The following is a 56,748-nucleotide window of genomic DNA, read 5'->3' as shown; positions in this document are numbered from 1 at the left end:
GACGGCGCATCCCCCGCGAACAGGTAGTCCTCGTCCAGCGCCCGGCCGTTCACCTCGACCCTCCCCCGCTCGTCGCAGCAGACCACCCGATCGCCCCCCACACCCACCACCCGCTTCACGAAGTCGGTCTCGGCGGGCTCCGCGAGCCCCAGGGAAGCCGCCGCGCCGTGCAGCAGCCCGGTGACGGGGTTCCGGGGCTCGGGTTCCTGGACGAAGGAGCCGGTGCCGTCAAAGACCACCACGTCCCCGCGCCGCGGCACGGAGCCGAAACGGTACGCCAGTTTGTTGACGAGCACCCGGTCCCCGACCTGCAGCGTGGACTCCATCGAGCCGCTGGGGATCAGGAACGGCTGCACCAGGAACGCGCTGAAGAGCAGCACCACGGCCGAACAGACGGCACCGAGCACGAGGACGCGCCGCCACGGCATCGAGGCGGCGAAACGCTCCGGGATACGCGAGAAGCGCGACCCCTCCTCCGGTCCCGTAGCGGGTTCGAAGGAGCGGTCGCGCTCCTGGGGCTTTGCTTCCGTGTCCATCGGGGCCAGAGCCTATCCGGCCGTCCTGTGGACCAGGGAGTCAGCTCAGCGGTCGCGCTTCTCCTTGATCTTCGCGGCCTTGCCGCGCAGCTCACGGAGGAAGTACAGCTTGGCGCGACGGACGTCACCGCGGGTGACGAGCTCGATCTTCTCGAAGATCGGGCTGTGCACCGGGAAGGTGCGCTCGACGCCGACGCTGAAGGAGACCTTGCGGACCGTGAAGGTCTCGCTGACGCCCGCGCCCTGGCGACGGATGACGATGCCCTTGAACTGCTGGATACGGGAGCGGTTGCCCTCGATCACGCGCACGTGGACGTTGACGGTGTCACCGGGGCGGAACGCCGGGACGTCGGTACGCAGCGAGGCGGCGTTGACGCCATCGAGCAGGGAAGCCATGTTGACTGCTTTCTTCGCCGATGCCACAGGTCATCGACGGGAGAGTGATGAATTCGGGATGCTGATCGCGTCGGACGGGCGTCGGGACCATCCCCATACGTATGAGGAACGCAACGGCCGCTTTCCCCCTGTGGCAGGGGCGCACGCCGGACGTACAGCAGCGGCCTATTCTTCCACGGCCTGGGGCCTGCGCCAAAATCGGCCACCGGGCTCCGGCGACCAGCCGAGGATGGAGAGCATCTCGCGGTCCTTCTTGTCGAAGGCCGTCGCCTCGCAGCGCTCGATCAGATCGGGCCGGTTGAGCGCGGTGCGGCGGAATGCCTCGTCCCGGCGCCAGCGCGCGATCCGTCCGTGGTGGCCGCTGAGCAGGACATCCGGAATCCCCCGGCCGCGCCACTCGGGCGGCTTGGTGTAGACGGGGCCCTCCAGCAGGTTGGCCATCGCGCCGGGGGCGAAGGAGTCGTCCCGGTGCGATTCGGCGTTGCCGAGCACACCGGGCAGCAGACGGGCGACCGCCTCCGTGATCACGAGGACCGCGGCTTCGCCGCCGGCCAGCACATAGTCACCGATGGAGACCTCGACGACCGGCATCCGGGTGGCGTACTCGTCCGTCACCCGCCGGTCGATGCCCTCGTAGCGGGCCGGGGTGAAGACCAGCCAGGGCCGCTCGGACAGCTCGACGGCGAGCTCCTGGGTGAAGGGCCGACCACTCGGCGTGGGCACCACGAGCACCGGGGAGTGCGCCCCGGCCTCGTAACCGTCCGCCAGCGCCTCGTCCAGGGCGTCGCCCCACGGCTCGGTCTTCATGACCATGCCGGGACCGCCGCCGTAGGGGGTGTCGTCGACCGTGTTGTGGCGGTCGTACGTCCACTCCCGCAGATCGTGCACATGCACGTCGAGGCGGCCGCGGGCGCGGGCCTTGCCGACGAGCGAGACGTTCAGCGGTTCCAGGTACTCGGGGAAGATCGTGACGACGTCGAGGCGCATCAGGCGTCTTCCCCGGGTTCGGCGGAACCGGACTCGGCCGCAGCCGCCTCCTCGTCGCGCGAGGAGGCCACGACCGCCTGGCTCTCGTCGATCAGACCCGGCGGCGGCGTGATCACCGCGCGCTGCTCCTCCAGGTCGATCTCGGCGACGATCTCCTCGACGAACGGGATCATCACCTCGGTGCCGTCGGGACGCTCCACGATGAAGAGGTCCTGGGACGGCAGGTGCGTGATCTCGGTGATCCGGCCGACCTCGGTGCCGTCGGCGAGGACCACGTCGAGGTCCATCAGCTGATGGTCGTAGAACTCCTCGGGGTCCTCCGGGAGCTCCGCCGGGTCGACGTCGGCGATCAGCAGCGTGTTGCGCAGCGCCTCGGCGGCCGTACGGTCCCGTACGCCCTCGAAGCGCAGCAGCAGCCGGCCGCTGTGCACCCGGCCCGTCTCGATCGTCAGCGGCCCTGTCGAGGCCGGCTCGGTGGCCAGTACGGCGCCGGGTCCGAGCCGGAGCTCCGGCTCGTCCGTACGCACCTCGACGGTGACCTCGCCCTTGATGCCGTGGGCGCGACCGATCCGCGCGACTACCAACTGCACCTTGTGTCTCTCCTGTCGTACGACGACGGGCCGGGGTGGGCGCATGGCCCTCCCCGGCCCGTGCCGGTGTTCAACTCTGTCAGCGAACCTGATCCACATCGACGAGGTCGACGCGGATACCACGGCCGCCGATGGCGCCCACGACGGTACGCAGCGCGCGTGCGGTGCGGCCGTTACGGCCGATCACCTTGCCGAGGTCATCGGGGTGGACCCGGACCTCGAGCACACGGCCACGTCGCAGGGTGCGCGAGGCGACCTGCACGTCATCGGGGTTGTCGACGATGCCTTTCACGAGGTGCTCGAGAGCCTCCTCGAGCATGCTCAGGCCTCGGTCGACTCGGCGGGCGCGGCGGCGTCAGCAGCCTCGTCCGCCTTCTTGTCGGCCTTCTTCGCCTTCTGCGTGATGGCCTCGCCCTTGGACTCCTCACCGATGTCCTTGGTGAGGGCCTCGAACAGGGCGCGCTTGTCAGCCTTGGGCTCCGGCTGCAGCAGCGGCGCGGGGGCCGGAAGGCCCTTGTGCGCCTGCCAGTCACCGGTGAGCTTCAGGATGGCGAGAACCGGCTCGGTCGGCTGGGCGCCGACGGACAGCCAGTACTGCGCGCGCTCTGCGTTGACCTCGATGCGCGAGGGGTTCTGTACCGGGTGGTACAGGCCGATCTCCTCGATGGCCCGGCCGTCACGGCGGGTACGGGAGTCGGCGACGACGATGCGGTAGTGAGGCGAACGGATCTTGCCCAGACGCTTCAGCTTGATCTTGACTGCCACGGAAGTGGTGTCTCCTGGTCTATGACGTGGTTGGGCACAACAAAGATGCCACGTGGGGTTGCGGTACTCGGAGTGCCCGATGGACGCGTCAGCCGGAGGAGAGAGGGGTCCTATGCGACTGTCGAGTACAGCTGTCCATTGTGCCACACCCCATCGCCTCACCCCACCGCGACCACTGCCTCCGGAATCCGGAACGGCTTTCCGCAGCCGCCGCACACGATCGGGGCCTGCGCGAGGACCGAGGGAACGACGCGCACATTGCGACCGCAGTCGCAGACGGCCTTGACCCGCACGCCCCCTCCGGAGGAGCCGTGCCGGGCGGCGGGGCCGCGGAAGGAGCGCTTGGTGTCGGCGGCGGTGGCGACGGTGTGCGCCTTGAGGGCGCGCTGCAGTCGTTCCATCGTCGGCCGGTACCGGCGCTTGGCCTCGGGATTGAGCGTGACCAGCGAGAAGCCACTGCTGGGGTGGGGCTCCTCGGCGTGATCGAGGCCCAGCTCCTCGGCGATCGCGAGGAATCGACGGTTGTGGTAACGGCCGGCGCGCGAGGTGTCCCGGACACCTCGGGCGGCGGCGATGCCATGGACTGCCTCGTGGAGCAGTCGCTCGAAGGAGAGCTCGGCGCCACAGGCGGACGAGGACTCTCCGATCAGGGACTCGGGTGCGGCGAGATCGGGCAGCTCGGAGTGGTACCGCTGAATGTCGGCCCACGCCTGTGCCAGCTCTGCGGCAAGTACAGGTGGTGTCGTGCTCACGTCGTGACAACGAGCGCGAGTGCCCCGGTGTTCCGATTCCGGGCCATCCCAAATATTTTGCACGTACCAGTCAGTTGCCATTGATGCGTCCTGACGAGGGCGGGTGCGCTGATCTGCGGAGAAGCCTCACAGCTCGCACCAAGGTGGTACGTAGTGACGTGTACGCCCGGGCGCGCAGGCGGTGCGTACGCCCCCCGGAACACCGCCGGGCGCCCGGCGCAGGAGCCGAGAGTACCGGGAACGCCACCGGCCCCCGCCACCCGCTCCCCGGTACGGCGGGCGGCCTCGCGGAAGGGGTGGAACACGCTCGACGTGCCCGCTCCCGCGTGCCGGGTGAGACTGGGACGGCAGAACGCGAGGCAGCCCCCTTCGGGCACCCATGCCGTCCGGGTGCCCCGGCCACGGTGCTCCTCACGGGCCGGAGCAGGGGCCGCGGCACGGGCCGGAACGCGGGCAACCATTGCCCGCAGACCCCTGGACGCGGCGGCGGATGCGCAGTTCTCTGGCTTACGGGGGAAGCGCGCACGAACGGGGACGGGCAGACCGTCCACTCGAACACGACCGATCGGCATCACCGGAACCTCGGCGGATTGGGGCGCATTCCATGACACCAACGCTCGTCCGGAACCACAGGCCCGCGGAGCCGTCCGCCCCGGCGGACGGCGGTTCCCGCGCCCGTGACTGGGCCGAGATCCAGGAGCGGATGCTGGCCCCGCTGTACGAGGCGGTGTACCAGCGGCTCGAAGTGGGACCTGCCACACGGATGCTCTCCCTCGGCTGCGGCTCCGGCCTGGCGCTGCTGATCGCGGCCCGCCGCGGAGCACGGGTCACCGGTGTCGACACGGACCCCGAACGGCTCGCGCTCGCCCGCGTCCGGCTCCAGGAGGGCCCGCAGGACGGCTACGGGTCCCCCGCCGCCGGACCGCGGCTCCTGGAAGCCGTCCCGGCGGCTGCGGGCGGCGGGCCGTACGACCTGATCACCGCGTTCACCCCGATCGGCTGCGCGCCCGGGGACGACGACGATCTGGTGCGGACGATCGCTGCCGCGGCGCCGGTCCCCGGCCGGGGCAGCACGGTCGTCCTGACCGGCTGGGGCCCGCCCGAGAGGTGTGCGACCGAGGCGGTGCTGCGGGTGGCGACCCGGCTCGCGGAGTGCTCGCGCGCACCACGGACCGGCGGCGGGCGCGGGGCGCGGCGGGACGATCTGGAGGACGTGGCGTTCCGGTCCGGGCTGAAGCCCGACGGCTCGGGGCGGGTGGCGTGCCCGTTCGGCTACGCGGACATGGACAGTGCGGTACGGGGCCTGCTGTCGACGCGGCTCTTCGACGCCGCGGTGCGGGCGACGGACCGGTTCCAGGTGGAGAAGGAGGTCGCGGAGGCCCTGCACCCGCACCGGCGCCGCGACGGCACGGTCTGGATGCCCAACGTGTTCCGCTACCTCGTCTGCACGGCATAGGAACTCCGGACCTCCGGGAGGCGGCGGGACTCCGGACCTCCGGGAGGAGCGGGACACCGCCGCCTCCCGGAGGTTCCGCTACTTGGCCAGCCGGGTGATTCCGGCGGCCCGGTAGGCAGCCGCCTCGTCCAGCGTCTCGTTGGCCAGCAGCGCCGTGGCCAGCGAGTCCAGCCGGTCGCGGTTCTCGCGCAGCAGCCGGCACGCCTCCTCGTAGCACTCGTCGACGATGCGCCGCATCTCCCCGTCCACCGCGTCCAGCGTCGCGGGCGCCGCCGACAGTCCGTACGCCTGCTGGGCATCGCCCGGGATCGCCGTCAGCCGTCCCACCCGGTGGCTCATGCCCCAGCGGCCCACCATGCCCCGGGCCAGATTGGTGACCTGCTCCAGATCGCTCTCCGCGCCGGTGGTGATGACCGCGAACACCACCTGCTCTGCCGCCATGCCGCCGAGCGCGCCGATGATCCGGCCACGCAGGTACTCCTCGGTGTACGCGTACTTGTCGGCGTCCGGCGTCGAGAGGGTGACGCCCAGCGCCCGGCCGCGCGGCACGATGGTGACCTTGCGGACCGGGTCGGAGCCGGGCTGGAGCATCCCCAGCAGCGCGTGCCCGCTCTCGTGGTACGCCGTCCTGCGGCGTTCCTCGTCCGACAGGACCAGCGAGCGCTCCGCACCGAGCTGGACCTTCTCCAGGGCGTCCGAGAAGTCGGCGTTGTCGACCTCGGGCTGTCCCCGCTTCACGGCGAGCAGCGCGGCCTCGTTGGCGAGGTTGGCGAGATCGGCGCCGGTCATCCCCGGAGTCGTCCGGGCCACCTGGGCCAGGTCCACGTCCGGGGCCATCGGGATCTTCCGGGTGTGGATCTCCAGGATCGCCTCCCGCCCGTCCCTGTCCGGCGGGCTGACCTGGACGATCCGGTCGAAGCGGCCGGGGCGGGTGAGTGCCGGGTCGAGGACGTCGGCACGGTTGGTGGCCGCGAGCACCACCACGCCCTCCGAGCCGGAGAAGCCGTCCATCTCGGTGAGGATCTGGTTGAGCGTCTGCTCGCGTTCGTCGTGCCCTCCCATGCCCGAGCCGCCGCCGCGGGCCCGTCCGATGGTGTCGATCTCGTCGATGAACACGATGGCCGGGGCGACCTTGCGCGCCTCGGCGAAGAGCTCCCGTACGCGGCCCGCGCCGACGCCCACGATCATCTCGATGAACTCGGAGGCCGAGGCGGAGAAGAACGGCACACCCGCCTCGCCCGCGACCGCCCGCGCCAGCAGCGTCTTGCCGGTACCCGGAGGACCCGCGAGGAGTACTCCCCCGGGCATGCGGGCGCCCATCTTCCGGTAGGCGTCCGGGTTCTTCAGGAAGTCGACGACATCGTCGAGCTCGCCGGCGACCTCGTCGATGCCGGCCACGTCCTTGAACGTCGTACGCCGGTCCCCTTCCAGCTCGACCGGCTTGGGCGGGGCCTTGCGGCCGAAGCCGCCCATCCCGCCGCCCATGCCGCCGCGCGACATCCGCCGGGCGATGAACACCCAGAGCAGCACGAGCAGCAGCATCGGTGCCAGCGAGATCAGCAGGTTGGCCAGGAAGCTGCGTTCCTTGACGACGGGCTCGGCGGTGACCGTGACGTCGTCCTTGACCAGTTCCGCCCAGAGGTTGTCGTCGGCGAAGGCGGGCCGCTGGGTGACGAACTTGGTGTACTTGTCGTCCTTGCCCGGGACCTTCGCCTCCTTCTTGAGCTGCCCCTGGATGGCGTCGCCCTTGGAGTAGATCTTGGAGACATTGCCCGAGGTGACCTGCTTGCTGAACTCCGTGTACGCGATCGTCGGCTCTTCGTCCCCGTTGAAGAAGGAGAGCACCAGATTGGCGATCAGATAGACGGCCAGCGCGGTCAGCAGGAGCCCGCCCCAGCCTCCCGGCATCTTCCGGCCCGGCGGCGGGGGCGGCGGTGCGCCTTCGGAACGCCAGGGCTGGTCGGTGCGGTCGCGGGGAGGTACGGGGTTGGTCACGCGGTCTCCTCTGACGACAGCCGTTGAGCCGACATTAAGGGAGAAATACGGGCGAAGCCCTCGGAGCGGGGGCTCGCTGGGCCCATGGAGGGACCCGCCGACCCGCACACGCCCATGGCGGGACCCCGGCGCCCGCACACGCCCGAGGGGGCGCCCGCCGTGAAGCGGGCGCCCCCTCGGGGACGTAGAACCGGCAGGCGGATCAGCCCATGAACTTCTTGAACTCGTCCGGCAGCTCGAAGTTCTTGTCTTCCTGACCGGCCGGCAGGCCGAACGCGCCGCCCTGGGCCGCCTGCTCGCGGCGGGCCGCCTCGGCCTGCTCCTCGGCCTTGCGCTTCATCGGGTTACCGCTCTTGCGCTTGCCCTTGGCCTGCTTGACCTGCTTCTTCTGCCGGCCGGGGCCGCCGCCCATGCCCGGCATCCCGGGCATGCCCGGCATGCCGCCGCCCTGGGCCATCTTCGACATCATCTTGCGGGCCTCGAAGAACCGCTCGACCAGGTTCTTCACGGCGCTGACCTCGACGCCGGAACCCTTGGCGATACGGGCACGCCGCGAACCGTTGATGATCGTCGGCTCGGCGCGCTCCTTCGGGGTCATCGACTTGATGATCGCGGCGGTGCGGTCGACGTCGCGCTCGTCGATGTTGTTGATCTGGTCCTTGATCTGCCCCATGCCGGGCAGCATCCCGAGCAGCTTGGAGATGGAGCCCATCTTGCGGACCTGCTCCATCTGGGCCAGGAAGTCGTCCAGCGTGAAGTCCTTGCCGCCCTTGCTGGACGCCAGCTTGGAGGCCATTTGGGCGGCCTCTTCCTGGCTGAAGGTCTTCTCCGCCTGCTCGATCAGGGTGAGCAGGTCACCCATGTCGAGGATGCGGGACGCCATGCGGTCGGGGTGGAAGGCGTCGAAGTCCTCGAGCTTCTCACCGTTCGACGCGAACATGATCTGCTTGCCCGTGACATGGGCGATCGACAGGGCCGCACCACCGCGGGCGTCACCGTCGAGCTTGGAGAGCACCACACCGTCGAAGCCGACGCCGTCGCGGAAGGCCTCGGCGGTGTTGACCGCGTCCTGGCCGATCATCGCGTCGACGACGAAGAGGATCTCGTCGGGGCTGACGGCGTCGCGGATGTCCGCGGCCTGCTGCATCAGCTCCTGGTCGATGCCGAGACGGCCGGCGGTGTCGACGACGACGACGTCGTACTGCTTGGTCCGGGCGTACTCGATCGAGTCCTTGGCGACCTGGACCGGGTCGCCGACGCCGTTGCCCGGCTGGGGCGCGTAGACCGCGACGCCGGCGCGCTCGGCGACGACGCTCAGCTGGTTCACGGCGTTGGGGCGCTGGAGGTCACAGGCGACGAGCAGCGGGGAGTGGCCCTGGCCCTTGAGCCAGACGCCGAGCTTTCCGGCGAGGGTCGTCTTACCGGCACCCTGGAGGCCCGCGAGCATGATCACGGTGGGCGCGGTCTTGGCGAACCGCAGCCGCCGGGTCTCGCCGCCGAGGATGGAGACGAGCTCCTCGTTGACGATCTTGATCATCTGCTGCGCGGGGTTCAGCGCCTGGGAGACCTCGACGCCGCGCGCCCGCTCCTTGACGTTGGCGATGAAGGACCGGACGACGGACAGCGCGACATCCGCTTCGAGCAGGGCGATACGGATCTCGCGAGCCGTGGCGTCGATGTCCGCCTCGGACAAGCGGCCCTTGCCCCTGAGGTTCTTGAAAGTCGCGGCAAGGCGGTCGGAGAGAGTATCGAACACGGCGCTCGTCGGTCCTCAGGGTCGGGGGCGGGGTCGGGTAGTCGTCCCCCAGGGTATCCGGACGCCGGGGAACGCAAAGCCCTCGCCCGGTTTACGTGACCGACAGGGGCCTTTCGCAGGGGCGCACGCCTCAGCCGAGCGCCTTCTCGACCTCCCGGGCCAGCTCCGCGGCCCGCTCCCCGGGCAGCGGCTCGCCGTCCGCGTCGGTGACGTAGAAGGCGTCCACGGCGTTCGCCCCCAGCGTCGACACATGCGCGCTGCGGACCCGTACCGCGCTCTGTTCCAGCGCCCGGCCGATCCGGTGCAGCAGGCCCGGGGCGTCCTGCGCGCGTACCTCGATCACCGTGGCCAGCCGCGAGCCGGCCGCGGCGACCGTCACCCTCGGCGGCGGGGCCTTCACCCCGCGGCGCCTGGGGTAGGCCGCCTCGCGCTCGGCGAGACGGGCCCGGATGTCCAGGGAGCCGTCCAGGGCGCGTACGAGGTCGGCGCGCAGCCGGGCGGCCTGGGGCAGGGAGCCGTACTCGGCCGCGACCCGCCAGCTGAGCAGCAGCAGGTCCGCGGTCTCGCCGAGCTCCGTGGGCAGTTCGACGGCCCGCAGGTCGGCGGCGCGGACGGTGAGGCGGTGCAGGGCGAGTACCCCGGCGGCGGCGGGCAGGACGCCGGGCCGGTCGGGCAGGGCGATGAGGAGTTCGACGCCGACGGGTTCGGCGGCGCCTTCCTCCTGCGGGGTCTCGGTCTGGGTGTGCAGGGCCAGAACGGGTTCGCCGGTGCGCAGGGCCTCGATGGCCAGGCGTTCCTGTTCGGCGCTGGGGGCGGCGGGCTCGGGCTCCTCGGGCGCCTCGCCCGCGAGGACGGCCGCGACACGTTTGACCAGGTCGGTGACGAGGGAGGCGCGCCAGGTGGACCAGGCGGCGGGCCCGGTGGCGAGTGCGTCGGCCTCGGTCAGGGCGTGCAGGAGCTCGAGTGTGGAGGCGGTGGAGACCGCGGTGGCCACGGAGCGGACGGTGGCCGGGTCGTCGAGGTCGCGCCGGGTGGCGGTCTCGATGAGCAGCAGATGGTGGCGTACGAGGGTGGCGATGACGCCCACGTCGTGCTGGTCGAAGCCGATCCGCGCGGCCATGTCGCGGGCGATGACCTCACCGGCGACGGAGTGGTCGCCGGGCCAGCCCTTGCCGATGTCGTGCAGCAGCGCGGCGACGAGCAGGAGGTCGGGGCGGCCGACGCGGCGGGTGAGGGTGGAGGCGCGGACGGCCGCCTCGACGAGGTGGCGGTCGACGGTCCAGGTGTGGACGGGGTTGCGCTGGGGCCGGCAGTGCACCCGCTCCCAGTCGGGCAGGAGCCGGGTGATCAGTCCCTCGGCCTCCAGGGCCTCCCAGACGGGGACGGTGGCCTCGCCCGCGCCGAGGAGGGTGACCAGTTCCTCCCGGGCCTCGGCGGGCCACGGCACCGGCAGCGGCTTGGCGGAGCCGGCGAGGTGGCGTACGACGTGGCGGGAGAGCGGGAGTTCGGACTGGGCGGCCGCGGCGGCGGCGCGCAGGACCAGGACCGGGTCGCGTTCGGGCCGGGCGGTGCGGGCGAGGACGACCTCTCCGTCGGCCTCGACGACCCCGTCGGCGAGCGGGGTGCGGTCGGTGGCCGGGGCCCTGCCGCCGCCGAGCATGGCGCGCAGCCGGGGGCGGACCGAGCGGGCACGCAGTACCCGGTTGACCTCGCGCCAGGTCACGTCGGTGGCGTAGGAGACGGTGCGGGCGGCCTCGTAGACCTGGCGCAGCAGCGCGTCGGCGTCGAGGAGGCCGAGCGCGTCGGCGACCTGGTCCTGTTCCTGGAGGGCGAGGCGGTCGGTGGCGCGGCCGGTGGTGAGGTGGAGGGCGTCGCGGGCGTCGAGAAGGATGCGGCGGGCCTCGGCGAGGCCCTCGCGGGGGGCGTCGGCGACCCAGGAGGCGGCGACGGCGCGCAGTGCGGTGGCGTCGCGCAGTCCGCCGCGGGCCTCCTTGAGGTCGGGCTCCAGGAGGAACTGGAGCTCGCCCTGGCGTTCGGCCCGTTCGCGGCAGAGCTCGTCGAGTGCGGGCAGCCGCTTGGGGGCGAGGTTGCGCCAGTCGGCGAGGATCGCGGTGCGCAGGGAGGCGACGAGACCGAGGTCCCCGGCGACGGGCCGGGCGTCGAGCAGGCCGAGCTGGACCTTGAGGTCCTCCCCCGCTGTCTTCCGGGCTTCGGCGGGGGTGCGCACGGAGTGGTCGAGGGCCAGCCCGAGGTCCCAGACGGGGTACCAGATGCGGTCGGCGAGTGCGGCGACGGCGGCTGCGTCGGCGGTGCCGTCGTGCAGGAGCACGAGGTCGAGGTCGCTGCGCGGGGAGAGCTCGCCGCGGCCGTATCCGCCGACGGCCACGAGGGCGGCGCCCCGGACGCCGGCGTGTCCGGCCGCGGTGGCGAAGAGGGCGGTCAGCCACTCGTCGGTGAGCGAGGCGAGGGCCGCACGGCGCGGCGGCCCGGACTGCGCCTTCTCCTGGAGAAGGCGCAGCCGGGCCGCCGCGTAGCCGCTGGGTCCCGAGTCCTCGGATTCGGTGGTCACTTCGGTGCTCGTCACCCAGCTGCCTTTCCGTGTGCGGAACAGTCGGTCAGAGTGCGTCCGGGCCGCGTTCCCCGGTGCGGACCCTGATCGCGGTCTCGACCGGCACGCTCCAGACCTTGCCGTCACCGATCTTGCCGGTCCTGGCGGCCTTGACGACGACATCGATGAGCTGTTCGGAGTCCTCGTCCTCGACGAGTACCTCGATGCGGATCTTCGGGACGAGGTCGACGGTGTACTCGGCGCCCCGGTAGACCTCGGTGTGGCCGCGCTGACGCCCGTAGCCGCTGGCTTCCGTGACCGTGAGGCCCTGGACGCCGAAGGCCTGGAGGGCCTCCTTGATCTCGTCAAGCCGGTGGGGCTTCACGACTGCGGTGATGAGCTTCATGCGTCCACCTTCTTGTTCGTCGGGGCTGCCGTGGTGCCGGGCGCGGGGGTCGTACTGCGCGGGGCCGCACCGCCGCCGGCGCCGCTGAAGTCGTACGCCGTCTCGGCGTGCTCGACCTGGTCGATGCCCGAGACCTCGTCGTCCTCCTCGACCCGCATCCCGATCGTCTTGTCGACGAGGAAGGCGAGGATCGCGGAGACGACCAGAGAGTACGCGAGGACCGCGAAGACACCGACGGCCTGCTTGCCGAGCTGATCGAGTCCGCCGCCGTAGAAGAGGCCCTTGGCGTCGGACTGGACTCCGCCGGTGGCGAAGAGGCCGATGAGCAGGGACCCGGCGACACCGCCGACGAGGTGGACGCCCACGACATCCAGGGAGTCGTCGTAGCCGAACTTGTACTTGAGGCCGACCGCCATGGCGCACAGCACACCGGCGATGGCACCGACGGCGATGGCACCGAGCGGGCTGACCGCGCCGCCCGCCGGGGTGATGGCGACGAGTCCGGCGACGGCGCCGGAGGCGGCACCGAGGGTGGTGAAGGAGCCGTGGCGGAGCTTCTCGTAGCCGAGCCAGGCGAGCATCGCGGCGGCCGTGGCGACCTGCGTGTTGACGAACATGACCGCGCCGACGCCGTCGTCGTTGCCGAGCCACGAGCCGGCGTTGAAGCCGAACCAGCCGAACCAGAGGAGACCGGCACCGAGCATGACGAGCGGCAGGCTGTGCGGCCGCATCGGGTCCTTCTTGAAGCCGACGCGCTTGCCGATCACGAGGATCACGCCGAGGGCCGCGGCACCCGCGTTGATGTGGACGGCCGTACCACCGGCGAAGTCGATGACGCCGAGCTCGAAGAGCCAGCCGCCCGCGCCCCAGACCCAGTGCGCGACCGGGAAGTAGACGACGGTGACCCAGAGGGTGATGAAGAGCGCCCACGAGGTGAACTTGACCCGGTCGGCGAGGGCACCGCTTATCAGGGCCGGCGTGATGATGGCGAACATCAGCTGGAAGACGGCGAAGACGTACACCGGGATGGTGTAGCCGTCCCAGAGTTCGGTGATGCCGATCCCGCTGAGGCCGACGTAGTCCGAGCTCCAGCCGATGATCGAACCGGAGTCGGTGCCGAAGGCGAGGCTGAATCCGTACAGCACCCACAGGATCGTGACGATCCCGAGGCTGATGAAGCTCATCATCAGCATGTTGAGGGTGCTCTTGACGCGGACCATGCCTCCGTAGAAGAAGGCCAGGGCCGGGGTCATGAGCATCACCAGGGCCGAGCAGATGAGCATGAACCCGGTGTTGGCGGCAGACAGCGTCGGGGCGTCTGCTGCAAGCGTCGTGATGCCTGGGGGCATCGGCGTCTCCTCGTCGTCGGTGCGGCCGCGTGCGGGGGCGGTGGGGGCTTAACCACGTGCGGGACCACTGGGGAAAAGGTGCGGGCCTTATGCGCCATGAGATTCGCCCAGCGCCGTTTCGGCCGATGCCGCACGGTGTTTCGCCGCAGTGACTAAGAGGACCGCCGTGTTACGTCCCCATGAACCACCCATGGCGTACCCACGCTCGCGCCTACTCTGCGGCCGGAGCCGCATACGGTGCGGTTGCGACGCTCCGGCAGGGGAACGACCACACGAACCGGCCACGGCGATCACCCGATGACCTGGCAATAGGGGGAGCCGTGGTCGGTCCGTGCGGGGTGGTCGTCGTGGCCGGGGCAGAGGGGACTTTCAGAACACGCCTCAGACCGCTTCGGCGGTCTCGGGCAGTTGTTCGGTGAGGAGATCGGTGAGCCGGGCGACCTCGGCGATGTCCCCGAAGTCCCTGGCGGCGGTGTCGACGGTCTTGCGCAGCCGGGTGTTGACCCGCTCGGAGCGGACCTTCTTGGCCACCCGCAGCGCCTTCTCGGCCAGCACGGTGGACTCCTCGGGCTCGCGCTTGAGGAGATGGACGGTGGCGAGGCCGATCAGATTGAGGGCGTACGACCGCTGGTGCTCGTCGTCGTCACCGAAGAGATCGACCGCCTTTCGCATGACGGGTTCGGCGAGCGAGGCGTACGTGGGGCTGCGGCCGGCCACATAGGCCAGGTCGCGGTAGGAGTGGGAGTTCTCGCCGTTGAGCTCGGCCTCGGAGAAGAAGCGGATCCAGTCGGGCTCGGGCTCGCCGTCGATGCCCGCGTCGAGGAAGGTGTCCTCCGCCATCCGGACGGCCCGCTTGCACTTGCTGGGCTGGCCCATGTTGGCGTAGGCGCGGGCCTCCATCGCATACAGCATGGCCTGGGTCCGCGCGGTGGCGCAGTCCCGGCTGCCGTACTGCGCGAGGTGGATCAGTTCGAGGGCGTCATCGGGGCGGCCGAGGTGAATCATCTGACGGCTCATGCTGGACAGGACGTACGAGCCGAGCGGCTTGTCGCCGGCCTCCTTGGAGGCGTGCAGAGCGAGCACGAAGTACTTCTGGGCGGTGGGCTGGAGGCCGACGTCGTAGCTCATCCAGCCCGCCAGCTCGGCCAGTTCGGCCGCGCAGCGGAACAGCCGCTTGGCGGTGGCGGCCGGCTGCGGCTCCTGGAGCAGGTCGGTGACCTCGTGGAGCTGGCCGACGACGGCCTTGCGGCGCAGTCCGCCGCCGCACTGCGCGTCCCACTGGCGGAACATCGCGGTGGTGGACTCCAGCAGGTCGAGTTCGGGGCCGGAGAGCCGGGAGGGGCGGCGGGCGGCGGCGGGCGACTCCGGCTCGACGACCCCGGCGGACGCGACGGGCACCAGCCAGCGCTGCATGGGCTCGATGAGGGCGGGTCCGGCGGCCAGGGCGAGCGAACTGCCGAGGAATCCGCGGCGGGCGAGCATCAGATCGCTGCGGGAGAACTCGCTGAGCAGGGCGACCGTCTGCGGTCCGGCCCAGGGCAGATCGACACCGGCCACGGAGGGCGCCTGGTGCGCGGTGCGCAGCCCCAGGTCCTCGACGGCCACGACGGCGCCGAAACGCTCCGAGAACAGCTCGGACAGGATGCGCGGGATCGGTTCGCGCGGCTGCTCGCCGTCCAGCCAGCGCCGCACCCGGGAGGTGTCGGTGCTGATGTGGTGGGCGCCCATCTGGCGCGCTCTGCGGTTCACCTGCCGGGCCAGCTCACCCTTCGACCAGCCGCTGCGCACGAACCATGATCCCAATTGCCCGTTGGGGCGCTTACCGGCATTCGCATCGCCTGCGCCGCTGCCACTCACTGGAACGCCCCCATCCCGCCGAAATACTGTCGCGCGAACCACTATCAGAATGCCGTGAACCAACGCTGCCCGTATGGGGGTTGCACACCATCGAACAGGAAATCGGGTTGCCCCCGGCATACCCATGGGCGCACATACTTCCATGGTTCGTGTACCGACGGTAATCCTACGATCACCCCCTCTGCGAGGGTGATTGCAGAAACGCCACCATTCGCCACCCCAACGGATGAACGCCACCGCGGCCGGGCGCGATTCACTTGACAGACAGCGATCAGCGGCAGGCGCAGGGATGCGTCCGGGGGCGCGCGAGAGGGCTCGCACTCCCCGGGGCGCGGCCCGCGATCACCCGCACCACCAGGGACGACGGAGTGTCACGGAGGCACTCCGATTCGTAACCACCGGCGAGTTGGACCCGTTGGAGGGGGCATGGGCTTCACGATCGGCGGCATCCGTGAGATGCGATCCGGCTCACGGCGCCGCGGCCGTGCGGCCGAGGGCACCGCGGTGGCCGAGTACACGGGCCTGTGGGGCTGGGCGGTGGTGCCGGGCGCACGCGCCGTGGACGGCAACTGCTCCTGCGGGAGCAGCGCTTGCCCGCTCCCCGGCGCTCATCCGCTGGACTCCGGGCAGGAGGTTCCCGCCGGGTCCACGCTCGGCACGGCGGCGCGCGCGTGGGCCGGGGCGCCGGGCGCCTCGATGCTGCTGCCGGTGGGCCGCACCTTCGATGTGCTCGAGGTCGCCGAGCAGGCCGGGCGCAGGGCACTGGTGCGGATGGAACGGATGGGGCTGCCGCTGGGCCCGGTGGCGGTGACCCCGGCCGGGCGGGCGCAGTTCTTCGTCGCACCGGGCGCGGCCGCCGAACTCCCCCGGCTGCTGTACCGGATGGGCTGGGACGATGCGGGTCTGGATCTGCGGGCGCTCGGCCCCGGGTGCCACATCACCGCGCCGCCGTCCGACCAGGGCGGCCTCGGCCCGGTCCGGTGGCTGCGGCCGCCGGCCCTGGACACCGCGGCGGCGCCCCCGCAGGCCCGTCTGCTGCTGGGCACACTGGCGTACATCTGCCACCGCCTGACCCCCTGCGGCTGACCCGCCCCCGACAGCCCGGCACCCGGCGACCGACCCTCCCCAGGCAGTCCGGCACCCGACAGCCCGGCACCCGGCACCCGGCACCCGGCACAGCAAAGAGCCCGGCCGCACGAGGCGTGCGGCCGGGCTCCTGGCGTGTCTGCGGGGCTCAGTCCCCGATCAGGGCGTCCACGAACGCCTCCGGCTCGAACGGAGCCAGATCGTCCGGCCCCTCGCCGAGTCCGATCAGCTTGACCGGTACGCCCAGCTCGCGCTGGACGGCGATGACGATGCCGCCCTTGGCGGTGCCGTCGAGCTTGGTGAGGACGATGCCGGTGATGTCGACGACCTCGGCGAACACCCGCGCCTGCACCAGGCCGTTCTGTCCGGTGGTGGCGTCGAGAACGAGCAGGATCTCGTCGAGCGGTCCGTGCTTCTCGACGACCCGCTTGACCTTCCCGAGCTCGTCCATCAGCCCGGTCTTGGTGTGCAGCCGGCCCGCCGTGTCGATGAGGACGACATCGGCGCCCTCCGCGATCCCTTCCTTCACGGCGTCGAAGGCGATCGACGCCGGGTCGCCGCCCTCGGGACCGCGCACGGTGCGGGCACCGACGCGCTCGCCCCAGGTCTGGAGCTGATCGGCGGCGGCGGCGCGGAAGGTGTCGGCCGCGCCGAGCACGACGCTGCGGCCGTCGGCCACGAGCACCCGGGCCAGCTTGCCGGTGGTGGTGGTCTTGCCGGTGCCGTTGACACCGACGACCATCACGACGCCGGGGGTGTCGACGCCGCTCTCCGTCCTGACCGCACGGTCCATGTCGGTGCCGAGCAGGTTGAGGAGTTCCTCACGCAGCAGCGAGCGCAGCTCGTCGGGGGTACGGGTGCCGAGGACGCGGACGCGCTCACGGAGCCGCTCGACCAGTTCCTGGGTGGGGGCGACGCCGACATCGGCGGTGAGGAGGGTGTCCTCGATCTCCTCCCAGGTGTCCTCGTCGAGGTTGTCCCTGGACAGGAGCGTGAGCAGCCCCTTGCCGAGGGAGTTCTGCGAGCGGGCGAGCCGGGCCCGCAGCCGTACGAGACGGCCGGCGGTGGGCTCGGGGACGTCCAGCACGGGGGCGGCGGGCGCCTCCGGCACGGCGGCTTCGGGGACCGCCTCGCCGGGCAGCGGGCCGGTGTCCTCGATGGTGCGGCGCGATTCGTCGCGCGGCGTCTCGGCCTCCTCGCCGACATGGGGCTCGGCGGGAGGTGTGAGGGTCGGCGTGCTCGACGGTGCCGGGGGCAGCTGCTTCTTCTTGCGGCTGCTGACCACGAGCCCGCTGATCACGCCGACCGCGACCAGGGCGATGACTACAGCAAGGATGACGAATTCCATAACCCACCCAGTATCGGTCACGTGCGGCGGCAATCGGGGAATGCGCGGTTTCGCGAAGGAGCGAGTGCGCGCGACGGACCCGGGCGCCGCAGGGCCGGACCACCCGGCCGCGGGTGACCTCCGCCCGGGGCGGGCCGGAGAACGGGCTGCGCCGCTGAAGCCCTCCAGATGATATGAGCGGTATGCCGGTAAAGGTACGATCCTGGCCGTGGAGACCCGTGGGCTGGACCCCGTGCCCGACAGCGAACGCACCGGCCGGGTCCGGTCCCTCTTCCCCACCTGGGTGGCGGCCAATACGACCGTGCTGCTGCTCACCGTCGGCGCGGGGCTGGTGGTGCTCGACGCACTGAGCCTCTGGCAGGTGCTGGTCGTCGCGGTCGTGGCACCGGCCGTCTCGTTCGGCATGGTCGGTCTGATCTCGGTCGCGGGGCGCAGCGGCGGCGCCCCCGGCATGGCCCTGTCCCGGGCCGTCTTCGGCCAGCGCGGCAATCTGGCGCCCGGTGCGCTGATCTGGGTGGCCCGCTGGGGCTGGGAGACGGTGAACGCGGTCACCGGGTCGTACGCCCTGCTGGCCGTACTCGATCTGCTCCTCGGCGTCCGGAGCACTCCGGCCCTGGTCATGGTGACCCTGCTCGCCTTCGTCGCCGCCGGCTTTCTGCTGTCGGGCCTGGGCGCGCGGGCACTGCGGTTGTGCTGCACCTGGTCCGTGTATCTCTTCGGCGCGTTCAGCGTCCTGGTCCTGGTGCATCTGGCCGGGGCGACTACATGGCGGGCGGTGCTGGACCGGCCGGCCGGACCGGCGCCGCTGATGATCGCCGGGATCGGCACCCTGGCGGCCGGCGGGATCAGCTGGGCGCCTTCGGGGCCGGACTTCACGCGCTATCTTCCGCACTCCGCGTCCGGGCGGGCGATGGTCGCGGCGACCGTGGGCGGCGCGACCATCGTGGTGGTGCCGATGGTCCTGATGGGGGCGGTGATGGCGGTCGGTACGCCGGGCCTGGCCGTCACCCGTGATCCGGTCGCGTTCATCGGCGCGACACTGCCGGACTGGATCTCGGTTCCGTATCTGGCCGTCGCCGTGCTCGGCATGGTGCTGATCAACGCGATGTCGATGTATTCGGCCGGATTCACCGTGCAGACCCTGGGATTCACCGTTCCACGCGCCTGGGCCGTCGGGGTGAATGCCGCGATCAGTCTGTTCCTGGGGTCGCTGCTGATGCTGGTGGCGAACAGTTTCATCCATTCGTTCGTCTCCTTTCTGAGCCTGCTCGCGGTGACGTTCTCGGCGTGGATCGGCGTATTCGGCGTGGATCTGCTGCGCGGGCGCGACTACGACCCGGTGGCGCTCATGGACACCACTCCCACCAGCGCCTACTGGTACACGGGCGGGGTCGCGTGGACCGCGGTGACGGCCTGGGCCGCGGGCCTGGCGGCCGGGCTGCTGTTCACCGGCGGGCAGTGGTTCAACGGTCCGCTCGCCACCACCTGGACCGGGCGCAACGGCCTCGGCTGGGCGGTGACGATCGCCGTATCGGGCGGTCTGTACGCGGCGCTGCCGCGGCCCGGCGTGCGGCGGCGGGCCGCACCCCTACACTTCTGACGCTGCGTCAGCTATGGTCCGGCCCCGCCCAGCCGACCCAGGGGACAGCCTCATGGCCTTCACAGTCGTCCGGTTCAACCTCGTCGATCCCGACGCCACGCCGGGTTCCCTCTCGGCCCGCTACCGCGCCGCGCTGGACATGGCCGCGTACGCCGACGAGCACGGCGTCGACACCGTGCAGACCGAGGAGCACCACGGGGCCGCCAACTCCTGGCTGCCCTCCCCCTTCGCGTTCGCCGGTGCCGTCTTCGGAGCCACCCGCCGGATCGCGGTCACGGTCTCCGCGATCATCGGACCGCTGCACGACCCGCTGCGGCTGGCCGAGGACATCGCGGTGCTCGACCTGCTGAGCGCCGGCCGCCTGGTCACGGTCGCGGGGATCGGCTACCGGCCCGAGGAGTACGAGCGGGCGGGCGTCGAATGGGGCAGGCGCGGCCGGCTCCAGGACGAGCTGCTGGAGACGCTGCTGAAGGCGTGGACCGGGGAGCCGTTCGAGTTCCGCGGCCGTACGGTCTCGGTCACCCCGCGGCCGTTCACCCGTCCGCATCCGCTGCTGCTGGTGGGCGGCAGCTCGCGGGCGGCGGCGCGGCGGGCGGCCAGGCTGGGGCTGCCGCTGTTCCCGAGCGCGCATCTGCCGGAGCTGGAGGCGTACTACCACGAGCAGCGCGCGGAGCACGGTACGGAGGGGTTCTGCATGATGCCCTCGGCCGAGACTCCACTGCTGCACGTGTCCGAGGACCCGGACCGGACGTGGGCCGAGTACGGGGGGCACTTCCTGCACGAGGCGCGCACCTACGCCTCCTGGCAGTCCAAGGACATCCGCTCGGCCGTCCGTTCGGCGGCGACGACGGTGACGGAGCTCCGGGACGAGGGCGTCTACCGGATCGTCACACCCCAGGAGTGCGCCGATCTCGCCGGGCAGCTGGACAGCCTGGTGCTGCACCCGCTGTGCGGCGGGATGCCGGTCGAGGAGGGATGGCGCAGCCTGCGGCTGTTCTGCGGGGCTGCCGGGAAGTGAGACGCGTACGGCCCCGGTTCGCGGGCGCGGCCGGGGCCGTACGGATTCGAGGAGAGGGACAGTGGGGGGTCAGCCCATCTCCTCAAGCGCCTTGCCCTTGGTCTCCTTCACGAACTTGATGACGAAGGGGATCGAGAGCGTGGCGAAGCACGCGTAGATGATGTACGTGCCGGACAGGTTCCAGTCGGCGAGGCTCGGGAAGCTCGCGGTGATCGCCCAGTTGGCGATCCACTGGGCGGAGGCGGCGACGCCGAGTGCGGCGGCGCGGATCCGGTTCGGGAACATCTCGCCGAGGAAGACCCAGACCACGACGCCCCACGAGAGGGCGAAGAAGAGCACGAAGACGTGGGCGGCGACGAGCGCGACCACGCCCTGGGTGGTGGGGAGCTTGCCGTCGACCAGGTCGGCCGAGAAGGCCCACGCCTCGAAGGCGAGGGCGACGGCCATGCCGCAGGAGCCGACGAGGGCGAGCGGGCGACGGCCCACCCGGTCCACCAGGACCATCGCGATCACCGTACCGATGATGTTGATGATCGAGGTCGTGAAGGAGTAGAAGAACGAGTCGGTCGGGTCGATGCCGACGGACTGCCACAGCGTCGCCGAGTAGTAGAACGCCACGTTGATGCCGACGAGTTGCTGGAAGACCGACAGGCCGATACCGACCCAGACGATGGGCAGGAAGCCGAAGCGGCTGCCCAGCAGGTCCTTGAAGGTCGACTTGTGCTCGCGGTGCATCGCGGTCTCGATCTCCGCGACCCGGGCGTCGAGGTCGATGCCCGTGCCCTCGACCTCTTCGAGGATCTTCCGGGCCCGGTCCTTCTTGCCCACGGAGATCAGGAAGCGCGGCGACTCGGGGATGGCGAACGAGAGCAGACCGTAGAGCACTGCGGGGACGACCATCACGCCGAGCATCCACTGCCAGGCCTCGAGGCCGCCGATCTTGCCGCGCTGGTCGCCGTCGGCGATCTGCAGGATGCCGTAGTTGACCAGCTGGGAGATGGCGATGCCGACGACGATCGCCGCCTGCTGGAAGGAGCCCAGCCGGCCGCGGTAGGCGGGCGGGGAGACCTCGGCGATGTACGCCGGGCCGATCACGGACGCCATACCGATGGCGAAGCCGCCGATGATGCGCCACATCGCCAGGTCCCAGAGCGCGAACGGGAGCGCGGAGCCCACGGCGCTGATGGTGAAGAGCACCGAGGCGATCTGCATGCAGCGGATACGGCCGATGCGGTCGGCGATCCGGCCGGCGGTGGCGGCGCCGATCGCGCAGCCGATGAGCGCGATGGCGATGACCTGGGCGAGGGTTCCGGAGCCGATGTCGTACCGGCTGCGGATCGCTTCGACGGCACCGTTGATCACGGAGCTGTCGTAGCCGAAGAGGAAGCCGCCCATCGCAGCCGCAGCGGTGATGAAGATGACATGGCCGAGGTGGTCCGGATGAGCCGCCCGGGCTCCGGACCCAGGTCCCTGCGATGTGCTGGTCACGTGAACTCCTGGTTCCTGGCCGCAACGTCAGGCGTGGGGGGTGAACTCTTCCCAGTGGGGCATAACTTCTCATTCACCACCACTTGAAGATAAAAGCGATGCACCGGAGATCGCGTGTTCATCTTTTGGCGTCAAAATGCCGACCAGACCTGAAATCTATCCAGGAGCACCCAATGGTTACGTTGAAGTCCTGAAGATTGGGTAAAGGCTCAGCGCAGCCGTTGACTGATGACCTTGGAGACTCCGTCGCCCTGCATCGAGACGCCGTACAGCGCGTCGGCGACCTCCATCGTGCGCTTCTGGTGCGTGATCACGATGAGCTGCGAGCTCTCCTGGAGCTCCTCCATGATCCGGATCAGCCGCTGCAGATTGGTGTCGTCGAGCGCCGCCTCGACCTCGTCCATCACATAGAACGGACTCGGCCTGGCCTTGAAGATCGAGACCAGCAACGCCACCGCCGTGAGCGACCTTTCCCCGCCGGACAGCAGGGAGAGCCGCTTGACCTTCTTCCCCGGCGGCCTGGCCTCGACGTCCACACCGGTCGCCAGCATGTTGCCCGGATCCGTCAGGACGAGCCGGCCCTCACCGCCCGGGAAGAGGCGCGAGAAGACGCCCTCGAACTCCCGGGCCGTGTCCCGGTACGCCTCGGTGAAGACCTGCTCGACCCGCTCGTCGACCTCCTTGATGACCTGCATCAGATCGGCCCGGGTCTTCTTCAGGTCCTCCAGCTGCTCGGAGAGGAACTTGTGCCGCTCCTCCAGCGCCGAGAACTCCTCCAGGGCGAGCGGATTCACCTTCCCGAGTTGCTGATACGCCCGTTCGGCCGTCCTCAGCCGCTTCTCCTGCTCGGCCCTGACGAACGGCTTCGGCTGGTTGCGCGGGTGCTCCGGGTCCTGCGGCAGCTCCTCGCCCTCGGCGGCCGGGGACGGCGGCACGAGCTGGTCGGGGCCGTACTCCGCCGCCAGACCGGCCGGCTCCACGCCGAGCTCCTCCAGGGCCTTCGCCTCCAGCTGCTCTATCCGCAGCCGCTTCTCGGCGCCGAGCACCTCTCCCCGGTGGACCGAGTCCGTCAGCTTGTCGAGCTCGCCCTTGAGCTCGCGGCCCCGGTGGCGTTCGGCGGCCAGTTCCCGTTCCCGCTCGGCCTTCGAGGCCTCGGCTGCGGCCCTCTCCTGCTCCGCCCGTACGACGGACACCTCGACGTGGGCGAGCAGCTGACGGGCACCGGACGCGACGGCGGAGGCCACCGCCGCCTCGTGGCGCAGCCGGGCCCGGCGCTGCTCGGCGCGGGCGCGCGCCTCGCGCTCGGCGCGGGCGCCTCGGTCGAGCGAGTCGGCCCGCCCGGCAAGGGCCTTGACCCGTTCCTCGTGGGTACGGACCTGGAGGCGGGCCTCCATCTCGGTCTGGCGGGCGTTGGCACCGTCGGCGGCGAGCCGGTCGCGCACGGCGGTGTCCGGCTCCTCGTCCGCGCCGTCCCCCGACGCCTCCTCGGCCACCAGCAGCCGCTCGGCCAGTTCCTCGGCCTCCTCGGTCGCGCGCTCCAGCGCCTCCTGGGCGCGGGCCGCGGACGCGGCCATCCGCTCGGCCTCACCCGCCGCGCCGCGGGCCTGCCCGGCCAGCCGCCCGAGCTGCTGGGCCACCCCGGACTTCTCCCGCTCGGCGGCGGAGCGGCGCTCCCCCAACTCCTCGACGAGCGCCACGCAGCCGGCGCGCCGCTCCGCCGCGAGCCGCTGCGTCCCGGCCAGCTCCGTGCACCGCACGGCCAGCTCGGCGAGCTCGGCGGCCGCCTCGTCCACGGACGCCCGGACCTCCAGGAGACTGGGCGCACCGGCCGAGCCGCCGTGCGCGAAGTGCGCCGAGAGGACGTCCCCCTCCCCGGTCACCGCCGTCAGCTCCGGGTGGGCCGCGACCAGGTCCTCGGCATCCTCCAGCGTCCCTACGACCACCATGTCCCGCACCAGCCTGCGGACTGCGGCCATCAGTTCGACGGGGCCGCCGACGAGGTCGGCCACGGCGGGCGTCCCCGGGCCCGCGGCCAGGGCCAGGGCGGCAGGCTGTCCGGCTTCCTCCGCCTCCGCTCCGGCCGGTTCCCGGGAGGCGACGGGCCCGGCGCTCTCCGCCGCCCTGCCGTCGCGCAACGCTCCCTGTGCGGACTCCGCGGCCTGACCGGGGACATGGGCGACGCCGGTCCGCGGCGCGACGTGCGCCTCCGGGCTCGGACCGGGTACGTGTCCCACCCCACCGGTTCCCCCGGGCCCGCCCCCGAGCAGCAGTGCCGCACGCCCCGCGTCCTGTTTCCGCAGCAGCCGGATCGCGTCCGCCGCGGTGGCCGGGTCCGTCACCGCCACCGCGTCCGCCGCCGCGCCCAGCGCCGCCGCCACCGCGATCTCGTGTCCCGGGGCCACCGTGAGCAGTTCCGCGGCCGGTCCGAGCAGACCCGCGAGCTGGTCCCGGGCCCCGAGCAGCACCCCGGTCCCGTCCTTGCGGCGCAGCCCGAGGGCCAGTGCGTCATGGCGGGCCGCGACGGCCGCGCGCTTGCGTTCGGCGGCGGTGACGTCCTCCCGGGCCGCGGAGAGCGCCCCCTCCGCCTCCTTCAGTCCGCCCCTGGCGGCGTCGTGCCGCTCAGCGAGCTCGGTGTCCCCGGCGTCCAGGCCGTCGACCTCGGCCTTCAGCTGCTCGTACTCCTCCTGGGCCGCGACCGCCCGCTCCTGTGCCTCGTCGCGCGACGCCGCCAGCCGGTCGATCTCCGACTGCGCCGAACCGGCCCGGCTGCGGGCGGCGTTGACCTGGCCGTTCAGCCGGGCGAGCCCTTCGCGGCGGTCCGCCAGGGCGCGGGCGGCGTCCTTGAGCCTGCGCTCCTCGGCCGCCAACTCCCGCTCCAGGTCGGCCCGGTGCGACGCGGTGTCCTCCAGCGCGTGCTCCGCGGCCTCCAGCGCCGCGGTGAGCTCAGCCTCCTGCTCCCGGATCCGGGCGGCCTCGCGCTCCATGTCCTTGGGATCGCGGCCGCGCCGTTCCTCCTCCGGCGGGGCGGTGGCGCTCTTCACCCGGGCGTCGGCCAGCGAGACCGTGCCGCGTACCCGCTCGGCCAGCTGCGAGAGCTCGTACCAGGTCTGCTGGGCCTGCTGGAGGCGCGGCGTCAGCCGCCGCACCTCGTCCTCCAGTCCGGCCTCGCGCGCGAGCGCCGCCCCGAGTTCCGCCTCCGCCGCCTCCCTGCGCTGCTTCAGCGCCGCCTCGTCGGCGATCTCGCCGCGCAGTGCGGTGTGCAGCCGCATCAGGTCGTCGGCGAGGAGCCGCAGCCGGGCGTCGCGCAGATCGGCCTGGATGACGGCGGCCCTGCGGGCCACCGCCGCCTGCCGGCCGAGCGGCTTCAACTGCCGGCGCAGCTCGTCGGTGAGGTCCTGTACGCGGGCCAGGTTCGCCCCCATCGCGTCCAGCTTCCGCAGCGCCTTCTCCTTGCGCTTGCGGTGCTTGAGGACTCCGGCGGCCTCCTCGATGAATGCGCGGCGGCCCATCGGATCGGCGTGGAGTACGGAATCCAGCTGGCCCTGGCCGACGATGACATGCATCTCCCGGCCGATTCCGGAGTCCGAAAGGAGTTCCTGGATGTCCAGCAGCCGGCAGGTGTCACCGTTGATCTGGTATTCGCTGCCGCCGTTGCGGAACATGATCCGAGTGATCGTCACTTCGGCGTACTCGATGGGCAGTGCGCCATCGGAATTGTCGATGGTCAGCGATACCTCAGCCCGGCCGAGCGGCGGCCGCCCGGTGGTACCGGCGAAGATCACGTCCTCCATCTTGCCGCCGCGCAGGGATTTGGCCCCCTGCTCCCCCATGACCCAGGAGAGGGCGTCCACCACATTGGACTTGCCCGACCCATTGGGACCGACCACACACGTGATCCCGGGTTCGAACCGCAGGGTTGTGGCGGAGGCGAACGATTTGAAACCACGCAGGGTCAGGGCCTTGAGGTGCACGCCGCCGGACTCTACCTTTCGCTCTCGGTTTCGCTGATGAAGGTGCAGGGCACATCAGACGGTAAGGGAAGGGGTGTACGTCCGGGGCGGGACGGGCGCGGGCCGGAGGGGAAAAGAAAGAAGGGACGCCGAAGCGTCCCCTGTAAATCTTGTGCAATGCTGCGTCGACGGATCACACGTCTCCCGGTGAAGGGCGCGCGTGCCGGATCAATGACGAGGCAGATGGTGATGCAGATCAAGAGCAATTGATCTTCAATGATCCGGTGACGATCCGGCGATGATCCCGTGCGGCTGACGCCTGCAGCCCGACCGGCCCCTGGGGGGCCCTGGGTCAGGTCAGCGCCGGCTCCGCCTGAGGTACGTCGATGTCGATGCTGTCGAGCAGCGACTCTTGGTGCTGGGCGGCGGCGTTCAGCGCATCATTCTCGTCCTGAATCCGTACGAGCTCGGACTCAAGATCCTGGACGCGCTGCTGAAGCCGTCGCATCTCGGCGAGGAGTCGCGGATCGGAACCGCCGACGTAACCGAGAAGCGCCTTTGCCATGATGGATGGTCCTCCACACTGAGTGACCGACCGATGCGGTGTGGGTCGTGAGGGAATCGCACCCGCGGTGCTCGGCAGTGCTCTGTGTTCACTGCTGTTCTGCTGCCAAACAGCTCTGCCGAACAGCTAAGGTGCGCGGGGTTTTCAGCGTCTCACCAAAAAGTTTGACGGTCAACACGATCACACCCTGTAGAGGCGGGCGTCCCGGGGGCGCGCGGCTTGACGATCATGCGGCGCGACTCTCCTGCGGGGCCCTCAGGGGCTCGGAGATCATCCTTACTGCCGCAGCCTGGCACGGCAACCGAATCTTGGCAACCATCGGACTATTCCGCAGGTCATTTCATGTGCGCGCGCCCCGCCGGCCTTCCCCGTCACCCCTCGCCGCATCTCGAACACAGTCCGAACACGAGCCTTGCTCGACGCCCGCTCGAGAGCGGGTTCAGCGGATCGCGAATCCTTCATATCCGCCGCGCGGCGTGTCCCAGATCTCAGTGACTCCGGCCACGCGGCCGGGTGTGTCGTCGGACCGCAGCCAATCCAGCAGACGGTGGCAATTCTCACGCCGCCCCTCAGCGACGACCTGCACCCTGCCGTCGTCGAGATTGAGGGCGAATCCGGTGAGGCCGCCGATCTCCAAAGCGTTTGCCCTGGTGAACCAGCGGAAGCCTACTTGCTGTACTCGGCCGCGTACCCAGGCGGTGAGTCGTACATCTTCGTTCATGCCCGAACGCTATCCGTCCAATTGCTCTCGGAGCACTTCTCGCCCAAACGTCATGGCGTACAGTCCCCTCGCAAATAGCTTCACCCGATCGGGTGAGCCATGGTGGCGCCGAAAACGGCGTCCAGGTCGTCAGAAGGGCACAGCAGATGGGACGCCATCGACGCTCAGCCGCAGCTCCCGCCGCTGAAGAGGCCGAGGAGTACGCGGACGGGGCCGCGGGCCAGAGCCGGGGCGCGCGCCGCAGGAAGCGGTCCGGCATACCGGTCCGCACGGGACTGATCGGCGTCTCCGCGGCCATGGCCGTCGGGGCCGTGGCCGTCGCCTCCGGACTGCTGCCCGGCGGCGGCGGCTACGACGTGGCCGGCGGTACGGCCGCCGACCAGGTGCGCTCCGAGAGCGCCCCGGACCTGCTGACGCAGGGCGGCTCCACGACCGCGCCGGCCGACCGCGCATCCGCGTCCGCCCAGGCCAGCCGCTCCGCCGACCGCGCCAAGGGGCCCACGAAGTCGGGCTCTCCCGAGGCCGGCTCGCCCTCCGCCTCCGCCTCCCCGTCCGCGTCCCCGTCGAAGACGTCCGAGCCGACGAAGACGGCCGCCGAGGAGCGGACGAAGCCGTCCGCCTCCTCGAAGGCCCCGGCGGCCGGAGCCACGAAGAGCTCCTCGGCCCCGGCCAGGACGTCGAGCCCCGCCGCCACCAAGGCCTCGCCCTCCGCCCCGGCGGCCCGCCAGTCCACCGCACCGGCCCCCGGCACCTCGGCCGAGGCCGCCGTGCTCTCCCTGGTCAACCAGGAGCGCGCCAAGGTCGGCTGCAGCCCGGTGACGGCGAGCTCCTCGCTGGCCTCGCTCGCCCAGAACTTCAGCGACGACATGGCGGCGCGCGGCTTCTTCGACCACACCGACCCCGACGGGAAGTCCCCGTGGGACCGTGCCGCCAAGGCCAGCGTATCGGGTCTCGGCGGCGAGAACATCGCCCGCGGCCAGGCCGACGCCGCGGCCGTGATGGCGGCCTGGATGAACAGCGACGGCCACCGCGCAAACATTCTCAACTGCGACTACAAGACCCTCGGCGTGGGTGTCCACTTCGGCGCCGGCGGCCCCTGGTGGACCCAGGACTTCGGCTTCTGAGGCCGGCCGGAGCTCGCTGGGCCCCGGCCGCCCCGCACCACCAGCCCCTTTGACCTCGTACGCCCCACCGGCTCACTCACGGATTGCGCAACCCCGTGGAGAGCGCTGTGCGGGCGTACGCTGGTTTCCATGGACGAGACCGGCGGCGGCGAACACCCCAGCAGCAGCGAAACCGACGGCTGCCCGGACCAGGGGCTGCCCTTCGACGTGTTCTCCAAGCAGTGCCCCTCGCGCGGCACCCTGGAACATGTCACCGGCCGCTGGGGCAGTCTCACGCTCGGCGCGCTGTACGAGGGCAGCCTCCGCTTCAACGCGCTGCGCCGCCGGGTCGACGGGGTGAGCGAGAAGATGCTGTCCCAGACGCTGCACGCGCTGGAGCGCGACGGACTGGTGCACCGCGAGGCACAGCCCACCAACCCTCCCCGCGTCGACTACGAGCTCACCGCCCTGGGGCGGCAGGTCGCCGAACAGTTGCTCGGCCTCATCCAGCTCGTCGAGGGCCGGATGTCCGAGGTCCTGGTGGCCCGTGAACGATATGACGAGGCCCGGGCGGACAAGCCGCAGAGCTGACGTGCTCGTCAGGGGCGCGGCGGGCGCTGACAGCGCGGGCAGAAATAGCTGGACCGGTTCATCCAGGCGCGGCGCCTCATCGGCGTACCGCAGCGGTGGCACGGCTCGTCCTCGCGCCCGTAGGCGTCGAGCGATCGGTCGAAGTAGCCCGACTCCCCGTTCACATTGACGTAGAGGCTGTCGAAGCTGGTGCCGCCCTGCGCCAGCGCCTCGTTCATCACGTCGCGCACATGGCCGAGCAGTTCGGCGGACTTGGGGCGGGTCAGGGTCGCGGTCGGGCGGTCGTAGTGCAGCCTGGCGCGCCAGAGCGCCTCGTCCGCGTAGATGTTGCCGACGCCGCTGATCAGCGACTGGTCGAGCAGGGCGCGCTTGACCGTCGTACGGCGCAGTCGCAGAGCGGTGTGGAACGCCGCGTCGTCGAAGGCCGGGTCCAGTGGGTCGCGGGCGATGTGCGCGATGGTGTCGGGCAGCCCCTCGGGAGTGTTCTCGTGGAGGGAGAGCCCGCCGAAGGTGCGCTGGTCGACGAAGCGCAGCTCGGTGCCGACGGAGTCGTCGAAGCGGATCCTGATCCTCAGATGCTTCTCGTCCGGGGTGCCCTCCGGCTGTACTAGCAGCTGGCCGCTCATACCGAGGTGGCCGAGGAGCGAGGTGGCCGCCTCGTCGAGCGGCACCCACAGATACTTGCCCCGGCGCATCGCCGTCCCGAGGCGGGCGCCGCCGAGCCGGGCCGCGAAGTCCACGCCGCCCGCGAGATGCCGGCGGACCGCACGCGGGTGCAGGACCTCGACCTCGCCGACCGTGCGCCCGGTAACCCAGCGCTCGAGACCGCGCCGGACGACTTCGACCTCGGGCAGCTCGGGCACGGTGACGCTCCTGAATCCGGTTCTGAATCTGAATCTGTGTACGGATCTGTGTACGGATCCGGTTCCGGGCAGAGGAAACCCCCCGGTGCACGAGGCGACCGGGGGGTTCTCGGGTCAGGCCGGAGCGACGTCCGTGGACGGCGACGGGTCGGCAGGGGTGTCGGCGGCCCCTCCGTCGGCTGCGGCCTTCGCCGAAGCCACCCGCGCCTCCGCGGCGGCGCTGATCTCGCGCCAGGCGGACTCCGCCGCCTGCTGCTCCGCTTCCTTCTTGCTACGGCCGGTGCCGGTGCCGTACGAGACACCACCGACGCGAGCAGCAGCAGTAAAGGTCTTCTCGTGATCCGGGCCGGTCTCCGTGACGAGGTACTCGGGGACTCCGAGGCTCTCGCTCGCGGTGAGCTCCTGGAGACTGGTCTTCCAGTCCAGGCCGGCGCCGAGGTTCGAGGACCTGTCGATCAGCGGGTCGAAGAGCCGGTGAACCAGCTCCGAGGCCACGCCGAGGCCCTGGTCGAGATAGACCGCACCGATCACCGCTTCAAGGGTGTCGGCGAGGATGGACGCCTTGTCCCGGCCACCCGTGCCCTCTTCACCGCGGCCGAGCCGGATGAAGGAGCCGAGTTCGAGGCCGCGGCCCACTTCCGCAAGCGCACGCGAGTTGACCACCGCGGCCCGCAATTTGGCCAGCTGGCCTTCAGGCAGGTCGGGGTGAGTGCGGTACAGCGTGTCCGTGACCACCAGGCCGAGCACCGAATCCCCGAGGAATTCGAGCCGCTCGTTGGTGGGCAGACCGCCGTTCTCGTACGCGTACGAACGATGGGTCAGCGCACGCACCAGAAGGGCGGACTCGAGGTGGTACCCGAGCCGCCCTTCCAGAAGCGTGTGGGACGAGGCTGTGTTGACGTTGTCTGCCTGCTTCTTGGCGTGGGACAACTCAGACATCGGGCCTCTCACCAGCCGCTCAGACCTCGAGGACCTGGCGCTTGTTGTACGTGCCGCAGCTGGGGCACGCGATGTGCTGCAGCTTCGGCTCCTGGCAACGCTCGCACGAAACCAGGGTGGGGACCGCAGCCTTCCACTGCGACCGGCGGTGGCGCGTGTTGCTGCGCGACATCTTCCGCTTCGGAACAGCCACGGCTACTTCTCCTGCTTCTCGTCGACGCCAGGTTCGGCGCCGCCCATGTTGTCCTTCTCGCCGTCCTGAACGGTCTCGGCGAGTCCTTGCAATGCCGCCCAACGAGCATCGACGACATCGTGGTGGTGGCCCGGATTCTCGTCCAGCCTGATTCCGCATTCGGAACACAGACCGGCACAGGTCTCCGTGCACACCGGCTGCATCGGCAGTGCGAGCACCACCGCATCACGCAGCACTGACTCGAGGTCGAACAAGCCGTCCTCGAGGAAGAACCTGTCCTCGTCGTCCTCGGCGTCGTCGACCGGGTCCGCGGTCCTGCTGCGGTTCCGGTCATCGGCGTCAGGGTACGAGAACATTTCCTGGAAGTCCGCCTCGACCTCAAGGCTCAGCGGCTCCAGACACCTTACGCACTCCCCCACGGCCGATGCACGGGCGGTGCCTGTGACAAGCACACCTTCCATGACCGATTCGAGGCGGACATCCAGCGCCACGGGTGCGCCTTCCGGCACACCGATGACCCCGTCGATACCGAGGTCCTTGGGGGCATCCACGGAGCGGGTCAGCCGCTTGAGGGCACCCGGACGCCGACCCAGCTCGTGCGTATCGAACACGAGGGGGTTTCGGTGGTCGAGCTGGCCGTTCAGGGCTTTTCCTGCTTTCGAAGTCATGCGCATCACACGTAAGGGGAGGGCTGGCCCGTTCGGAGTCGAAGCGGGCAGCCGGGATCGCGGACATACGCGCGACCGAAGAGCCAGGATACTGGACGCGCCGCCCAGCTCCCAATCCGGCCCCGGTCATGAACCGCGACAAGCTCCCCGGGCCCGGCACCGGGCCGCTCAGCGCTCCTGTTCGTACCGGCGGAGCTGCTCCAGGTCGATCATGCTGGTGTCGAACAGGCTGGTCTCGTCCAGGGCGCCCTCGCCCTGCTGCTGGAGGGGCTGCTGGGCCTGCACCGGCTGCTGCCAGGCGTCGTAGCCCTGCGCCGGCATCGGGACCTGGGCCTGGGCCTGGGCCTGGTTCGGGTCGTAGCCCTGCTGCTGGTAGGCGGCGTACGGGTCGGGCTGCTGCTGGTAGCCGTACACATCCTGCTGCGGCTGGTCCTGGTACGCGTACGTCTGCGCGTACTGCGGCTCCGGCTGCGCGGGGTACTGCGGAGCGGTCTGCTGCTGGGGCACCTGGAGCGGTTCCGGAGTGGCGATCTCGGCCAGCCCCGCCCAGTGGTCCTCGTCGCTGGTGTGGCCCTGGCTGCCCGCGGCGTCCTGGGCGGCCATGTGCGCGCCGAGGTCGTCGGTGGCGACCCGGCCGTGCAGCTTCTGCCGGCCGCGGCCGACCGCCTCCAGGGTCTTGGCGAGCACCGCCTCGAAGGCGCCGAGCTTGGTGTCCACGTACTCGTCGGCCCGGCGCTGGAGCGTGGCCGGGTCGGCGCTGCGCTCGGGGGCCTCGGCGAAGTCCGGGTCCTCGTAGCCCTGCTCGTCGAAGCCCTGGCCGCGGCCGAGGAGCTTCTCGCGGCCCCGGTCGACGGAACCGATGGTCTTGGTGAGCACGACCTCGAAGTTGGCGAGCTTGCTGTCGACGTACTCGTCGGCCTCGGCGCGGATCTCTTCGGCGTCCTTGCGGGCCTCGCCGAGGATCCGGTCGGCCTCGGCCTGGGACCGCCGGACGATCTCCGTCTCGGAGATGAGCGAGCCGCGCTCGGCGTGGGCGGTCTCGATGATCCGCCCCGCCTCCTGACGGGCCTGCTCGACGAGCTGCTCATGGCCGCCGATGACCTGCGCGGCCTGCGCGAGCGAACCGGGCAGGGCCTCGCGCACCTCTTCGAGCATGGCGAGCAGTTCAGCGCGGTTGACCACGCAGGATGCCGACATGGGCATGGACCGGGCGTTCCCGACCGCTTCGACGATCTCGTCGAGCTTCTTCTGCACGTCCACCGTGTGCTCGCCACTCTCTACTGCCGATTGGAGACGGACGGGACGACTGTACGGCCAGTCGGCGCCCGCCCGACACCTGGTGACGGACTGTCAGCGAGTCACTGCTGAGCGAGGCGCTCGGTGAGGGCCTCGTGGACCAGCGGAGGCAGCAGGTGCGAGACGTCTCCGCCCCAGGTCGCCACCTCCTTGACCAGGGAGGACGACAGGAAGCTGTAGGTCGGGTTGGTCGGCACGAAGAGCGTTTCGACGCCCGAGAGCCCGTTGTTCATCTGGGCCATCTGGAGTTCGTAGTCGAAGTCGCTGACGGCCCGCAGGCCCTTCACGATCGCCGGGATCTCGCGCTGCTTGCAGAAGTCGACCAGTAGCCCGTGGAAGGCCTCGACCTGGACGTTGCCGAAGTCGGAGGTGACCCGGCGGATCAGATCGATCCGCTCGTCGACCGTGAACAGGCCCTTCTTGGACTGGTTGATCATCACGGCGACGTGCACCACGTCGTACAGCTTCGAGGCGCGGCCGATGATGTCGAGATGTCCGTTGGTGATGGGGTCGAACGACCCCGGGCAGACGGCGCGGCGCAACTTGATTCCCTCGCTCTCCGGTCCGGTCATCGTGCGTCTTCGCACGTAGCGGCGGCGCGACCGTACCAAAGCGTTCCCTCGCCGTAGCGACGGGCCCGCAATGGCTCGAATCCCTTGGGCCAGCTGAATTCTCCGCCTCTGGTGCTGCGTTCCACGGTGACGAGTGCATCGCCTGTGAGCCACCCCTGGGCACGGAGTGTGAGGAGGATCTCGCCAAGATCGCCGTCGGTGACGGCGTACGGCGGATCCAGGAAGACCACGTCGTACGGCTGCTCCGGCGCCGGGCCTGTCACGATCTGTTCGGCTTTGCCGGCCCGGACCTCGGCGCCGGGCAGGCCCAGGGTGCGGACGTTGTCCCGGACGGTACGGACGGCCTTGGCGTCGGCCTCGACGAGCAGCGCGTGGGCCGCTCCGCGGGAGAGCGCTTCGAGGCCGACGGCTCCCGATCCCGCGTAGAGGTCGGCGATCCGGACGCCGTCCAGGGTGCCGAGGAGTGCCTGCCAGGTGGAGAACAGGCCCTCGCGCGCGCGGTCGGAGGTGGGGCGGGTGCCGGTGCCGGGCGGGACGGCCAGGCGGCGTCCGCCGGCCGAGCCGGCGATCACGCGGGTCATGGGTGTCTGGTCCTCGGGTCGGGGCGGCGCGCAGGGTGCTGCGGACGCCGTGCCTCCCACGATATGGCGTCGGGGCGGCCGGGGCTCCCGCGGCGGTCCGCCCCGCCTCGCACCCCCGTGGGTCACCCCTTGTCCAGGTACTCCTCGCGGTCCTTGTCGAGCAGGGCGTCCAGGGCGGTCCTGAGCTCGGGCAGGTGCTCCAGGTCCGGGTCGCCGGCCACGACCGTGACGGCCTCCTGGCGGGCGGCGGCGATGACCTCCTCGTCGTCGATGACGCTGAGTACCCGGAGCGAGGAGCGGACCCCGGACTGGGCCTGGCCGAGGACGTCGCCCTCCCGGCGCTGCTCGAGGTCGATCCGCGACAGTTCGAAGCCGTCGAGGGTGGCGGCGACGGCGGAGAGCCGGGCGCGGGCGGGGCTCGCCTCGTGGGCCTCGCTGACCAGCAGGCAGAGTCCGGGGGCGGAGCCGCGGCCCACGCGGCCGCGCAGCTGGTGGAGCTGGGAGACGCCGAACCGGTCGGCGTCCATGATCACCATCGCGGTGGCGTTGGGGACGTTCACCCCGACCTCGATGACGGTGGTGGCGACCAGGACGTCGGCCTGCCCCGCGGCGAAGCGGCGCATCACGTCGTCCTTGTCGTCGGGGTGCATCCTGCCGTGCAGCACCTCGATGCGCAGACCGGACAGCGGTCCCTTGGCGAGCTGCTCGGCGATCTCCAGGACGGCGAGGGGCGGGCGCTTGTCCCCTTCCTCCCCGGCCGCCTTCTTCTTCCCGTTTCCCTTCTTCCCGGCGTCGTCCTCGTCGTCGCCGATCCGGGGGCAGACCACGTACGCCTGGTGGCCGTTCTCCACTTCCTCGCGGACCCGTTCCCAGGCGCGGCTGAGGAAGTGGGGTTTGTCCTTGGCGGGGACGACATGGCTGGCGATCGGCGAACGGCCGGCCGGCAGCTGGTCCAGGACGGAGGTCTCCAGATCCCCGAAGACGGTCATGGCGACCGTACGGGGAATGGGGGTGGCGGTCATGACGAGCAGGTGCGGCGGCTGCTTGCCCTTGGAGCGCAGGGCGTCGCGCTGCTCCACCCCGAAGCGGTGCTGCTCGTCGACGACGACCAGCCCCAGGTCGTGGAACTGCACCTTGTCCTCGATCAGCGCATGCGTCCCGATGACGATCCCGGCCTCGCCGGTGACCAGGTCCAGGAGTGCCTGCCGGCGGCCCGCCATACCCATGGAGCCGGTCAGCACGACCACCTTGGTGCCCTGGTCCGAGCCGCCCAGCATGCCGCCCTCCGCCAGCTCCCCCATCATCTCGGTGATGGACCGGTGGTGCTGCTGGGCGAGGACCTCGGTGGGCGCGAGCATGGCGGCCTGCCCGCCCGCGTCGACGACGGCGAGCATGGCGCGCAGCGCGACCATGGTCTTCCCCGAACCGACCTCCCCCTGGAGCAGCCGGTGCATCGGGTGCTCGGTCGCCAGGTCGTCGAAGATCTCCTTGGAGACCTTGAGCTGGCCGTCGGTGAGGGTGAACGGCAGCTTGGCGTCGAAGGCGTCCAGGAGCCCGCCGGGGGCGGGTCTGCGGGCGACGGCGGGGAGCTGGGTGTCCGCGTATCTGCGGCGGGCCAGGGCCACCTGGAGGACGAAGGCCTCGTCCCACTTCAGCCGGTCCCTGGCCGCCGCGACATCGGCCTTGGTCTGCGGCCGGTGGATCTTCAGCAGCGCCCCGGGCAGCGAGGTGAACCCCCGGCCCTCGCGCAGCGCGGGCGGCAGCGGGTCGACGGCCTCCTGGGCACTGGGCAGCACCGCGTCGACCGCCTTGGCGATCCGCCAGGAGTCGAGCTGCTTGCAGGCCGGGTAGATCGGGAGCAGCTTGCCGGCGAAGGCGTCCACGGCCTCGGTGGCCCCGGCCTCGTCGGCGGACTCGGCGTCGAGCAGCTGGTACGTGGGGTGGGCCAGCTGCATCTTCCGGTTGAAGACGGAGACCTTGCCGGCGAACATGGCGCGCCGGCCCGGCAGCAGCTCCTTGTGGGGCTTGTGGACCCCGTGGCCGAAGAAGACCAGCTGGAGCCGGCCGTGGCCGTCGGTGAGGGTCACTTCGAGGCGCTTGCCCCGGCCGCCGTTGAACATCATCACGCGGGCGTCGTCGACCTGGGCGACGACCGTCACATGCTCGTCGAGCGGGAGGTCGCTCAGCGCCGTGAGCCGGCCGCGCTCCTCGTACCGCCGCGGGTAGTGATGCAGGAGATCACCGACCGTGTGCAGGTCGAGGTGCTCGGCCATCACCTTGGCGGTGGCGCCACCGAGCAGCTTCTTGAGGGGTTCGTCGAACGCAGACACGCGATCCATTGCACACCACACCACTGACAGTTGTCCGCCGGGCACCGCCGGTGCGCCGGAAACGGGGCCGGCGCTTCGCGTCCGCGGCGGCGGGCCGCACACGGCGCGGGAGGGGCTACTCCACCCCGATCAGCAGGGGTGCGCACTGGTGGCCGCCGCCGTACACCACCGTGTCCACCGCCAGGTAGCCCTCACGGACGTGCCCCTCCAGCTCGTCGGCGAGGGTGTCGGGGACGTCCTCGCCGAGGACCAGCGTGACCAGTTCGCCGCCCGCCGCGAGCATCCGGTCCAGCACCTTGCGGGCCGTCGTGGGGACGTCCTCGCCGATGACGGCGACATCGCCGTCGATCAGGCCCAGGATGTCGCCGGCCTGGCAGATGCCCGCCATGGTCCAGGACTGCCGTTCGGCGACGGCCAGTTCGGCGTACCGGGTGGCGCCGGCCGCCGCGGTCATCGCGACCACGTCCTCGTCGAAGCTGCGGTCCGGTTCGTGGACGGCCAGGGCCGCGATGCCCTGGACCGCGGCCCTGGTGGGGATGAGGGCGACGCGGATGCCCGCGGCCCGTGCCTGTTCGGCGGCGGCGGCGGCGGTGTGGCGCAGGTCCCCGTCGTTGGGCAGGAGGACCACCTCGCGGGCGTGGGCGCGGCGGATCGCGTCGACGAGTTCGCCGCTGGCGGGCGGCTCCCCGGGCCGCGCGAGCACCGTCGTCGCCCCGGCCTCCGCGCACAGACCGCCGAGTCCGTCGCCCGGGACGACCACGACGACCGCGCGCTGGGCGGGTTCGGGGCGGGCGTGCACCCGGTCGGCGGCGAAGTGGGTGATCCGGATGCGGTACGGCCGGCCGGCCTCGACCCCGGCCTCCACCGCGGCTCCCGCGTCGTCGACGTGCACATGGACGTTCCACAGCCCGTCGCCGCCGACGACCACGAGGGAGTCGCCCAGCCGGTCGAGCCGGGTGCGCAGCCGCTCCACGGCCTCGTCGTCCGCCTCCAGGAGGTAGATGACCTCGAAGGCCGGCCCGCCCTGCGGGTCGTCCGCCGCGGGGCAGTCCCCGCCATCGGCGGGGAACGGGGCCGGAGCGGCGGGCGCTTCGTGCAACCGCTCCGGGGCCCGTCCCGAAACCGCCTCGACCAGGCACCCGAGCACCGCCACGAGTCCCCGTCCGCCGGCGTCGACGACACCGGCCCTGCCGAGGACGGCGAGCTGTCGGGGGGTCTGGACCAGGGCCGTCCGCGCCCCTTCGTAGGCCGCCTGGGCCACCGCGGTGGCCCGGGCTCCGTCCGGCACGCGTCCCGCGGCCGCGGCGGCCGCGTCCGCCACCGTCAGGACCGTGCCCTCGACGGGGTGGGCGACCGCCTCGCGGGCCGATGCCGCGGCCCGGGCCAGCGCGAGGCGCAGCCGCTCGGCGCCGGTCCCCCCGGCCAGCACCCCGGCCATGCCGCGCAGCAGCTGCGCCAGGATCGTGCCGGAGTTCCCGCGGGCCCCGATCAGTGCCCCGTGCGCCATGGCACGTACCGCGTCCGCGGTGGAGGGCACCGTGGTGCCGGTCTCATGGGCGGCGAACACCGCTTCGACGGCCGCCGCCGCGGATTCCACGGTCAGGTAGAGATTGGTGCCGGTGTCGCCGTCGGCGACGGGGTACACGTTGATCGCGTCGATCGCCTCGCGCTCCCGGCCGAGCGCGTCCAGCGCCAGTGAGCACCAGGTACGCACCGCGACGGCGTCCGGTTCGTCGGCGGTCTGCGGCACCTGATGGTCCTCCTCGGAACACGGACTGGGGCGGCGGGCTGCACCGCAGAGTAGCCCCGGCCGGCGGGTGCGGCGGGTTCCGGGGCGGGGCGGGCGGCTGTTGAACCCATGGTAGTTTCGTATCTCCGACGCAGCCGTTGTATGCTGCTTCGGTTGCCCGACGAGAGTCGGGACATTCCCCCGGTACCGCCACTTCAGTCAATGATTCCGGCGTGCCGGAATTCACTGTAAGTGCACCTGAAGTCTTTGGAGTGACCCGTGGCTGCCAACTGCGACGTTTGCGGCAAGGGGCCGAGCTTCGGCAACAGCATTTCGCACTCGCACCGCCGTACGTCCCGTCGCTGGAATCCCAACATCCAGCGCGTGCGTGCCGTGGTCGGGCGGACGCCGAAGCGGCTCAACGTCTGCACCTCGTGCATCAAGGCCGGCAAGGTCGCGCGCTGACGTTCCCGTCGTAGCGCAGCCTTACCGGTTGCCCAAAAAGCCGGTCCACCTCGGTGGACCGGCTTTTTGCTGTGCTCCCCCGCTCCACCGGGAGGGAGCGGGGCGGGTCAGCCGCCGTCCCGCAGCCGCCACCCGTGGTCGACCGGGCCGATCCCCGAGCCCAGCGGGAAACCCGCCGCGATCGCCCCGGTGACGTACGCCTTCGCGGCCCGTACCGCCGTCGGCACGTCCTGTCCCCCGGCGAGCCCGCAGGCGATCGCGGAGGCGAGGGTGCAGCCCGTGCCGTGGGTGTGCCGGTTGTCGTGGCGGGGTGCGCGCAGCCAGTGCTCCTCGGAGCCGTCCGTGAGCAGGTCGACGGGTTCGCCCGGCAGATGGCCGCCCTTGATGACCACCCAGCGGGGCCCGTATCCGAGCAGTTCGGCCGCGGCCCGCCGCATTCCGGCCTCGTCGGTGACCGTGATGCCCGTGAGCTGTGCCACTTCGTCGAGGTTCGGGGTCGCCACGGTCGCGACGGGAAGCAGTTTCGTACGGACGGAATCGAGCGCCTCGGCGGCCAGGAGCGGGTCTCCGTGCTTGGAGACGCCGACCGGGTCGACGACGGCCGGGGCGTCGGTACCGGCGAGGAGTGCGGCGACGGTCTCCACGAGCACCGCCGACGACAGCATGCCGGTCTTGACCGCGCTCACGCCGATGTCGTCCACGACGCTGCGGTACTGGGCGCGTACGGCTTCCGCGGGCAGTTCCCAGGCGCCCTGGACACCCAGGGAGTTCTGCGCGGTGACGGCGGTCAGCACGCTCATGCCGTGCGTTCTGAACGCCAGCATCGTCTTCAGGTCGGCCTGGATGCCCGCACCGCCGCCGGAATCGGATCCGGCGACGGTGAGCACTCGGGGCGGCGGGGCGGAGGGTATGGGCATACGCCGCAATCTACTGGGCGTCCTCGATGTCCCCGAAGTGGTCCCAGCCGCTCTTGCTGGTCCAGGGCGCCCCGTCGACCGTCACCTGCGGCAGGGCCGAGGGGTTGAGGACCTCGCCGATCACCTTCCAGCGGGCCGGCAGCTTCACATCGGGCGGGAACGTCGCGACGATCGCGTGGTCCTCACCGCCGGTGAGCACCCACTGGAGCGGGTCCACGCCGACGGCCTGCCCGATGTCGGACATCTGGGACGGGATGTCGATGAGTCCGGAGCGCAGGTCGATCCGTACCTTGCTGGCCTCGGCGATGTGCCCGAGGTCGGCGACGAGCCCGTCGCTGACGTCGGTCATCGCGGTGGCGCCGAGCCCGGCCGCCGCGGGGCCCGCGTGGTAGGGCGGTTCGGGGCGCCGGTGGGCCTCGACGAAGGCGCGGGGCGAGCGGAAGCCGCGGGACAGGACGGCGTACCCGGCGGCGGACCAGCCGAGCCAGCCGGTGACGGCGACGACGTCGCCGGGCTGGGCGCCCGCCCTGGTGACGGGTTCGTGGTTGCGCAGGTCGCCGAGCGCGGTGATCGCGACGGTGATCGTGTCGCCGCGCACCACATCGCCGCCGACCACGGCCGCCCCCGCGACCTGGCACTCGTCCCGGATGCCGTCCATCAGCTCGCCGGCCCAGGTGACCGGGAGTTCGGCGGGGACGACGAGGCCGAGGAGCAGTGCGGTGGGCACGGCCCCCATGGCGGCGATGTCGGCGAGGTTCTGTGCGGCGGCCTTGCGGCCGACGTCGTACGCCGTCGACCAGTCACGCCGGAAGTGCCGCCCCTCCAGCAGGATGTCCGTGCTGGCCACGACCCTGCGGTCGGGGGCGGTGACGACCGCGGCGTCGTCGCCTGGCCCCAGTCGTACCGCCGGAGTGGTGGTGAGCCGGGACGTCAGCTCTCTGATGAGCCCGAACTCCCCCAACTCGCCCACGGTTCCCTTCACCGAGTCTCACCTCTCATCTATGGGGCCGGACGCGAGTCCGGCCTGCTTCAGCGGCCGGATGTCCGGACCGTGGACAGGCCGTCCCCCGGGCCGGTGCGCCCCGGTGGTCACGGGCACGCCTGTCCCCCGTCTGCCCCTCCGGGCTTGCGGTCGCGGGCCGTCACTGCTGTCGGTACTGTCAAGAGATACGTCAACTTGTGTGTTCTGTACGCCACGCTGTGGGCGTCATCCGGCCCGCAGGTCTCCCCGTGGCCCGTGGCAACGCGATAACGTGGCGTCCCTTTCCCCCACATGATCCTCGTGGCCGCCCTGGAGGTTCCGTGGTACAGGCGTACATCCTTATTCAGACCGAGGTGGGCAAGGCGTCGACCGTCGCCGAGACCATCGCCAAGATTCCGGGAGTGATCCAGGCAGAGGACGTCACCGGCCCCTACGACGTGATCGTGCGCGCTCAGGCCGACACGGTCGATGAACTCGGACGCATGGTGGTGGCAAGAGTCCAGCAAGTGGACGGCATCACCCGAACCCTGACCTGCCCGGTCGTTCACCTGTAGCCCCCGTCTACGCTGGGCCGGTGACGTCCTTCTGCCGCCGGCTCCCCCACCCCGTGTTCCTCGGTCCGTCCGTTGCCCTGCTGCTCATGGCCGCGACGGGTTGTTCCTCGGGCGACGCCTCGGCGTCGGTCACGGTTCCCAGTCCGTCCCCGGAAGCCGCAGCCTACTGCCGTGCGTTGCACAAGGAGCTGCCGGATACCGTCGCCGGTCTGGAGCGCAGTGATCCCAGGCCCGGTTCGGACCTGACCGCCGGGTGGGGGGACGGGGCGATCGTACTGCGCTGCGGTGTGCCGCGCCCGGCGAAGATGGACGACGCCCAGTCGAAGGCCGCCGAGGCCGACGGCGTCAACTGGATGCTGGAGCAGCGGGAGGACGACGGGCCCCGCTTCACGACGACTCTGCGCAAGGCATACGTCGAGGTCACGCTCTCGGAGGCGTACGCGCACGACGCGACTCCGCTGGCGGCCTTCGCCCCGGCGGTGAAGAAGACGGTCCCCAACAGCCTGTAAGCAGCCCACAGGGCGTGCGCTCCGGTGCGGAGCACACGCCCTGGGACGCGTCGGTGATGTCTCAGCGCAGACCGGTCGGCCGGTCCAGCGCCGCCTGGATGAGCCGGTCCACCAGCTCCTGGTAGCTGACGCCGCTCTCCTGCCACATGCGCGGGTACATGGAGATCGGGGTGAATCCCGGCAGGGTGTTGATCTCGTTGATCACGAAGCCGCCGCCGTCGGTGAGGAAGAAGTCGGCGCGCACCAGGCCCTCGCAGGAGGCGGCCTCGAAGGCGTCGACCGCGAGCCGCTGGACCTCGGCGGTCTCCTCGTCGGTGAGCGGGGCCGGCACGATGCCGGACGCCGCGTCGATGTACTTGGCCTCGAAGTCGTAGAAGTCGTGCGAGGTGACCGGCGGGATCTCGGCCGGCACGCTGGCGCGCGGTCCGTCCTCGAACTCCAGCACTCCGCACTCGATCTCGCGGCCCCGCAGGAGCGACTCCACGAGGAACTTGGGGTCGTGGCGGCGGGCCTCCTCGATCGCCTCGTCGAGGCCGGAGGCGTCGTCGACCTTGGTGATGCCGATGGACGAACCGGCCCGGGCGGGCTTGATGAAGAGCGGCCAGCCGTGCTCGCCGGCGAACTCCGTGATGCGCTTGCGGGCGCCCTGCGGGTCGTTGTCCCACTCGCGGGGGCGCACGACGACGTACGGGCCGACGGGGAGCCCGAAGGAGGTGAAGACCCGCTTCATGTACTCCTTGTCCTGGCCGACCGCCGAGGCGAGCACACCGGCGCCGACGTAGGGCACTCCGGAGAGCTCCAGGAGGCCCTGGAGCGTGCCGTCCTCGCCGTAGGGGCCGTGCAGGACGGGGAAGACGACGTCGACCTCGCCGAGCACCTTGGGGACCGATCCTGGCTCGCTGTAGACCACTTCGCGGCTGCCGGGGTCGACGGAGAGCACCACGCCGCCCTCCTCGGACTCGGCCAGCTGGTCCACGTCCGGCATCTTCCGGTCCGTGATGGCCATGCGCTCGGGTGCGTCGGCGGTGAGCGCCCAGCGGCCGTCCGTCGTGATGCCGATCGGCAGGACGTCGTACTTGGTCCGGTCGATGGCGTTCAGGACGGCGCCGGCCGTGACGACCGAAATGCCGTGTTCGGAGCTGCGGCCGCCGAACACGACGGCCACACGCGGCTTGCGGAGCTGCTGCTCCGTGCTCTGGGGGAGGTTCTCGCTGCTCATATCGCGATGAGCGTACCTGCTGGTACTGGCCGAGTCAGCGTGGCCGGTGCCGCCCGGCGGGTGAACCGGCTCAGTGCCGCTCGGCCTTGGCGCTGCGCGACATGAGCTCCTTGAGCGCGACCATCGGCGGCTTGCCCTCGTGGACGATGCCGACGACCGTCTCGGTGAGGGGCATCTCGACGCCGTGACGGCGGGCCAGGTCGAGCACCGACTGGCACGACTTGACGCCCTCGGCGGTCTGCTTGGTGACCGCGATGGTCTCCTGGAGCGTCATCCCGCGGCCGAGGTTGGTGCCGAAGGTGTGGTTGCGCGAGAGCGGCGAGGAGCACGTCGCCACCAGGTCGCCGAGGCCGGCGAGCCCGGAGAAGGTCAGCGGGTCGGCGCCCATGGCCAGGCCCAGCCGGATGGTCTCGGCGAGGCCGCGGGTGATGAGCGACCCCTTGGCGTTGTCGCCGAGCCCCATGCCGTCGGCGATGCCGACGGCCAGCCCGATGACGTTCTTGACGGCGCCGCCCAGTTCGCAGCCGACCACGTCGGTGCTGGTGTACGGGCGGAAGTACGAGGTGTGGCAGGCGGCCTGGAGGCGGCGCGCGACGGACTCGTCCCGGCAGGCGACGACGGCGGCGGCGGGCCGTCGTTCGGCGATCTCCTTGGCGAGGTTGGGCCCGGTGATGACGGCGACGCGGTCGGCGGAGACCTTGGTGACGTCCTCGATGACCTCGCTCATCCGCTTCGCGGTGCCGAGTTCGACGCCCTTCATCAGGGAGACGAGCACCGTCTGCGGCTCCAGGTGCGGGGCCCATGCGGCGAGGTTGTCGCGCAGCGTCTGGGACGGCACGACGAGTACCGCGAAGTCGGCGCCGCGCAGCGCCTCGGCGGCGTCCGTGGTGGCCCGGACGGACGCGGGGAGTTCGATGCCCGGGAGGTAGCCGGGGTTGGTACGGGTCGTGTTGATGGCCTCGGCGACCTCGGCCCGGCGCCCCCAGAGGGTGACCTCGCAGCCCGCGTCGGCGAGGACCATGCCGAAGGCCGTACCCCATGAGCCGGTTCCGAAGACGGCTGCCTTTACGGGGTGCGTCACTTGGGTCCCTCTCCTTCGGCCTTGCGCCGCTGTTCTGCACGGGCCTTGCGGTGGTCGTAGAGGCCGGCGGGCGCCTTCTGCCCGCGCACCTCCTCCAGCTGTGCGGTGACCGCGAGCATGATGACCTCGGTCGCCTCGCGCAGCACTTCGGGGGTCGGTTCCCTGTCGTAGAACCGGGACAGGTCGACGGGCGGACCCGCCTGGACCTGGAGGGTCTTGCGGGGGAAGAGCCGCAGCTTGTTGTCCGAGGCGTAGGGCGGCATCGCCAGGTTGGCGCCCCACTGGGCGACGGGGATGACGGGGGCCCTGGTCATCAACGCGACGCGGGCGGCACCGGTCTTGCCGGCCATCGGCCACATCTCGGGGTCGCGGGTGAGGGTGCCCTCGGGATAGAAGGCGACGCACTCACCGCGCTCGATGGCGTCGACGGCGGCCCGGAAGGCGTCCAGGGCGTTGGTGGTCTCGCGGTACACGGGAATCTGGCCGGTGCCGCGCAGCATCATCCCGACGAAGGGGGTCTTGAACAGTCCCGCCTTGGCGAGGAGCCGCGGCACCCGTCCGGTGTTGTACTGGAAATGCCCGTACGAAAGCGGGTCCAGGTACGAGTTGTGGTTGACCGCGGTGATGAATCCGCCGTCGGCCGGAATGTGTTCCATTCCCCGCCAGTCGCGCTTGAACAGAACCACCAGCGGCGGTTTCGCGATGACCGCCGCCAGGCGGTACCAGAAGCCGATTCTGCGGCGGGACACTCGGACACCTTCCTCTATCAATGCGGCTGTGGAACTGATTGCTGCCTGACTACTGACGGTCAAGTCTCGCCCCAGGCCCCTGCTCTGTCGAGAACACCGTACGCCCCGCCTCCGAGGCCGACCCTCCGGGTTGTCGCACCGGCAGGCGAGAATAGGCGGCGATGCGCATCGAGGGGGAGACCGCCACGAACACCGACCCGACCGGCCTCTGGTCCCTGGTCGTCCCGTTGAAGCCCTTGGCGCGGGCCAAGAGCAGGCTGGTGCCCGCCTCGGGCGCACTGCTGCGGCCCCGGCTGGCCCTGGCCTTCGCCCAGGACACGGTGGCCGCCGCGCTCGGCTGCCCGGCCGTGGCCGATGTGGTGGTCGTCACGGACGACGCGGCAGCCGGGGCCGCGCTGGCGGCACTCGGCGCCCGCATCGTGGCCGATGTCCCGGCCGCCGGGCTCAACGCCGCCCTCGCACACGGCGAGCGTACGGTCCGTGCGGCCCGGCCGAATGCGGCCGTCGCCGCGCTCAACGCGGATCTGCCCGCACTGCGTCCGGCGGAATTGTCCCGAGTGCTCGAATTTTCCGCCGCTTTTCCCCGTGCATTTGTGCCCGATGCGGCGGGAATCGGAACAACATTTCTGTCGGCTGGGCCAGAAGTGGAATTGCGCCCTGTTTTCGGCGGTCCGTCCCGGGCCCGGCATCTCGCATCGGGCGCCGCGGAAGTCACCCTGTCCGGGATCGATTCGGTACGTCAGGACGTGGACACCGGCGACGATCTGCGGGCGGCGCTGGCCCTGGGCGTCGGCCCGTTCACGGCGGGGCGCTGGGCCGCGGGGGTACCCGCGCGGGACCGATAGGCTGCCGTTCATGCAGGCGACCTCGTACACGTACGACCCCGAGAGCCGCACCGGCAGCGTGCTGCTCGACGACGGCACCCCGGTGGACTTCGACGCCCCGGCCTTCGACGCCGGCGGCCTGCGGCTGCTGCGTCCGGGTCAGCGGGTGCGGATCGAGGGCGAGGGCGAGGGCGCCGCGCTGCGGATCACCCTGGTGACCCTGCAGACCTTCTGAGCGCCGCGCCACCTGGCCCCGACAGCCCGCGGGCCGGGCTCCCCGAGGGGAGCCCGGCCCGGCGCGTGTGAGGAGCTTCTGCGCTGCCCTGTCTCACTTCTTGCGTGCGGTGGCCTTCTTGGCCGTGGTCTTGCGCGCGGTGGTCTTCTTCGCGGGCGCCTTCTTCGCCGTGGCCTTCTTGGCGGGCGCGGTCTTGGCGGCGACGGCCTTCTTGACCGCCGTGGCCTTCTTCGCCGCTGCGGGGGCCGCCTTCTTCGCGGCCGCCGTGGTCTTCTTCGCCGCCGCGGACGTCTTCTTCGCGGTGGTCTTCTTGGCGGTGGCCGTGGTCTTCTTCGCCACTGCCACGGTCTTCTTGGCGGTGGCCTTCTTCGTCGCCACGGCCTTCTTCGCGGTGGCCTTCTTGGCGGCGGCCTTGGCCGTCGTACGGGTGGAAGAACCGCCCGAGAGGCTGCCCTTGGGGGCCTTCTTCACGGCCACGTCGTTCTTGGGGAGCTTCTTCGAGCCGCTCACCAGGTCCTTGAAGCCCTGTCCCGCACGGAAGCGGGGCACCGAGGTCTTCTTGACCCGTACGCGCTCACCCGTCTGCGGGTTGCGGGCGTAGCGGGCGGGGCGGTCGACCTTCTCGAACGAGCCGAAGCCGGTGACCGAAACCCGGTCACCTGCGACGACCGCACGGACGATCGCGTCGAGCACCGCGTCGACGGCGTCCGCGGCCTGCTGACGGCCGCCGACCTTGTCGGCAATCGCTTCTACGAGCTGCGCCTTGTTCACGTCTTCCCCTTCGGAGACATTGCCAGAACGAAAGTGTTCAGGCTTTTTCGCACGTTAGGCAGATATATACCGCAAATCAAACACGAAACGGGCTAATCACCCTAGTGCCGCAACGAAGTCGACCGCTGCGCTGTTCCGCAGAGTCAGTCACCTTCGGGGAATCGGCCCTCATCGAGGTCCTTCATCAACCGGTCCAGACGCCTTGCCGCATCTGGGAGATCGTGCTTCGCCGCGGCCGTGATGACCAGCAGCTTCCGGTTCAGCGCCATCCGTACGCCCTCCGGGACTTGCAGTGCACGCACTTGTGAGTGCGCTTCCTTCAATCGGTCGGCGACTTGGCCGTAAAGCTTGAGTTGGCTGTCGCCTTCCATGCACCGATTGTGCCATCTGGGGCGAGTTGTCGCCCGACGGGGGCTCAACAAGCGACTGCGCCCCCTACCAGAAGGCAGGGGGCGCAGTACGGGAAAGCCGCTGCTCAGGCGTTAATTGTGCGGGGTTTGTGGGCCGGCCTGGCCGCCTCGTAGCCCGCGATGTCCGGTTCGTTCTGCAGAGTGAGGCTGATGTCGTCCAGCCCGTTCAGCAGGCGCCAGCGGGCGTTCTCGTCGAGTTCGAAGTCGGCGGTGATGCCCTCGGCGAGGACCTGCCGCGTCTCCAGGTCGACGGTGACCTCGGCCGTCGGGTCGGCCTCCGTCAGGTCCCACAGGGCGTCGACGACCTGCTGGTCCAGGACCACGGTCAACAGACCGTTCTTCAGCGAGTTGCCGCGGAAGATGTCGGCGAACCGGGAGGAGATGACGGTCTTGAAGCCGTAGTTCTGGAGGGCCCAGACGGCGTGCTCGCGGGACGAGCCGGTACCGAAGTCGGGGCCGGCCACCAGGACCGAGGCTCCCTTGCGCTCCGGGCGGTTGAGGACGAAGTTCTCGTCCTTGCGCCAGGCCTCGAAGAGCCCGTCCTCGAAGCCGTCCCGGGTGACCTTCTTCAGCCAGTGGGCGGGGATGATCTGGTCGGTGTCGACGTTGCTGCGGCGCAGCGGGACGGCCCGGCCGGTGTGTGCGGTGAAAGCTTCCATGATTCTCAGACTCCGGCGGGCGTACGGGCGTCGGACAGGTCGGCCGGCGAGGCCAGATGGCCCAGCACGGCGGTGGCGGCGGCGACCTGCGGGGAGACCAGGTGCGTGCGGCCGCCCTTGCCCTGCCGGCCCTCGAAGTTGCGGTTCGAGGTCGAGGCGGAGCGCTCGCCGGGGGCCAGCTGGTCGGGGTTCATGCCGAGACACATCGAGCAGCCCGCGTGCCGCCATTCGGCGCCGGCGGCGGTGAAGACCTTGTCCAGGCCCTCCTCGACGGCCTGGAGGGCGACCCGGACGGAGCCCGGGACGACCAGCATCCGTACGCCGTCGGCGACTTTGCGGCCGTCCAGGATCGCGGCCGCGTTGCGCAGGTCCTCGATCCGGCCGTTGGTGCAGGAGCCTACGAAGACGGTGTCGACGCTGATCTCGCGCAGCGGCTGGCCGGCGGTCAACCCCATGTACTCCAGCGCCTTTTCGGCGGCGTTGCGCTCCGAGGCGTCCTCGTACGAAGCAGGGTCGGGGACGTTGGCCGACAGCGGGGCGCCCTGGCCGGGGTTGGTGCCCCAGGTGACGAACGGCGCCAGTTCGGCGGCCTCGATGACCACCTCGGCGTCGAAGACCGCGTCGTCGTCGGAGCGCAGCGTCTTCCAGTAGGCGACGGCCGCGTCCCAGTCCTCGCCCTGCGGGGCGTGGTCACGGCCCTGGAGGTAGTCGAAGGTGGCCTGGTCGGGGGCGATCATCCCGGCCCGCGCTCCGGCCTCGATCGACATGTTGCAGATGGTCATCCGGGCCTCCATCGAGAGCTTCTCGATGGCGGAGCCGCGGTATTCCAGGATGTAGCCCTGACCGCCGCCGGTACCGATCCGCGCGATGATCGCCAGGATCAGGTCCTTGGCGGTGACGCTGTCGGGCAGTTCGCCCTCGACGGTGATCGCCATCGTCTTCGGACGGGCCAGCGGCAGCGTCTGGGTGGCCAGTACGTGCTCGACCTGGCTGGTGCCGATACCGAACGCGAGCGCACCGAACGCGCCGTGCGTGGACGTGTGGGAATCGCCACAGACGACCGTGGTGCCGGGCTGGGTCAGACCCAGCTGCGGGCCGACCACGTGCACGACGCCCTGCTCGACGTCTCCCAGCGAGTGCAGCCGGACGCCGAACTCCGCGCAGTTCTTGCGCAGGGTCTCCAGCTGTGCGCGGGAGACCGGGTCGGCGATCGGCTTGTCGATGTCGAGGGTCGGGGTGTTGTGGTCCTCGGTGGCGATGGTGAGGTCGAGGCGCCGCACCGGGCGTCCGGCCTGCCGCAGACCGTCGAAGGCCTGCGGGCTGGTCACCTCGTGCAGCAGGTGCAGATCGATGTAGAGGAGGTCGGGCTCACCTTCGGCGCGCCGGACGACATGGTCGTCCCAAACCTTCTCCGCGAGTGTCCTACCCATCGCTTTCCCTCCGGCCGGCGTCGTCGCCGGCCCAACTAGAGATTCGGTGCGCCCCCGTCCGGATCCCCGTGCGGGGCGGTGGCTACGGGCCGTTGTGGGGCCGCCCGTACAGGTTCGCAACTTCCCTGGAAAATTGAACTTGCGTTTCACAGAGTGAGACGCGAGTATCGTCGTATGGACAACTCTAGCGGCGTCGGCGTTCTCGACAAGGCAGCTCTGGTATTGAGCGCCCTGGAGTCCGGTCCGGCCACCCTCGCCGGGCTGGTCGCGGCGACCGGGCTCGCACGACCCACGGCCCATCGACTGGCCGTGGCACTGGAACACCACCGCATGGTGGCGAGGGACATGCAGGGCCGTTTCATTCTCGGCCCCCGCCTGTCGGAGCTCGCGGCGGCGGCGGGCGAGGACCGTCTGCTCGCCACGGCGGGACCGGTACTCACCCACCTGCGCGACATCACCGGCGAGAGCGCCCAGCTCTATCGCCGGCAGGGCGACATGCGTATCTGTGTGGCGGCGGCGGAGCGACTGTCCGGACTGCGGGACACCGTGCCGGTCGGCTCCACGCTCACCATGAAGGCGGGATCGTCCGCGCAGATCCTGATGGCCTGGGAGGAGCCCGAGCGCCTGCACCGGGGCCTCCAGGGCGCCCGGTTCACCGCGACGGCGCTCTCCGGCGTCCGGCGCCGCGGCTGGGCCCAGTCGATCGGCGAGCGGGAACCGGGCGTCGCCTCGGTCTCCGCACCGGTCCGCGGCCCCTCGAACCGGGTGGTCGCGGCGGTCTCGGTCTCCGGACCGATCGAGCGGCTGACCCGTCACCCGGGCCGGATGCACGCCCAGGCCATCATCGACTCGGCCGCCCGGCTGAGCGAGGCACTGCGCCGCACGGGCTGACCCACGCCCCTCCCCCTGCACAAGAGGCCGCCCCAGCGCCGTGGCGGCCCCCTTCTCCCTACCTGACGTCCCAGAGCCTCACTTCACCGGCGAGCGGTGCGCGAGACGGTCCGCCGCACGGCGGCCCCGCCCCTCGATCGGCAGCGACCCGGTCGCCGCGGCCAGTCCGTACACCGGCATATCGGCGTAGATGGCCTCGTAGCCGCCCTCCGGCACGATGTAGGTCTCGTGCCACAGCCCCACGTGCTGCCGGGACTTCTTCTCCTTGCGGTTGATCATCGCCCACGCCTTGCGGTGGAACATGTCGGGCGCCGCCGCGTACGCGTACAGCTTCTCCTTCGACTCCCAGTACTGGACGACGTAGTACGTCCTGGGCGAACCGGACAGCAGGACGTGGCCGAGCAGCCCCCGGTCCTTGTTCCGGCCCAACTCCCGCAGCATGCGCAGCATCCCGGTGAAGACCGGGAGCCAGTGGTGCACGCCCCGGAAGTGATTGATCCGCATACCGATCAGCAGCACCACCACCTCCCCCTCGGCTGCTGCGGTCGTCCGTCCCGGAATCGGCTGAGCGAACATACGGGCCCCCTGAGAGTGTTGGAGAGTGTCACTATCCAATGCTTGGATAGTGACACTGCCCACGGGGCGGGGGCAAGGGAAGGCACGGAATGCGACTCTCGGAACTGAGCGAACAGAGCGGCATCACGACCGCGACGATCAAGTACTACCTGCGCGAGGGCCTGCTGCCGCCGGGCAGGCGGGTGAGCGCGACGCAGGCCGAGTACGACGAGAGCCACCTGCGACGGCTGCGCCTCGTCCGGGCGCTGCTCCAGGTCGGCCGCCTTCCCGTCGCCACGGCCCGCGAGGTGCTGGGCCACGCCGACGACGAATCGCTCGGCCGGACGATGCGCCTGGGCGCGGCGCTCTGGTCGCTCCCGCACGGTCCGGACCCCGACGAGGACGCCCCGGAGACGGTGGCCGCCCGCGCCGAAGTCGACCGGCTCCTGGACCGGTTGGGATGGACCACCGCGCAGGAGATCGGCGCCCTCTCCCCCGTCCACCGGTCCCTCGTGGCGTCCCTGGCCGCCCTCATCCGCCTCGGCTACCCCTGCGAGGGCGACTACTTGGCGGACCACGCGCGGCTCATGCACCAAGTCGCGGTCCGCGACCTCGACATGATGGAGACCTATCCCTCACAGTCCGAGCAGGTCGAGATGGCAGTGGCCTCGGCGGTGCTGTACGAACCGCTGCTGACGTCCCTGCGCCGGCTGGCCCAGGAGGAGGAGTCGGCCCGGCGGTACGGCCTGTGAGCCGGACCGGGCCGAACGGCCCGCACACACAAGCAGAAGGCCCCTCACCGGAGTGAAGGGCCTCTGCCTGATGCTCTGTTGTACCCCCGACCGGATTTGAACCGGCGCTACTGCCGTGAGAGGGCAGCGTGCTAGGCCGCTACACAACGGGGGCTTGTTCCTGCAACATACTCGTCTTGCAGTCTTGCGCTGGGCTACCAGGACTCGAACCTAGAATGACGGTACCAGAAACCGTAGTGTTGCCAATTACACCATAGCCCATGGTGTTACAAGTACCCCCGACCGGATTCGAACCGGCGCTACTGCCGTGAGAGGGCAGCGTGCTAGGCCGCTACACAACGGGGGCCCTAGCGATCCTGCATCAAGAACGTGGGTGCGACCCAGATGTTCTCGCGGGAAGGATCTGTACCCCCGACCGGATTTGAACCGGCGCTACTGCCGTGAGAGGGCAGCGTGCTAGGCCGCTACACAACGGGGGCTTGTTCCTGCAACTTACTCGTCTTGCTGTCTTGCGCTGGGCTACCAGGACTCGAACCTAGAATGACGGTACCAGAAACCGTAGTGTTGCCAATTACACCATAGCCCAATGAAACGCAACCCCTTACGAGGTTTTGCTTCTGATTACGCTTCCCGGCCGGATCTTTCGGCCCGTTCGGGCGGCGCAGGAAGAACATTACCTGAAGGTGTCCGGCGCTCCAAAACGGGTATTGACCGCCAGCAGGCCGGGGAGCTGGTCGAGGGCCGTGATCCGGACGAGTTCGGGACGCCCGCCCCGCCCGCGCCGGTCCAGCCAGATCCCTGTGAGCCCGGCGGCCGTCGCGCCGCCTGCGTCGATGTCGGGTTCGTCCCCCACATAGGCGACGTCCGCCGGCGGCAGGTCCAGTTGTTCGCAGGCGGCGAGGAAGGCGCCTGCCGCGGGCTTGGAGATGCCCAGCTCAACGGCACACACCACCGCCTCGAAGCGGTCCCGCACTCCGAGCGCACGCAGCTTGCGGTCCTGATTGAGGATGCTGGAGTTCGACAGGACGGCGTGGCGATACCCGTCCGCCAGCCGGTCCAGGACCGGCACCACGTCCGGAAACAGTTCCCAGGCCGCCTCGTAGTGCCCGGCATGCCTACCGAACCAGTCGTCGGCCTCGTCATCGCTCAGCCGCCGCCCCAGGAACGCCCGCACCCGCTCCCTGCGCTGCCCCTGGAAGTCGACCTCGCCGACGGCGAACCGTGCCCACTGCACATCCGTAATGGCCTTCCACGCATCGAGGGCCTGCCCGAGGGAGGCGTACGCCTCGGGCAGGCCCTCGGTCTGCAGGTGCTTACGCATGCCGACGCGGTCGGCACCGGAGTAGTCGAAGATCGTGTCGTCGATGTCCCAGAGGACCGCGCGGATCGTCATGGGCCCCAGCGTATAAACCTAGGCGGCCAGCATGGTGGGCTTTGCACTGCTCCGCAGGCCGATGAAGACGATCTTCAGATCGTCGATCTCCTCCAGCGAGAACAGGTCGTCCGGACCACCGGGGGCACGGTCGTGGAACGGACTGCCGACTTCGTACAGGTCTCCGACGTCCAGCACACCCCGCTTCGCGACGACGTCGACGATGAGCGCGATGAAGTCCAGCTGCGCTGCGCTCAACTGCTTTCCTGCGATGAAACCCTCGAACGCCAGCTGAGCGGCCTGCCGGTCCAGTCCGCACAGGGCCCGGACGAACAGGCCGAGACCTCCGGCGGCCCGTACCTCGTCCAGATCCTCGGGCGAGGCCACCGCTTCGGCGAGAAAGATCTCCTCCAGACCGGCCAGGTCGTCTTCGGTGATCTGCTCGTTGTGACGCAGCTTGTGGACGGTCGGCTGGTCCTCGTGACGAAGCAGGTACGCGCGGGCCTTCTGGCGGAACCTCTGCTCGTCCGTGCCCGTCGGCATATCCTTGATGTCCGCCTCGGAGATCTCGCCGAACTCGTCCTCGAAGTCGGTGTAGACGATCTTCCTCTTGGCTTTGAGGTCCACCAGTTTGGCCAGACCTCGCAGCCTTCGGCGCAGATCTTCCAGCATCGGCAGCGTGGCGTCCTGCCACCACTCCTCGCCGGCTGCCGCCTCCAGAAGCTCGCGCTGTTCGGCGACCGCCGGGATATTGGTCTTCCCGAGCAGGTCCTCCGCGAGGTCTCGGACCTTCTGGCGCAGCTTGGCGTACTCCTTGCCGCCCTCCAGCGCCGCGAGCTGGAGCCGGAAGGCAATGAGGTCGAAGCGCTTGGCCTCCTCGCGGGTCTCATCGGGGTCCGGCTCGTGGTCGCTGGGAAGGTGGAGCAGCTTCTGGCGTACCGCGTGTTCGGCCTCATCGTCGATGCGGTGCCACGTGCGGAAGTCTGCGAACGTCTCCATCTCGCGGCGGTGCGGCCGGACAAGGAAGTTGTCCGGGTTCATACCGGAAACGGTGGCGTGCAGGCGGTGGGCCAGGGCCCATCGGACCGACGGCTCGGTCGCGATGGCGTCGGGGCCGCCGTCACGGGCCGGGTCCGGCTGCTCCCGGCGGTCCAGGCTGCGCAGCAGGTCCAGTTGCAGACCGAGCAGGCGCTCGCTCAGGGCGGGTGCCTGACGGGCTTCGACGCCAGCGAGGTCGCTGTTGAAGAAGTCGATGTTGCCGCAGAAGTCGAAGACGCGGAAGTTCTGCTTCGCGTGATCGGGGTTTGTGTCGTCCGGCCCGAACAGCGCCGGGCGCAGCCGGGTGCCGCGGCCGATCATCTGCCAGAACTTGGTCTTGGAGAAGACCGGCTTGGCGAAGACCAGGTTGACCACCTCCGGCACGTCGATGCCGGTGTCCAGCATGTCGACGGAGATCGCGATGTCGGGTTCCTTGCGCGCTGCGGAGAAGTCCTCGATCAGGGACTGGCGGTAGGTCTCCTTGTACGTGATCACTCGTGCCTGGTGGCCGGCACCCTTGGGATAGCTGGCGTTGTACCGGGCCTCGATGAACCGGGCGTGCTCGTTGTTCTTCGCGAAGATGATCGTCTTGCCGAGGCGGTCACCGCCCTCGACCCGGTGGCCCTGGGTGACCAGGACCTCCAGCATCTTGTCGACGGTGTCCTCGTTGAACAGGATCCTGTTCATCTCGTGGCGGCTGACGGCGTCCGGCTTCTCGCCGTCCTCGGACCACTCCTTGTCATCCCATTCGGCCTTCTCCTCCTCGGAGAGCTCCTCGTAGCGGATGCCGCGCTCCATGAACTTCAACGGCACGTTCACGGCCTTCGGCGGTACGAGGTACCCCTCCCCCACCGCCTCGTTCAGACCGTAGGAGTCCGTGGGAACTCCGTCCTCCAACTGGAACAGCTTGTACGTGTTGCGGTCGATCTCGTCCTTCGGGGTGGCGGTCAGACCGAGGAGGAGCGAGTCGAAGTAGCGGAAGATCGCGCCGTACTTCGCATAGACGGAACGGTGGGCCTCGTCGATGACGATGAGGTCGAAGTAGCCGGGACCGAAACGGCGGCGGCCCGTGCTGTCCGTGACGTCGATCTGGTTCATCATCGTCTGGTAGGTGGAGACGAAGACGTGCGCCGAGGCGGACTTGTCGTCCAGGAGGCTGGCGACGGGGGTGTTGGGGAGATGCTCCTTGAACGCCTTCATCGTCTGGATGACCAGGGCCTCGCGGTCGGCGAGGAACAGCACGCGCTGCGCCCATCCGGCCTTCTTGAGCTGGTCGACCAGGGCCACCGTGGTACGGGTCTTGCCCGTGCCGGTCGCCATGACGAGGAGGGCCTGGCGCTGACGGTCCCGTTCGTACGTCTCGCCGACTCGCCTGATGGCGCGCAACTGATACGGGCGACCGGCGATCTTCTCGTTCACCGGGGTGGTCGTCAGCGAGAGCCGGCCCGCGCGCTGCCGCACGTGCCAGTGGAGCTGGTCGTGGGTGAGGAAGCCCTGGACCTGGCGGGGCGGGTAGCGCAGACCGTCGTCCCAGAGGTAGGTCTCGTAGCCGTTGGTGTAGAAGATCACCGGGCGGCGGTTGAACTCGGCTTCGAGAGCGTCCGCGTACAGCTTTGCCTGCTGCTGGCCGTCACGGGGGTCGCGGCGGGTGCGCTTGGCCTCGACGACGGCGAGGGGCTTGCCGTCCGCGCCCCACAGAACGTAGTCGGCGTAGCCATTGCCGGAGGCGGTCTGCATGCCTGCCACCGGACGCTCGGTGGTGAACTTGCCCGCCGGGTCGGCCCCGGCGGCCGCCACGTCCCAGCCGGCCTCCTTGAGGAGGAGGTCTATGAACGTGTTCCGGGTGGCGAGCTCGTCGTAGTCGTGGGTGTCCTGGACCTTCTGGTTCGCGGCCTTGGCGGCCGCGATCTGGGCCTGGAGCTCGGCGAGCTGGGCGGCGAGGGCTTCGCTCGCCGCACGGGCCTTGCCGAGCTCGTCCGCCTGCTCCTGGTAGCGCTTCTCGTCCTCCTCCCCCTGCTTGCGCAGTTCCGCCTGCTTCTTGAGACGGGCCTCGGGAGAGAGCGGGCGCGGAATGGCGGTGGAGTCGAACTCCATGCCCGCGGTGGGGAGGTCGTGGGCCTGGCCCGTATAGGTGCGGGCGAACCAGTAGAGCGAGTGGAACAACTCGCGCAGGCTCGCGACGGCTGCCTGCGGGGGTACGGGGGTCTGCTTGTGGACCGCGTGGTTGCCCTGGCGGCGGATGATGTCCATCTTCGCGTTCACCGTGGGCCCGACGAGCGTCCGGAACGACGGCTCGTGGAGCATCGCGTTGAGGTCCCTCTTGTACGGGGCGCTCAGCGAGGCGTCCTTGTCATACATCCAGTGCACGGCCAGCTCGATCGCCCGGCGGGCGTAGAAGCAGGCGGCCCGGGGGTCGGCGTAGGTGAGGCGCTCCGCGCGGGTGGCTTCCTCGTGGAGGGCCGGCCATTCGGCCTTGAGGAACGCGAAGTTCCCGGCGGGGCGAGCGATGTGGCGGGCGGCGGCTTCATCCGGCGCCCGGCGTGGCATCGGGGGGCCTGGGGTGGGGCGCGGGCCCGGCTTGGGCTTCGGCGGACTCGCCTCGCCTCTGCTGTCGCCGATGCCGTCGTTCCGCTCGTTGCTGGCCATCGCTGTGGCGCCCCTCCCCTGTTCCGGTCGCGATACGCGGCCGTGAGCTACGTGATGCGGCAGCGCCGACCGCACCCCGGGTCTCCCCAGACCGGGCGCGGTCGGCGTGGTGGTGCGGTGATTCGTGTACGTGCCTACGGGTTAGGCGGCTTCATGATCCCAGAGCTGCCCGGCGAAGGCGCGCTGTTGGAGGGATTCGAAGAGTTCATCGAGGGCGGCGAGGTGGGTGAGGTGCTTCGCCCTCCATTCCTCAATCGCCTCGATGCGAATCGCGAAATCCTCCTGAAGCCTTGAGCCGGGAATCTGGCACTCAAATTCCAGAAGCTTCGCCTTGGAGATGTTCAACATAGAAGCAGCACTCCCCGAGGCCAGCCCCTGAAGCTTCTTCCGCACGGCAGGAAAGGTCAACAAATGATGCAGGAACACTTTATTGACCAATGAATCCTCCCTCACAACAAGGCGGAAAATAAGATCCGGCAGAAGCAAACGGGGCGGGGTGGAGCGAACATAGACCGATGCGGCAACCAGATCGGGGGTGTTCTTTCGCGTAAAAAGAAGATCCCCTTGCTTCACTTCATGCCTCGGGTCGGCAACCGCCTCACCCGGCAGGGCCTTGTTCTCACCAGGCGCGTAAACACACTTGGTGACTGCCCCC

At 70.4% G+C, this 56,748-nt stretch carries 53 protein-coding genes and 5 tRNA genes (2 of these 58 only partly in view); 13 read left to right on the top strand and 45 right to left on the bottom strand.

Annotation, left to right across the window (positions count from 1 at the left end; translation table 11 throughout):
- The 7 genes from lepB to OG782_RS27365 form a co-directional block, all read right to left on the bottom strand.
- On the bottom strand, positions 1-536 hold the 5' portion of the coding sequence (lepB, locus tag OG782_RS27395) for a signal peptidase I (RefSeq protein WP_406455319.1). 235 nt of this gene lie to the left of the window's left edge; only the first 536 of its 771 coding nucleotides appear in the window; it begins with the start codon at positions 534-536; its stop codon lies beyond the left edge, outside the window.
- A 45-nt stretch (positions 537-581) separates the two neighbouring features.
- Positions 582-932 (bottom strand): 50S ribosomal protein L19, encoded by a 351-nt coding sequence (rplS, locus tag OG782_RS27390; protein WP_311309993.1) that lies wholly within the window; start codon positions 930-932, stop codon positions 582-584.
- A 165-nt stretch (positions 933-1,097) separates the two neighbouring features.
- Entirely contained in the window at positions 1,098-1,919 is an 822-nt protein-coding gene (trmD, locus tag OG782_RS27385) for a tRNA (guanosine(37)-N1)-methyltransferase TrmD (RefSeq protein WP_406455316.1), read from the bottom strand.
- Positions 1,919-2,509: a ribosome maturation factor RimM gene (rimM, locus tag OG782_RS27380; RefSeq protein ID WP_406455314.1), complete on the bottom strand. Its 591-nt coding sequence runs from the start codon at positions 2,507-2,509 to the stop codon at positions 1,919-1,921. Before rimM ends, trmD begins: the two co-directional genes overlap by 1 nt.
- A gap of 79 nt (positions 2,510-2,588) precedes the next feature.
- Positions 2,589-2,828, bottom strand: a complete 240-nt coding sequence (locus OG782_RS27375; RefSeq protein ID WP_003980229.1) for an RNA-binding protein — start codon at positions 2,826-2,828, stop codon at positions 2,589-2,591.
- 2 nt (positions 2,829-2,830) lie between these two features.
- Entirely contained in the window at positions 2,831-3,274 is a 444-nt protein-coding gene (rpsP, locus tag OG782_RS27370; RefSeq protein WP_145765828.1) for a 30S ribosomal protein S16, read from the bottom strand.
- Positions 3,275-3,432: 158 nt separating this feature from the next.
- On the bottom strand, positions 3,433-4,026 hold the full coding sequence (locus tag OG782_RS27365; protein WP_136329609.1) for a hypothetical protein: 594 nt from the start codon (positions 4,024-4,026) through the stop codon (positions 3,433-3,435).
- A gap of 604 nt (positions 4,027-4,630) precedes the next feature.
- On the opposite strand from OG782_RS27365, the gene OG782_RS27360 reads away from it, so the two are divergent.
- Positions 4,631-5,482, top strand: a complete 852-nt coding sequence (locus OG782_RS27360; RefSeq protein WP_406455311.1) for a class I SAM-dependent methyltransferase — start codon at positions 4,631-4,633, stop codon at positions 5,480-5,482.
- Between the two features lie 78 nt (positions 5,483-5,560).
- Here OG782_RS27360 and ftsH read toward each other — a convergent pair whose 3' ends face one another.
- From ftsH to OG782_RS27330, 6 genes are all read right to left on the bottom strand, one after another.
- The gene (gene ftsH / locus OG782_RS27355) at positions 5,561-7,477 is read right to left on the bottom strand and encodes an ATP-dependent zinc metalloprotease FtsH (RefSeq protein WP_406455309.1); all 1,917 of its coding nucleotides are present in this window, start codon (positions 7,475-7,477) and stop codon (positions 5,561-5,563) included.
- A gap of 202 nt (positions 7,478-7,679) precedes the next feature.
- Positions 7,680-9,233, bottom strand: a complete 1,554-nt coding sequence (ffh, locus tag OG782_RS27350; RefSeq protein WP_406455307.1) for a signal recognition particle protein — start codon at positions 9,231-9,233, stop codon at positions 7,680-7,682.
- 130 nt (positions 9,234-9,363) lie between these two features.
- Positions 9,364-11,817, bottom strand: coding sequence for a [protein-PII] uridylyltransferase (locus OG782_RS27345; RefSeq protein ID WP_406455305.1), 2,454 nt, complete (start codon positions 11,815-11,817; stop codon positions 9,364-9,366).
- Positions 11,818-11,848: 31 nt separating this feature from the next.
- A complete protein-coding gene (locus tag OG782_RS27340) occupies positions 11,849-12,187 on the bottom strand; it encodes a P-II family nitrogen regulator (protein WP_136330688.1) in 339 nt (112 codons plus the stop codon).
- Positions 12,184-13,536, bottom strand: coding sequence for an ammonium transporter (locus tag OG782_RS27335; protein ID WP_406455303.1), 1,353 nt, complete (start codon positions 13,534-13,536; stop codon positions 12,184-12,186). Before OG782_RS27335 ends, OG782_RS27340 begins: the two co-directional genes overlap by 4 nt.
- A 381-nt stretch (positions 13,537-13,917) precedes the next feature.
- Positions 13,918-15,393: a hypothetical protein gene (locus OG782_RS27330; protein WP_406455301.1), complete on the bottom strand. Its 1,476-nt coding sequence runs from the start codon at positions 15,391-15,393 to the stop codon at positions 13,918-13,920.
- 426 nt (positions 15,394-15,819) lie between these two features.
- On the opposite strand from OG782_RS27330, the gene OG782_RS27325 reads away from it, so the two are divergent.
- Positions 15,820-16,479 carry a bifunctional DNA primase/polymerase gene (locus tag OG782_RS27325; protein ID WP_406455299.1) on the top strand — a complete coding sequence of 220 codons (660 nt, stop codon included), beginning with the start codon at positions 15,820-15,822 and terminating at the stop codon, positions 16,477-16,479.
- 148 nt (positions 16,480-16,627) lie between these two features.
- Here the strand turns inward: OG782_RS27325 and ftsY are convergent, their stop codons facing one another.
- Positions 16,628-17,827, bottom strand: a complete 1,200-nt coding sequence (ftsY, locus tag OG782_RS27320) for a signal recognition particle-docking protein FtsY (RefSeq protein ID WP_406455297.1) — start codon at positions 17,825-17,827, stop codon at positions 16,628-16,630.
- A 208-nt stretch (positions 17,828-18,035) separates the two neighbouring features.
- Between ftsY and OG782_RS27315 the strand changes: the two genes are divergently transcribed.
- Complete coding sequence (locus OG782_RS27315) at positions 18,036-19,427, top strand: purine-cytosine permease family protein (RefSeq protein ID WP_406455295.1); 1,392 nt, start codon at positions 18,036-18,038, stop codon at positions 19,425-19,427.
- Positions 19,428-19,479: 52 nt separating this feature from the next.
- Positions 19,480-20,445 (top strand): LLM class flavin-dependent oxidoreductase, encoded by a 966-nt coding sequence (locus tag OG782_RS27310; protein WP_406455293.1) that lies wholly within the window; start codon positions 19,480-19,482, stop codon positions 20,443-20,445.
- A gap of 69 nt (positions 20,446-20,514) precedes the next feature.
- On the opposite strand, the gene OG782_RS27305 is transcribed toward OG782_RS27310, so the two are convergent.
- From OG782_RS27305 to OG782_RS27290, 4 genes are all read right to left on the bottom strand, one after another.
- Positions 20,515-21,933, bottom strand: coding sequence for a sugar porter family MFS transporter (locus OG782_RS27305; RefSeq protein ID WP_406455291.1), 1,419 nt, complete (start codon positions 21,931-21,933; stop codon positions 20,515-20,517).
- 209 nt (positions 21,934-22,142) lie between these two features.
- On the bottom strand, positions 22,143-25,904 hold the full coding sequence (locus tag OG782_RS27300; RefSeq protein WP_406455289.1) for a chromosome segregation SMC family protein: 3,762 nt from the start codon (positions 25,902-25,904) through the stop codon (positions 22,143-22,145).
- 331 nt (positions 25,905-26,235) lie between these two features.
- Positions 26,236-26,448 carry a hypothetical protein gene (locus OG782_RS27295; protein WP_018551753.1) on the bottom strand — a complete coding sequence of 71 codons (213 nt, stop codon included), beginning with the start codon at positions 26,446-26,448 and terminating at the stop codon, positions 26,236-26,238.
- 439 nt (positions 26,449-26,887) lie between these two features.
- Positions 26,888-27,169 carry an acylphosphatase gene (locus tag OG782_RS27290; protein WP_406455287.1) on the bottom strand — a complete coding sequence of 94 codons (282 nt, stop codon included), beginning with the start codon at positions 27,167-27,169 and terminating at the stop codon, positions 26,888-26,890.
- A gap of 146 nt (positions 27,170-27,315) precedes the next feature.
- Here OG782_RS27290 and OG782_RS27285 point away from each other — a divergent pair, with 146 nt between their 5' ends.
- Both OG782_RS27285 and OG782_RS27280 read left to right on the top strand, forming a co-directional pair.
- Positions 27,316-28,293 (top strand): CAP domain-containing protein, encoded by a 978-nt coding sequence (locus tag OG782_RS27285; RefSeq protein WP_406455285.1) that lies wholly within the window; start codon positions 27,316-27,318, stop codon positions 28,291-28,293.
- Between the two features lie 129 nt (positions 28,294-28,422).
- The gene (locus OG782_RS27280; protein ID WP_406455283.1) at positions 28,423-28,863 is read left to right on the top strand and encodes a winged helix-turn-helix transcriptional regulator; all 441 of its coding nucleotides are present in this window, start codon (positions 28,423-28,425) and stop codon (positions 28,861-28,863) included.
- Between the two features lie 8 nt (positions 28,864-28,871).
- On the opposite strand, the gene mutM is transcribed toward OG782_RS27280, so the two are convergent.
- The 9 genes from mutM to OG782_RS27235 form a co-directional block, all read right to left on the bottom strand.
- Complete coding sequence (gene mutM, locus OG782_RS27275; protein WP_406455281.1) at positions 28,872-29,726, bottom strand: bifunctional DNA-formamidopyrimidine glycosylase/DNA-(apurinic or apyrimidinic site) lyase; 855 nt, start codon at positions 29,724-29,726, stop codon at positions 28,872-28,874.
- A gap of 114 nt (positions 29,727-29,840) precedes the next feature.
- Entirely contained in the window at positions 29,841-30,665 is an 825-nt protein-coding gene (gene rnc, locus OG782_RS27270) for a ribonuclease III (protein ID WP_406455279.1), read from the bottom strand.
- A 19-nt stretch (positions 30,666-30,684) separates the two neighbouring features.
- Positions 30,685-30,858 (bottom strand): 50S ribosomal protein L32, encoded by a 174-nt coding sequence (rpmF, locus tag OG782_RS27265; protein WP_003965982.1) that lies wholly within the window; start codon positions 30,856-30,858, stop codon positions 30,685-30,687.
- A 2-nt stretch (positions 30,859-30,860) separates the two neighbouring features.
- Positions 30,861-31,526 carry a YceD family protein gene (locus OG782_RS27260; protein ID WP_406459308.1) on the bottom strand — a complete coding sequence of 222 codons (666 nt, stop codon included), beginning with the start codon at positions 31,524-31,526 and terminating at the stop codon, positions 30,861-30,863.
- Positions 31,527-31,694: 168 nt separating this feature from the next.
- The gene (locus OG782_RS27255; RefSeq protein WP_406455277.1) at positions 31,695-32,786 is read right to left on the bottom strand and encodes a cell division initiation protein; all 1,092 of its coding nucleotides are present in this window, start codon (positions 32,784-32,786) and stop codon (positions 31,695-31,697) included.
- Between the two features lie 98 nt (positions 32,787-32,884).
- Entirely contained in the window at positions 32,885-33,364 is a 480-nt protein-coding gene (gene coaD, locus OG782_RS27250; RefSeq protein ID WP_406459306.1) for a pantetheine-phosphate adenylyltransferase, read from the bottom strand.
- 26 nt (positions 33,365-33,390) lie between these two features.
- Entirely contained in the window at positions 33,391-33,975 is a 585-nt protein-coding gene (gene rsmD / locus OG782_RS27245) for a 16S rRNA (guanine(966)-N(2))-methyltransferase RsmD (protein WP_406455275.1), read from the bottom strand.
- Between the two features lie 122 nt (positions 33,976-34,097).
- The gene (gene recG, locus OG782_RS27240) at positions 34,098-36,314 is read right to left on the bottom strand and encodes an ATP-dependent DNA helicase RecG (RefSeq protein ID WP_406455273.1); all 2,217 of its coding nucleotides are present in this window, start codon (positions 36,312-36,314) and stop codon (positions 34,098-34,100) included.
- A gap of 106 nt (positions 36,315-36,420) precedes the next feature.
- Positions 36,421-38,055, bottom strand: coding sequence for a DAK2 domain-containing protein (locus tag OG782_RS27235; protein ID WP_406455271.1), 1,635 nt, complete (start codon positions 38,053-38,055; stop codon positions 36,421-36,423).
- A 258-nt stretch (positions 38,056-38,313) separates the two neighbouring features.
- On the opposite strand from OG782_RS27235, the gene rpmB reads away from it, so the two are divergent.
- The gene (gene rpmB / locus OG782_RS27230) at positions 38,314-38,499 is read left to right on the top strand and encodes a 50S ribosomal protein L28 (protein ID WP_003965989.1); all 186 of its coding nucleotides are present in this window, start codon (positions 38,314-38,316) and stop codon (positions 38,497-38,499) included.
- A gap of 107 nt (positions 38,500-38,606) precedes the next feature.
- Here the strand turns inward: rpmB and thiD are convergent, their stop codons facing one another.
- Both thiD and OG782_RS27220 read right to left on the bottom strand, forming a co-directional pair.
- On the bottom strand, positions 38,607-39,416 hold the full coding sequence (gene thiD, locus OG782_RS27225; protein ID WP_406455269.1) for a bifunctional hydroxymethylpyrimidine kinase/phosphomethylpyrimidine kinase: 810 nt from the start codon (positions 39,414-39,416) through the stop codon (positions 38,607-38,609).
- 10 nt (positions 39,417-39,426) lie between these two features.
- Positions 39,427-40,398: a thiamine-phosphate kinase gene (locus tag OG782_RS27220; protein ID WP_311310021.1), complete on the bottom strand. Its 972-nt coding sequence runs from the start codon at positions 40,396-40,398 to the stop codon at positions 39,427-39,429.
- Between the two features lie 320 nt (positions 40,399-40,718).
- Between OG782_RS27220 and OG782_RS27215 the strand changes: the two genes are divergently transcribed.
- Both OG782_RS27215 and OG782_RS27210 read left to right on the top strand, forming a co-directional pair.
- A complete protein-coding gene (locus OG782_RS27215; protein WP_371654947.1) occupies positions 40,719-40,952 on the top strand; it encodes an Lrp/AsnC family transcriptional regulator in 234 nt (77 codons plus the stop codon).
- Positions 40,953-40,972: 20 nt separating this feature from the next.
- Positions 40,973-41,461, top strand: coding sequence for a DUF3515 domain-containing protein (locus OG782_RS27210; RefSeq protein WP_406455267.1), 489 nt, complete (start codon positions 40,973-40,975; stop codon positions 41,459-41,461).
- Positions 41,462-41,522: 61 nt separating this feature from the next.
- On the opposite strand, the gene OG782_RS27205 is transcribed toward OG782_RS27210, so the two are convergent.
- The 3 genes from OG782_RS27205 to OG782_RS27195 all read right to left on the bottom strand — a co-directional run bounded on the left by OG782_RS27205 (position 41,523) and on the right by OG782_RS27195 (position 44,510).
- Positions 41,523-42,680: a D-alanine--D-alanine ligase family protein gene (locus OG782_RS27205; protein WP_406455265.1), complete on the bottom strand. Its 1,158-nt coding sequence runs from the start codon at positions 42,678-42,680 to the stop codon at positions 41,523-41,525.
- A 70-nt stretch (positions 42,681-42,750) separates the two neighbouring features.
- Entirely contained in the window at positions 42,751-43,761 is a 1,011-nt protein-coding gene (locus OG782_RS27200) for an NAD(P)H-dependent glycerol-3-phosphate dehydrogenase (protein WP_406455263.1), read from the bottom strand.
- Positions 43,758-44,510, bottom strand: a complete 753-nt coding sequence (locus tag OG782_RS27195; protein ID WP_406455261.1) for a lysophospholipid acyltransferase family protein — start codon at positions 44,508-44,510, stop codon at positions 43,758-43,760. The genes OG782_RS27200 and OG782_RS27195 overlap by 4 nt, the downstream gene beginning before the upstream one ends.
- A 161-nt stretch (positions 44,511-44,671) precedes the next feature.
- On the opposite strand from OG782_RS27195, the gene cofC reads away from it, so the two are divergent.
- Entirely contained in the window at positions 44,672-45,355 is a 684-nt protein-coding gene (cofC, locus tag OG782_RS27190) for a 2-phospho-L-lactate guanylyltransferase (RefSeq protein WP_406455259.1), read from the top strand.
- Positions 45,356-45,365: 10 nt separating this feature from the next.
- Positions 45,366-45,569 (top strand): hypothetical protein, encoded by a 204-nt coding sequence (locus OG782_RS27185; protein ID WP_406455257.1) that lies wholly within the window; start codon positions 45,366-45,368, stop codon positions 45,567-45,569.
- Positions 45,570-45,662: 93 nt separating this feature from the next.
- Here OG782_RS27185 and OG782_RS27180 read toward each other — a convergent pair whose 3' ends face one another.
- The 4 genes from OG782_RS27180 to leuC all read right to left on the bottom strand — a co-directional run bounded on the left by OG782_RS27180 (position 45,663) and on the right by leuC (position 48,839).
- On the bottom strand, positions 45,663-46,340 hold the full coding sequence (locus OG782_RS27180) for an HU family DNA-binding protein (RefSeq protein WP_406455255.1): 678 nt from the start codon (positions 46,338-46,340) through the stop codon (positions 45,663-45,665).
- Positions 46,341-46,483: 143 nt separating this feature from the next.
- The gene (locus OG782_RS27175; RefSeq protein ID WP_406455253.1) at positions 46,484-46,711 is read right to left on the bottom strand and encodes a hypothetical protein; all 228 of its coding nucleotides are present in this window, start codon (positions 46,709-46,711) and stop codon (positions 46,484-46,486) included.
- 104 nt (positions 46,712-46,815) lie between these two features.
- Positions 46,816-47,409, bottom strand: a complete 594-nt coding sequence (gene leuD / locus OG782_RS27170) for a 3-isopropylmalate dehydratase small subunit (protein ID WP_406455251.1) — start codon at positions 47,407-47,409, stop codon at positions 46,816-46,818.
- 5 nt (positions 47,410-47,414) lie between these two features.
- Positions 47,415-48,839 (bottom strand): 3-isopropylmalate dehydratase large subunit, encoded by a 1,425-nt coding sequence (leuC, locus tag OG782_RS27165; protein ID WP_406455249.1) that lies wholly within the window; start codon positions 48,837-48,839, stop codon positions 47,415-47,417.
- A gap of 174 nt (positions 48,840-49,013) precedes the next feature.
- On the opposite strand from leuC, the gene ndgR reads away from it, so the two are divergent.
- Entirely contained in the window at positions 49,014-49,730 is a 717-nt protein-coding gene (gene ndgR, locus OG782_RS27160; RefSeq protein ID WP_024490257.1) for an IclR family transcriptional regulator NdgR, read from the top strand.
- A 78-nt stretch (positions 49,731-49,808) separates the two neighbouring features.
- Here the strand turns inward: ndgR and OG782_RS27155 are convergent, their stop codons facing one another.
- Positions 49,809-50,306 carry a DUF4188 domain-containing protein gene (locus OG782_RS27155; RefSeq protein WP_406455247.1) on the bottom strand — a complete coding sequence of 166 codons (498 nt, stop codon included), beginning with the start codon at positions 50,304-50,306 and terminating at the stop codon, positions 49,809-49,811.
- Positions 50,307-50,395: 89 nt separating this feature from the next.
- On the opposite strand from OG782_RS27155, the gene OG782_RS27150 reads away from it, so the two are divergent.
- Positions 50,396-51,037: a MerR family transcriptional regulator gene (locus OG782_RS27150; protein WP_406455245.1), complete on the top strand. Its 642-nt coding sequence runs from the start codon at positions 50,396-50,398 to the stop codon at positions 51,035-51,037.
- Positions 51,038-51,118: 81 nt separating this feature from the next.
- Here OG782_RS27150 and OG782_RS27145 read toward each other — a convergent pair.
- The 8 genes from OG782_RS27145 to OG782_RS27110 all read right to left on the bottom strand — a co-directional run.
- Positions 51,119-51,191 (bottom strand) — tRNA-Glu (locus OG782_RS27145).
- A 35-nt stretch (positions 51,192-51,226) separates the two neighbouring features.
- A tRNA-Gln gene (locus OG782_RS27140) sits at positions 51,227-51,298 on the bottom strand.
- A gap of 12 nt (positions 51,299-51,310) precedes the next feature.
- Positions 51,311-51,383: transfer RNA gene (locus tag OG782_RS27135), tRNA-Glu, on the bottom strand.
- Between the two features lie 60 nt (positions 51,384-51,443).
- Positions 51,444-51,516 (bottom strand) — tRNA-Glu (locus tag OG782_RS27130).
- Positions 51,517-51,551: 35 nt separating this feature from the next.
- A tRNA-Gln gene (locus OG782_RS27125) sits at positions 51,552-51,623 on the bottom strand.
- A gap of 87 nt (positions 51,624-51,710) precedes the next feature.
- Complete coding sequence (locus OG782_RS27120; RefSeq protein WP_406455243.1) at positions 51,711-52,430, bottom strand: HAD family hydrolase; 720 nt, start codon at positions 52,428-52,430, stop codon at positions 51,711-51,713.
- Positions 52,431-52,448: 18 nt separating this feature from the next.
- Positions 52,449-56,093 carry a DEAD/DEAH box helicase family protein gene (locus OG782_RS27115; RefSeq protein ID WP_406455241.1) on the bottom strand — a complete coding sequence of 1,215 codons (3,645 nt, stop codon included), beginning with the start codon at positions 56,091-56,093 and terminating at the stop codon, positions 52,449-52,451.
- A gap of 141 nt (positions 56,094-56,234) precedes the next feature.
- A protein-coding gene (locus OG782_RS27110; RefSeq protein WP_406455239.1) for a restriction endonuclease subunit S crosses the window boundary here: on the bottom strand, positions 56,235-56,748 show its 3' portion. The gene runs 674 nt beyond the window's last position; 514 of the gene's 1,188 nt are visible here — the last part of the coding sequence; its start codon lies beyond the right edge, outside the window; its stop codon occupies positions 56,235-56,237.

This window comes from Streptomyces sp. NBC_00876, assembly GCF_045207435.1.
Classification (GTDB): domain Bacteria; phylum Actinomycetota; class Actinomycetes; order Streptomycetales; family Streptomycetaceae; genus Streptomyces.
The sequence above is the reverse complement of the archived record's forward strand: the minus strand, read 5'-3'. Positions and strand labels throughout refer to the sequence as shown.

Coding starts and splice junctions, on each gene's coding strand:
- rplS (WP_311309993.1), bottom strand. CDS start 932: ATGGCTTCCCTGCTCGATGGCGTCAACGCCGCCTCGCTGCGTACCGAC.
- trmD (WP_406455316.1), bottom strand. CDS start 1,919: ATGCGCCTCGACGTCGTCACGATCTTCCCCGAGTACCTGGAACCGCTG.
- OG782_RS27375 (WP_003980229.1), bottom strand. CDS start 2,828: ATGCTCGAGGAGGCTCTCGAGCACCTCGTGAAAGGCATCGTCGACAAC.
- OG782_RS27360 (WP_406455311.1), top strand. CDS start 4,631: ATGACACCAACGCTCGTCCGGAACCACAGGCCCGCGGAGCCGTCCGCC.
- OG782_RS27340 (WP_136330688.1), bottom strand. CDS start 12,187: ATGAAGCTCATCACCGCAGTCGTGAAGCCCCACCGGCTTGACGAGATC.
- OG782_RS27335 (WP_406455303.1), bottom strand. CDS start 13,536: ATGCCCCCAGGCATCACGACGCTTGCAGCAGACGCCCCGACGCTGTCT.
- OG782_RS27325 (WP_406455299.1), top strand. CDS start 15,820: ATGGGCTTCACGATCGGCGGCATCCGTGAGATGCGATCCGGCTCACGG.
- ftsY (WP_406455297.1), bottom strand. CDS start 17,827: ATGGAATTCGTCATCCTTGCTGTAGTCATCGCCCTGGTCGCGGTCGGC.
- OG782_RS27310 (WP_406455293.1), top strand. CDS start 19,480: ATGGCCTTCACAGTCGTCCGGTTCAACCTCGTCGATCCCGACGCCACG.
- OG782_RS27295 (WP_018551753.1), bottom strand. CDS start 26,448: ATGGCAAAGGCGCTTCTCGGTTACGTCGGCGGTTCCGATCCGCGACTC.
- OG782_RS27290 (WP_406455287.1), bottom strand. CDS start 27,169: ATGAACGAAGATGTACGACTCACCGCCTGGGTACGCGGCCGAGTACAG.
- OG782_RS27285 (WP_406455285.1), top strand. CDS start 27,316: ATGGGACGCCATCGACGCTCAGCCGCAGCTCCCGCCGCTGAAGAGGCC.
- OG782_RS27280 (WP_406455283.1), top strand. CDS start 28,423: ATGGACGAGACCGGCGGCGGCGAACACCCCAGCAGCAGCGAAACCGAC.
- rnc (WP_406455279.1), bottom strand. CDS start 30,665: ATGTCTGAGTTGTCCCACGCCAAGAAGCAGGCAGACAACGTCAACACA.
- OG782_RS27260 (WP_406459308.1), bottom strand. CDS start 31,526: ATGACTTCGAAAGCAGGAAAAGCCCTGAACGGCCAGCTCGACCACCGA.
- rsmD (WP_406455275.1), bottom strand. CDS start 33,975: ATGACCCGCGTGATCGCCGGCTCGGCCGGCGGACGCCGCCTGGCCGTC.
- recG (WP_406455273.1), bottom strand. CDS start 36,314: ATGGATCGCGTGTCTGCGTTCGACGAACCCCTCAAGAAGCTGCTCGGT.
- thiD (WP_406455269.1), bottom strand. CDS start 39,416: ATGCCCATACCCTCCGCCCCGCCGCCCCGAGTGCTCACCGTCGCCGGA.
- OG782_RS27205 (WP_406455265.1), bottom strand. CDS start 42,680: ATGAGCAGCGAGAACCTCCCCCAGAGCACGGAGCAGCAGCTCCGCAAG.
- cofC (WP_406455259.1), top strand. CDS start 44,672: ATGCGCATCGAGGGGGAGACCGCCACGAACACCGACCCGACCGGCCTC.
- OG782_RS27185 (WP_406455257.1), top strand. CDS start 45,366: ATGCAGGCGACCTCGTACACGTACGACCCCGAGAGCCGCACCGGCAGC.
- OG782_RS27175 (WP_406455253.1), bottom strand. CDS start 46,711: ATGGAAGGCGACAGCCAACTCAAGCTTTACGGCCAAGTCGCCGACCGA.
- leuD (WP_406455251.1), bottom strand. CDS start 47,409: ATGGAAGCTTTCACCGCACACACCGGCCGGGCCGTCCCGCTGCGCCGC.
- leuC (WP_406455249.1), bottom strand. CDS start 48,839: ATGGGTAGGACACTCGCGGAGAAGGTTTGGGACGACCATGTCGTCCGG.
- ndgR (WP_024490257.1), top strand. CDS start 49,014: ATGGACAACTCTAGCGGCGTCGGCGTTCTCGACAAGGCAGCTCTGGTA.
- OG782_RS27155 (WP_406455247.1), bottom strand. CDS start 50,306: ATGTTCGCTCAGCCGATTCCGGGACGGACGACCGCAGCAGCCGAGGGG.
- OG782_RS27150 (WP_406455245.1), top strand. CDS start 50,396: ATGCGACTCTCGGAACTGAGCGAACAGAGCGGCATCACGACCGCGACG.
- OG782_RS27120 (WP_406455243.1), bottom strand. CDS start 52,430: ATGACGATCCGCGCGGTCCTCTGGGACATCGACGACACGATCTTCGAC.
- OG782_RS27115 (WP_406455241.1), bottom strand. CDS start 56,093: ATGGCCAGCAACGAGCGGAACGACGGCATCGGCGACAGCAGAGGCGAG.